Below are 55,352 nucleotides of genomic sequence, written 5' to 3'. Positions count from 1 at the left end.
TCAGGAGGCCTGCTCCAGGGCCTCCCGAACCACCCGCTCGCACAGCTCATGGGTCGCCAGGGCGTCCCGGGCACTGAGCGTCCCGCCCCGGCGTACGGCGTCGAGGAAGGCGTGCACACAGCCCTCGATGCCGCGCTGCCGGGCCACCGGAACCCAGTCGCCCCGCCGTCGCATGCTCGGCCGGCCCTGGTGATCGATGACATCCGCGAGGTTGAGCACCTGACGCTTGGTGTCCTGGCCGGAGACTTCGAGGATCTCCTCGGTCGACCCGTTCAGCCGGTTCATCATGCCGATCGCGGTGAATCCGTCGCCGGAAAGCTGGAGCACCACGTGGTGCATCAGACCGTCCACGATCCGGGCCCGCACGGTGGTGTGGTCGACGGTGCCCGGGACCAGGAAGCGCAGGGTGTCGACGACGTGGATGAAGTCGTCGAGGATCATCGTCCGGGGGTCCTCGGGCAGTCCGACCCGGTTCTTCTGCATGAGGATCAACTCGCGCGGGTGCTCCGCGCACTGCGAGTAGCCCGGGGCGAAGCGACGGTTGAAGCCGACGGCGAGGCTGACGCCGCGTTCCTCGGCGAGGTTCACCAGTCGCTCGGAGTCGGCGTACTCATAGGCGATCGGCTTGTCGACATAGGTGGCGACGCCGGCTTCGAGGAGCCGATCCACGATCTGCGGGTGCACGGCGGTCGGGGCGTGCACGAACGCCGCGTCCAGCCCTGCGGCGAGGAGGGAGTCGAGGGTCGTGTGACGACTGTCGGCCGGAACCCGGTGGGCGTCGCCGACCGCTTGGAGCGTGGCGGGGGTGCGGGTCTGCAGATGCAGTTCGACCCCCGGTACGGCGGTCAGCACCGGCAGGTACGCCTTCTGCGCGATGTCGCCGAGCCCGATGCAACCGATCTTCACGAGGTCTCCCTGTCGCCGTGCCGTGCCGCTGTCCGCGGCTGTTCGCGCCCCGGCAGCATACGTCGCCGCCCTCCTCGGCCCGCGCTCCGGTTCCGCTCACAAAGCCCCTGGCCAGGGACCACGAGAGCGCCGCCGCGTTCGGCCTGGACGACTTCTCCCAGGGCGTCAGCTCGTCGGGCAAGCCGTTCAGCCTCCGCTGGATCCATACGCACACGATCGAGGAGTACGCCCAGTGCAACGGCCACGCGACCTGGTGCGCGAGCACATCGACGGTGCGACCGGCAAGTGAACGCACCGGCGCACCGTCCGGCTCCGCGCCGAAGGATCGCTGCCCACTTCGGTGCGCGCCGCTGACCGGGTCACTCGTGCGGGCCATTCCTCGCCCACCGGGTCCCCGCAGGCCGGGCCGCACCGCAGAGTCAACCGGGTGCAGAGAACCAGAATCACCGCGAACCTCCTGGCCGGCTTAGCGGTCACGGCCGTCTCCGGCTGCGTATCGGTGGAGCCCGGGGCCCTTCCCTCCCCGCGTCCGGCCTCCCCCGGGCCGGCCCAGGACGTGGCCCCGCAGATCGTGCGGCCACCCGCCCGTGAGGCGTTGGAGGTTGTGCCGGATCCGAGCCCGACGGCGGCCCTGCCGTCCTCCCCCGCGCCCCCGGCCGCCGGCTCCCCTTCGGCGGCCCGGCGCACCGCACCTGCGGGGGCCTCCCTTCCGCGCGAGCGCCCGGACCCGCCGGGGCCACGGACGCCCCGCCGGGCCCCGGGCGTACCGTCCGTCACCGCGCCCGCCCTGCCACGCGTCCCCGGCGGCTGGGCGGACGTCTGCGCGCTCGGCCGGGGGTACGGCGGCTGGCCAGCGGGCAGCCCGGAGTCCCGGATCTGCTCGGAGACGTACGGCCGCTGACGCTCCTGCCCCACACGGCCCCGCGGCGGTCACTGCTCCCGCATGCGGAGCTCCAGGCGGTCGATGGCGGCGCGGACCCCGCCGCCGTACCCGTCGTCCGCCAGCGACTCGGCCGCGGCGCGGGCCCGCTGGAGGTGGATACGGGCCGAGTCGGGGCGCTGGAGCTTGAGGTAGTCCGCCGCGAGGTTGAGGTGGAGCGAGGGGTAGAACGCCCGGACGGCCGGGGTGTCCCGGTGTTCCGCCGCCCGGTCTCCACCGCGCCCCTCGGCGCCGCCCGGCCCGTCGCCATCGCCCGGCCCCTCGGCTCTCAGTCCCTCGGCCGCCGTCAGGGCGCGCAGGTCCCAGGCCAGCTCGTCGCCGGGGTCGTCCTGAGTGTCGGCCATGTAGTGCGCGAGGGTGCAGCGGTGCAGGGCGTCACCGTCCGCTCCGAGCTCCGACCAGAGCGCGCCGAAGCGGTTGCGGGCCTCCTCACGGTCACCTCCGTGGAGCAGCATGATCGCCTGGCCGATCCTGGTCATGACGGCGTCATCGGACGCCTCCTGCTGCTCCATCACCGCGGTCTCCTCGTCGCCCGTCCAGCCGGTTGCCGTCGGTCCGACGCTAACGCCGGGCTTCCGTATAACCGGTCAGACACGGGTGTCGAGTCCCATCGGTCGGGACCCGTCAGCCAATCTCGGGGATCCGCCAGTCGATCGGCCGGTGCCCCTGGGCGGCCACGGCCTCGTTGATCTGCGTGAAGGGGCGGGAGCCGAAGAACTTCTTGGCCGAGAGCGGCGAGGGGTGTGCGCCCTTCACCACCACGTGGCGCTCCTCGTCGATCAGGGGCAGCTTCTTCTGTGCGTAGTTGCCCCAGAGCACGAAGACCGCCGGGTCGGGCCGGTCGGCGACGGCGCGGATCACCGCGTCGGTGATCTTCTCCCAGCCCTTGTTCTTGTGGGAGTTGGCCTCGCCGCCCCGCACGGTGAGCACAGCGTTGAGCAGGAGGACGCCCTGCTCGGCCCATGGCATCAGATAGCCGTTGTCCGGGATCGGCAGGCCGAGCTCCTGCTGCATCTCCTTGTAGATGTTGCGCAGCGACGGCGGCGTCCTGACGCCGGGGCGCACGGAGAAGCAGAGCCCGTGCCCCTGGCCCTCGCCGTGATAGGGGTCCTGGCCGAGGACGAGGACCTTCACCTTCTCGTACGGCGTGGCGTCCAGGGCGGCGAACACCTGCTCGCGCGGCGGATACACGGGACCGTTGGCCCGCTCCTCCTCGACGAAGTCGGCCAGTTCCTTGACGTACGGCTTCTGGAGTTCTTCGCCGAGGACGGCGCGCCAGGACTCGGGCAGCAGGTCGATATCGGTCACGTTCACAACCTCCGTGGAGCAAGCGGTTCTTGATCCCAGAACCTACCGGTCGCCACTGACAACGGGCCCGGGAGCCTTCCGCTCAGCGTCTACCAGCTGGCCTTGCGGTACAGCTCCCACAGCTGCATCACGGTCTGCGGGTCGAGTGCGCGCTCGCCGCCGCCGATGTCCTCGCCCGCGGCGACGTACAGCTTGCCCTGCCACAGCGGCAGCAGTCGGACGTCCTCGACGAGGATCTTCTGGGCCCGCTCGAACTGCTGGCTGACCGCGCCCCGGTCGCTCTCCTGCCGCGACGCGGGGATCAGCTGCTGGGTGATCTCCTTGTTGATGTACGGGGTGCCGGTGACGCTCTCCTTGCCCACGAAGGGGGCGATGAAGTTGTCGGGGTCCGGGAAGTCAGGGAACCAGCCGCGGCCGAAGACCGGGTACTCGCCCTTGTTGAAGCCTTCCTGGAAGTTCTTCCAGGGCTCGCCCCGCAGCGTGATCTCGAACAGCCCGGAGTCCTCCAGCTGCCGCTTGAGCTCCTCGAACTCGGGCTCCGTGGAGGAGCCGTACCGGTCGGTGGTGTACCAGAACTTCATCTTCACGGGCTCGGTGATACCGGCCCTGGTGAGGGTGTCCTTCGCCTTCTTCACGTCCGGGTCGCCGAAGGTGTCGAAGAAGCTCGTGGTGTGTCCGGCGATGCCCTTGGGGACCATCGAGTAGAGCGGCTCGGCGGTTCCCCGGTAGACCTTGGCGACCAGGGCGTCGCGGTCCACGACGTGGGCGATGGCCTTGCGTACGGCGGGGTTGGCGGCGGCCGGGTCCTTCGGGTTGAAGACCAGGAAGCGGATGTCCGCGCCGGTGCTCTCGACGATCTGGAGGCCGGCGTTGTCGTCCTTGTTGTCCTCCAGGCTGACGACCTCCTCGGCGGTCAGCCCCCGGTAGGTGGCGTCGATCTTGTCCGCCTTGAGCGCGCTCACCATGTCGGCGGACTTCTCGAAGTAGCGGATGGTGACCGCGTCGTTCTTCCGGTCGGCGAAGCCCTTGTAGTCCGGGTTCTTCTTCAGCTCGGCGGTGACCCGGTCCTCGTAGGATTGAAGGAGGTAGGGGCCGGAACCGGTGACCTTGCCGTCGTCGCGGATCTTGTCCTTGCGGTAGTCGCCGGGGGCGACGAGCGACATGGCAGGCGTGGCCAGGATGAACGGGAACGTGGCGTCGGACTTGTTCAGGTGGAAGATGACCGTGTCGTCGCCCTTGGTCTCGATCCGGTCGAGGGAGTCGAGCATCCCGGCCGGGCCGCCCTTGGAGCGGATGTCCACGATGCGGTCGATCGAGTACTTCACGGCCTCGGCGTCCAGCTTCTCGCCGTTGGAGAAGGTGAGGTTCTTCTTGAGCGTGCACCGGTACGCCATGCTCGTGGCGTCGGTGAACTTGCAGGACTCCGCCGCGTCAGGCTCCGGGATCGTGCTGCCGGAGGGGAAGCTCACCAGGGTCTGGTAGACGTTCCGCATCAGCTCCCAGGAACCGTCCCAGGCTGCCGCGGGATCGAGGGTGGATGGTGAGCTGGTCGTCCCGACGGTTATCTTCTGGTCCGTCTCCGATCCGCTGTCGGAAAGGAGACCGCAGCCGGCCAGCAGAGAAAGGGAAGCTAGGGCTGCAGCAGCCTGCAGACTGGCCCGGTAGAACACGCGCACGCTCCTCGATCGGCCATGGGATCGGCAGACCATACCGCAGCGCCCCACCGGATCAATCCGCTGGCCCGGCGGGGCACTTGACTCAATCAGGGCCAAACCGGCCCAGGCCGCTCTCAGCCCACGCCGGCGTTGAGGAAAATCCCCCCGTCGACCACGAGGGTCTGGCCGGTGATCCAGTCGGACTGGGCGGAAGTGAGAAAGGCCGCCGCGCCCCCGATGTCCTCGGGCACGCCGAGCCTGCCCAGCGGATAGGTGGCGGCGACCTCCGCTTCGCGCCCCTCGTAGAGGGCCTGGGCGAACCTGGTCTTGACCACGGCCGGGGCGATGGCGTTGACCCGGACGACCGGGGCGAACTCGTGCGCCAACTGGAGGGTCAGGTTGACCATCGCCGCCTTGCTCATGCCGTACGCGCCGACGAACGGCGAGGCCGAGACCCCGGCGACCGAGGCGATGTTCACGATCGCCCCGCCGTTCTCCTTCTGCCAGGCCTTCCAGGTCTGCTGGGCGAAGCCCAGCGCCGAGATCACATTGGTCTCGTAGACCTTGCGGGCGACGTTCAGGTCGAGCTCCGCCATGGGGCCGAAGACCGGATTCGTCCCCGCGTTGTTGACCAGGTAGTCGACCCGGCCGAAGGCCTCCATCGTGCGCTCGACCGCCGCGGCCTGGTGCGCCTCGTCGTGCGCCTTGCCCGGAATGCCGATCACCCGCTCGGAGCCGAGCCGCTGGACGGCCTCCTTCAGCGCGTCCTCGCCCCGCCCGGTGATCGCCACCCGGTCGCCGCGGGCCACGAGCGCCTCGGCTACGCCGTAGCCGATGCCCCGGCTGGCGCCCGTGATGAGGGCGACCCTTCCGCTGTCCTGCACCGTCATGATCTCCGCTGCCCTTCGGATCAGTTGAGGGGTCCGCCGGCCACGTACATGACCTGGCCGGAGACGAAGCCCGCGTCGTCGCCCGCGAAGAAGGCGATGGCGTTCGCGACGTCCTCGGGACGGCCGACGCGCTGGACCGGGATCTGGGTGGCGGCCGCCGCCTGGAACTCCTCGAAGCCCATGCCGACGCGGGCGGCCGTCTGCGCGGTCATCTCCGTGACGATGAAGCCGGGCGCTACGGCGTTGGCGGTGACGCCGAACTTGCCGAGCTCCTTGGCGAGCGTCTTGGTGAGGCCCTGGAGTCCCGCCTTGACCGCGGAGTAGTTGGCCTGACCCCGGTTACCGAGGGCCGAGGAGGAGGAGAGCGAGACGATCCGGCCGAACTTGGCCTCGACCATGTGGGCCTGAACGGCCTTCGCCATCAGGAACGCGCCCTTGAGGTGCACGTTCATCACGAGGTCCCAGTCCGACTCGCTCATCTTGAACAGCAGGTTGTCGCGGAGCACGCCCGCGTTGTTCACGAGGATCGTCGGCGCGCCCAGCTCCGCGGCGACCCGCGCGACGGCGGCTTCCACCTGACCGGCGTCCGACACGTCGCAGCCGACGGCGAGCGCGGCGCCCCCGGCGGCGGTGATCTTCTCGACCGTGTCCTTGCAGGCCGCCTCGTCGAGATCGAGTACGGCGACGGAACGGCCCTCGGCCGCGAGACGAACGGCGGTGGCGGCGCCGATGCCCCGCGCCGCTCCCGTCACGATGGCGACGCGCTGCTCGGTGGTGGACATGCTTGGTTCTCCTCGCCCTTGGATCGGGGCTCAGCGGACGTCGGGGCGCTTCCCTGACAGAAAGACTCCCGATCGCTGAGCAACCGCTTAGTACCTTCAGCAGACGAGACGCTAGAAGCCCCGGCACCCGGTGTCAACGGCGCACGCCCCGGCGGGCCGCACGTCACACCGGGCGGGAGCACGCGCCGCTGTGCCGTCGTGGTCCCGCCGGGGCGTGGATCAGCGCACGAGGAGGTCGAGCAGCCGTTCCACCTCGCCGGCCGGGTCCATGGTCAGACCACTGTGCACGGCGCCGGGCTGAACGACCGTGGAACGCGGGGCGATCAGCCAGCGGAACCGCCGCCCGGCGTCGTCGCCCGCCGCCTGACCGGCTCCCTCACCGCCGCCGCAGACCCCCTCGACGGCGCGCAGAGCGGCCCGCACCCCGACGGCGTCGGCCCGCGGGTCCAGAGCCTTCAGCTTCGCCTCGTCGAGGTGCGTACGGGCGGCGACGAACGAGTGCGCCCGGCAGTAGACGAGCACCCCGGCGTTGAAGCACTCCCCCCGCTCGACGCGGGGCACGACGCGCAGGAGCGCGTACTCGAAGACATCGCGTCGCGTCATCGGCCGCCCTCCTCACCGGTACGGGCGACCGCCGCGGCACGGTCGTCGCCGGGCTCCGGCCGGGGCGGCAGGCGCTCGGTGAGCCAGCCCGGGGCCTGGGAGGGCCTGGTCGCGGCCGGCGCGTCCAGCGTGATCCGCCCGTGGATGTCGGCGGCCCGCGCGAGCAGCGGTGCGATGTAGGCCCGGCGCACCTCGTCGGCGGAGGCGAAGCCGGGCTCGTCGGCCAGCCAGACGTCCGGCACATCGGCGGCCACCTCGGCGAGCAGGTCCGCGGTGACCAGCGGGGCGAGCTCGGCGGCCGCGGCCGCGATGTCCGGCCCGAAGGGCGCCAGGACATGGTCCGAGGCGTTGTACGGTTTGGCGGCGGAGGCCTGGGCGCCGGGCCAGTTGTGGTGCCAGATCATGGTCGCGCCGTGGTCGATGAGCCAGAGGTCGCCGTGCCAGACGAGCAGGTTCGGGTTTCGCCAGGAGCGGTCGACGTTGTTGATCAGCGCGTCGAACCAGACGATCCGCCCGGCCTCGGCAGCCCCGACCTCGTAGGCGAGCGGATCGAACCCGAACGAGCCCGGCAGATAGTCCATCCCGAGGTTCAGTCCGCCGCTCGCGCGGAGCAGCTCCTGCACCTCCTCGTCGGGTTCGGCGAGTCCGATGACGGGGTCGAGCTCGATGGTCACCAGCTCGGGCACCCGCAGTCCCAGCCGTCGGCCGAGCTCACCGCAGATGATCTCCGCGACGAGCGTCTTACGGCCCTGGCCCGCCCCGGTGAACTTCATGACGTATGTACCGAGATCGTCGGCCTCGACGATGCCCGGGAGCGAGCCGCCCTCACGCAGGGGCGTGACATAACGAGTCGCTGTGATTTCTGTCAGCATCTTCCCGGGCCATCCCATTCCCTAGCCTTGCAATCCATGATCATCTCCAAGTGTGCATGCACCGGGGAGTCGGCCACGATCAACCTGGGGAGAAGCTGGGGAGTTTCCACCGGCACGTCACCCCCTCCGGCTTCCCAGGATTCCGTCGATGGCGGCGCGCCCCTTCGCCCCGGTCGCCCCGGCTTCCGGCATGAGGTGAGCGTAGTAGCTCAGCGTGACAGTCGGCGAAGGGTTTCCGAGGCCACCGCGCGAGGGGCACCACGGGCTCCCCCGCCTCCAGCACGACCGGGGCGCAGGTGTTGCCGGAGTACAGGGAAGCCATCCCTTGGCACCGCCTCCCACGGGGAGCGGGAAGTGGGCACGCGCGCATGGGGGAATCCCGTGTGAGGGGAGCGGGTGACCGCAAACGGTGAACGGCGGGCTCCCCACCCGCGGCAGTCGCCGAGAACGTAGCGAGATCTGTGATCCGGCTGCCGGGCAACACGCTCCGGCTCGCCATCCGGGTCGGCTGTGGCGAGTGTGGCTCCGCCCGCTCAGCGCGCGAGCCGGCCCATCAGCGCCGAGGCGCAGATGACGCCCACGACCGCTGCGAGGCACAGCACACCGAAGTCCAGCGGCAGGTGCGCCGGGGTGCCGATCAGCAGGCCGCGGAGGGCGTCGACCTCGTAGCTCAGCGGGTTCGCCCGGCTCACCGCCTGGAGCCAGCCGGGCATCAGCGCCACCGGATAGAGCGCGTTGGAGGCGAAGAACAAGGGCATGGTGATCGCCTGCCCGATGCCCATCAGCCGGTCCCGGGTGAGCACGATGCCCGCGATGCTCATCGACAGACAGGCGAAGAACGCCGACCCCAGCACCACCACCAGGGCGACTCCGGCCAGCCGCAGCGGGTTCCAGGTGAGCGCCACACCCAGTGCGGCGGCGATGAGGACGACCACCAGGGCCTGGATAAGCGCCTTGACCCCGGCGGCGAACGCCTTGCCGGTGACCAGCGCGGCCCGTGGGGTGGGGGTGACGAGGAGTTTGTTGAGCACGCCGGCGTCACGCTCCCAGATGATCTGGATGCCGTAGAAGATGGCGATGAACATGGCGGACTGGGCGATGATTCCCGGCGCGAGGAAGTCGAGATAGGGCACGTTTCCGGTGGGGATCGCGCCGATCCGGGTGAAGGTCTCACCGAAGATCAGCAGCCAGAGCGCGGGCTGAATCGCCCTGGTGTACAGCTCGGTCCGGTCGTGGCGCAGCTTTTGGAGCTCCACCGTGCACATCGCGGCCACCCGCGCGGGCAGTACGGCCCAGCCGCCGCGTACCCGCGAGGGTTCGACGGGCAGGGGGTCAGCCGACGCGGGACGCCGTACGGCGGGTGCTGCGCACATCACGGAACTCGCCTCCCGTGTGATCGTCGTCGAGGCCGCTGCCCGCGTAGTGGCGGAAGACGTCCTCCAGGGTGGACGCGCGGCCGGAGGGAGCCAGCCGGTCGAGCGCGGCGGTGAGGCTGTCCGGGGTGCCGAACGCACGGATCCTCCCCTGGTGCATCAGGGCGACGCGGTCGCAGTACCGGGCGGCCTCGTCCATGGAGTGGGTGGTGACCAGGACGGTCATCCCGGTGGCGGCGCGGACCTCGTTCAGCCGCTCCCAGACGCTGGTGCGAGCGATCGGGTCGAGGCCGATGGTCGGTTCGTCCAGGATCAGCAGCCTGGGCGAACTGACCAGTGCCTGGGCGAGTTCGAGGCGGCGGACCATTCCGCCGGAGTACGTACCCGCCATCCGGTCGGCGGCCTCTCCGAGACCGACCGCGTCCAGGGCCCGGGCCACCCTCGGGGCGCGCTCCCCGCGCGGCACGTCGTAGACCCGGGCGAAGAGGGTGACGTTCTCGCGTCCGGTGAGGGCCGCGTCCGCGGAGAGCTGCTGGGGGACATAGCCGAGCAGTCGCCGTACCGCCATTTTCTGTCTGGTGACATCGTGACCGAAGACCTGGATCACCCCGGCCGGAGCGGGAAGAAGGGTGGTGATCACCCTGATGGTCGTGGTCTTGCCCGCTCCGTTGGGACCGAGCAGACCGAAGACCTCACCCGCGGCGACCGAGAAGTCCACGCCGTCCACCGCTTGCGTGGCACCGAAGCGGTAGACAAGTCCGGTGCAGTCGATGGCGTTGCGGATCATGGCCGGATCACCTCCGGATGTGTGATTCCTCGTGGAGCAGGGCGGCGAGCGCTCGGAGCGCCGGCAGCGCGGCGGTCAGGGCGGCGCGGTCCCGTGCGGGCAGCCGGTCCCACTGCTCGCGGTAGAGGGCGGTGCGGCGGTCGTCCCACTCCCGCAGCCGTTGGACGGCCTCGGGTGTGACATACAGCAGGGCCGCCCGGCGGTCCCGCGGATCGGGGTCCCGGCACAGCAGTCCCGCGCCGGTGAGTTGGCGGACCAGGGTGGACACCGAGTTGCCGGCGAGGCGGAGTTCCGTCGCGGCAGCCGATACCCGGATGCCCGGGTTCGACTGGACCAACCGCAGGAGTTCGGCCTGAGCCACCGGCAGGGGTGGGCCGACCAGACCACCGCGCAGGCGACGGCGGGCCAGCCGGTTGACGCCGACCAGTGCCTCGCCCAGCTCTCGCGCAGGGTCCGTATCCGACATAACTCCTATATTACCTCTCAGGTAGAGGTAATCGCAGGGCGCTGAGCAGTCCATCACCGTCCTCCGGGATGCCGCCTCGGCGTACGCCAGGAAGATCCGGGGGCGGCTTCCACTCACCCCGGAACAGGCCCCTGCCTCGCCTCTCCCTGCCTCTGAGCCCGGCCGGACGAGGCGGACGAGGGACGGAGTTACGGTGGAGAGGGAAGTGATCGCGGGTGCCCGGTCTCCCGGCGCGGGCCCGCCGTACCGCGGCAGAAGGGCGCGAGCCGGGCCCGGGTTTCCCTTCGATACGAAGCCCGTACGCGAAGGAGGTGCGGTCCCATGGACGCGGAACGTGCCGAGCGCATGGTGTTGGCGCTCCGTGAACGCAGGGTGATGGCCCATGTCGTACAGGCGGGCGTGTACGAGTTCGGCATCCGCGTGGTCCTCGACGAGGGAATCGAGGCGCTCTGGGACGTCGACGGAGCCGCCGGACTCGACGCCGAGATCATCGACGAGGGTGTTCTGATCGGTTTCGTTCCCCATGTGCCCGGCTCCGAGAACTTCACCGAGCCGCAGTTGGTGGAGACCATCGCAAGAACCGCCTACTCCCCGGAAGGGCTCCACCCGCCGCTGGACGCTCCCGCCGCGCCCCCGGACGGAGCGCGGGTATCCAGCGCCTCCTCCCCGGAGCCGGCGCCTCCGGTCGCCCGGTACCAGCGCCGTGCGCACTGGATCCGGCGGAGCGGCCGGAAGTGACCGCGCCCTGGGGTGAGCCCGCACACTCCGCCCTCTGGAGACCGCCGGAGTGCACCCTGTGGGCCTGCCGCCGAAGACCTTCGCCCGAGTTCTGCGCTTCGAGCACGCGCACGCACTGGCGACGGCGCACGACCCGCTTCCGTGGGCCGATGTGGCGACCGTCTCCGGCTACGCCGACCAGGCCCATCTCGTTCGGGACTGGCGCGAGTTCACGGGCCGGTCGCCGACGGTCCGGCGTCGCGGGGAAGTCATCCTCGGGACCGGGTAGTCGCCGACCGGCTCCCCGTCGCATCGGCTTCCGTTCCCCTTTCTTCAAGACCACCCGATCTCCGTCCTGTGACGATCGTCGGCATGAGACTCGTCAACCACGAACACAACGCCATCGACCTGCGGACCACCCCCGTGCACCTCGGGCCGGGATCGAGAGCGACACCCATCGAGGGCTTCGCCTGGGACCCGGAGGTGCTTCAGGCACACAGCGCCGCGGTCGCGGCGGACGGCGCCGAGGGCCGGATGGTGACCATCTTCGACGGCGAGGGCCCCGGAGACCACCGGGAGCGCCACCCCGCCGGCGACGAACTGGTCGTCTGCCTCAGCGGGTCGGTGACGGTCATCCGCGACGGGAACGGGGTACCCGACCGTGTTGTGCTCGGGCCGGGCGAGGCCACCGTCAACCCGGCCGGGACATGGCACGCGGTGGACATGGCGGGGCCGGCGTCCATCCTGACCATCACCGCCGGCCTCGGCACCGGCCACCGCCCCCGGACCGACACCCGCCCGACCGAGCACATCGGCACGCCCGGCCCGCAAGCGCCGTGACCACACGCGTCGCGCGCCTCGGCGACAGCCTCACCCACGCGCAGCTCGGCGTCGACCACCTGGACCTCCTGCGACGAAGCCACCCTCCCGGCAGCCTGCGGAACGGAAATCCGACCGGAAAGACGGCCTGGCGGGTCGCGATGGCCTCTTCCAGCATTCTCCCGGACCACCCATCTCCGCGTCCGGCATGAAGCGAGCACAATAAGCGAGCGCATTGACCGAGGGTGATCGCGGGCGAGGAACGCCCGGGGAGCCGCGCCAAGCTCGCGACGGATATCAGTCGAGGTCGCAAGCAGCGGGAGCGATGTCCTGTTCGGCCCAGACCAGTTTGCCGGTGGGCGTCCGGCAGGAACCCCAGCGTCGGCACAGCATGTTGATGAGTTGCAGGCCCCGGCCGCCTTCATCGCTGAGGGTCGGGGGCTGAATATGCGGAAGGTCCGCTCCCGTATCGGTGACTTCGACCGTCAGCCGGTCGTGGCGCAGCAGCCGTAGCTGGCCGGGGCCGCCTCCGTAACGCAGGGCGTTGCCGACCAGTTCGCTGACGACGAGCTCCGTGGTGTCGGCCAGCCCGGCCAGGTCCCATCGGTCGAGTTGCTCCCTGACCAGCCGGCGGGCGGCGGAAGCGGCGGTGGGGTCGGACGGCAGCTCCCAGATGACGACGTCGCCCCCGCTGGAGACGGAGCGGCTGGTGGCCATCAGCATGACGGCCTCGTCGAAGCGGGTGCCGGGTCCCGTCCCGGACGTCACCAGAGTGCCCAGGAGAGCGGGATCCATCCGGGACACGGTGTCGCGCAGCCTCTCCAGCTGGGTGTCCACATCATCCGTGCGGGTCTTGAACAGTCCGTCGGTGTAGAGCACGAGCCGGCTTCCGGCGGGCGCCGGCAGCCGGACAGAGGTGTACGGGATGACGCCGGCTCCGAGCGGTGCGCCCGGCGGCACGTCGACGTGCGTGGCGTACCCCTCTGCGTCCACCAGCAGCGGTGGCGGATGTCCCGCGCTCGCGAGGGTGTAGTCCCTGGTGGCAGGGTCGTAGACGGCGCACAGGCAGGTGGCGACCTGGTCGTCGTCCAGGTCGCGGGCGGCCAGGTCCATGCGGGCGAGGGTGTGTTCGGGGGCGATGTCCAGGGCCATGAGCGTGCGCGCGACCGTACGCAGCCGCCCCATGGTCGCCGCGGCCGACAGGCCATGGTTCATGACGTCACCGACGATCAGGGCGCTCCGGCCTCCCGGCAGAGCCACCACGTCGTACCAGTCCCCGCCGACGCCGCTCGTGTCCGTCGGCGGGGCGTAGCGGGCGGCGACGTCCAGGCCCGGTGTGCTCGGCATGGCACGCGGGAGCAGGCTGCGCTGGAGGGAGACGAGGCGCTCGCGCTCCTGCCCGTACAGGCGTGCGTTGTCCACGAAGACAGCGGCCCGTGAGGCGAGCTGTATCGCGAGCGCGAGATCGGTGTCGGTGAAGGGGGGCCTGTTGCCCGCGCGAATGAAATCGGCCGCCCCCAGCAGTACGCCCCGAGAGACCAGGGGCACAGCCATGTAGCTGTGCACCCCCGCGTCGCGCAGCAGGGCGGCGGCTTCGGCTGTAGGGGCGACCCAGCCGTAGTCGTCGGCGCCCAACCGGGCGACCAGGACAGGCTCCCGGTCGGTCAGACAGCGGTCCACCGCTCTCTCCTGATAGAGGGAGATCTCCCCGACCTCGTCCGGCTCCAGATTCGCCAGCGCGTCGATGACGGCCACGGCGATGGCCCGGGTGACGGTCGGCTGTGTGGTGTCCGGCCGCGCACCCTCCTCGCCACGAAGCACCGATTCGAGCAGATCGATGGCCGCGCCGTCCGCCAACCGGGGCACGGCGAATTCGACCAACTCCTGTGCGGTTCCCTCCAGATCGAGCGTGGTCCCGATCCTCGTACTCGCCTCGTTGAGCCACTCCAGGTGGTCGCGGATCACGGAACGGTCGGCCGATTTCGCGCTTCGGCGGTGCCGGGAGAGCGTTGCGGCGGCCCCGCTCCGCGCACGCAGTGGGCTCCGTCTGCGGTCGCCTTTTCGCACGAACGAGCCTCCCGTACCGCCTCTGCCTGGCCGGATAGAACCATACTCCCGCGCGTACGCGACAGCGCCCATCCGGAGGCGGATCACCATGTCAGCGATCCATGTCAGCGATCCATGTCCGCGATGACTCCCGGAAGGGTGAGTGGCACGGGAGTCACGAACGGCGGCACGGCCGATCCGCCGGTACGGCGTATCCCTTCGCGCTGGTGGTAGTGGCCTGTTCCCCTCTGCTGTTCGCACGGCGGCCCGCGGGTGCGATGGCCGGACCCGCCTTCCGACGGAGTGTCCATACCGCGGATTCACTTCACGCCCGAGGGCCTGACGCCCCGCCATCGCCGCCCTCGGACGGATCTCGTCGTTGAAGGCGGTGGACCGGCCGGGCTCAGCCGGGCGTCTCCGGGGTGGACAGGGCTGCGTGGATCAGCTGGACCGGGTGCCAGGCGTTCCGTTCGGTACCGTGGAAGATCTGCTGGCGGCAGGAGACTCCGGTGGCCACGATGACCGTGTCCTCGGGCTCCGCGTCGACGGCCGGGAACAGGCGGTCCGCGCCGATCGTCATCGAGAGGTCGTAGTGCTCGGACTCGAAACCGAAAGAGCCCGCCATCCCGCAACAGCCGGCGTCGAGTTCGACCACTTCGGCGCCGGGGATCCGGCGGAGCAGTTCGACGGTCGCCGCCGTGCCGACCTCTGCCTTCTGGTGGCAGTGGCCGTGGTAGAGGAACCGCCTGCCAGCGGGCCAGGCGTCCGCGCCGAGTTCCAGCCGTCCGTCGTCCAGGGCTTCGAGCAGGAGTTCCTCGACCTGCCGGACACGTGCGGCGATGTCCTGGACGGCGGTGTCGTCGGGCAGCATCGTCCGGTGCTCGTCGCGCAGGGTCATGAGGCAGGAGGGTTCGCAGCCGACCACGGGCGATCCGGCCGGTGTCGTCTCGGTGAGGAGGTGGACGAGTCCGAATGCCTTCTCGTTGGCGTCGTCGATGAGGCCCTTGGAGAGGCTGGAGCGGCCGCAGCAGCCCCGGCTCTCCAGACGCACCTCCCATCCGGCGTGCTCCAGCAGTTCGATGGCGGCGCTGCCGATCGTCGGCTCGGTGTACGTGGTGAAGGAGTCGGCAAGATAGGTGACGACACCCTGGGACACGGGGCGTCGGGCCTTGTGCGCGGTATCGCGGCCGCGGAACCAGCGGACCAGGTTGCGGCGGACGAAGCGGGGCAGCGGCCGGGCCGGGGTGATGCCCAGCCGGCGGTCGATCAGCCACCGGGCGGGGCGCAGCGCCGCCGCGGCGTTGGAGAGGGGCGCGGTGGCCGATCCGAGCCGGTTGAGGAGGCGGATCGAGCCGAAGAGTCGTGAGCGGGCGGGCACACCGTGCAGGTCGTGGTGGTGGGAGAGCGCCTCTGCCTTCAGCGCGGCCATGTCCACTCCGAGCGGGCACTCGCTCTTGCACGCCTTGCACATCAGGCACAGATCGAGTACCTCGTGGAGCCGCTCGTCCCCCAGCGCTCTGCGGGGGTCCGGTTCCGAGAGCGCTTTGACCAGTGCGCCCGCACGGCCCCGGGTAGAGTCCTCCTCGTTGCGGGTGGCCATGTAGGAGGGACACATCGCGCCGCTTCCGCTCTTGCGGCACAGTCCGATGTTCATGCAGCGGTCGGCCGCGCCCCGCATACCGCCGACGACGTCGAAGGCCAGCCGGGTACGCAGTTCGGGGGCCGGGGGAAGGGCGGGGTCGCGGAGATGGTCGGTCATGGCGGGCGCGTCGACGATCTTGCCCGGATTCATCCGGTCATGCGGGTCGAAAATACGTTTGACCTGGCGCATCGCCTCGTAGAGCGCGTCGCCGAAGATCTCCCGGTTGAACTCGCTGCGGGCCAGGCCGTCCCCGTGTTCGCTGGAGTTGACACCGCCGTATTCACGGACCAGGTCCTTGATCTGCTCGGCCACGGCCCGCATGGTGCGGACCTGGTCCGGGTCGGTGAGGTCGACGAAGGGCCGGATGTGCAGGCAGCCGACGGAGCAGTGTCCGTAGAAGCCCGCGGAGAGGTCGTGGTGGTCCAGGATCTCCTTGAAGCGGCGGGTGTAGGCGGCGAGGTGGACGGGGTCGACCGCTGTGTCCTCGATGAAGGCCAGAGGCCGGCGGGTTCCCTCACCCGCGGCCATGAGCAGTCCGAGGCCCGCCTTGCGGACCTTCAACAGAGCGCCGCGCTGGGCGGGGGTGACGGCCTGGAGCGTGTGGTAGCCATGGCCGTACTGCTTCCACAGCGTCGTCAACTGCCGCATCCGGTCGCGTATCCCGGTCTCGTCGTCGCCGGTGAAGCTGACGAACAGCAGCGCCTCGGGATCGCCTTGGAGGAGGTTCCCCAGGGACGCGTACTCGATCTTCTGCCGGGAGAGGTCCAGGATCGTCCGGTCCATCAGCTCCACGGCCGCCGGATCGCAGGACAGCGCGGACTCGGTGGCCTCGATGGCCGCGGCCACGGAGGTGAAGTGACCGACGGCGATCACGGTGTGGCGGGGCTTCGGCACCAGATCGACGACCGCGCGGGAGGTGACGGCGAGGGTTCCCTCGGAGCCGACGATGAACTTCGCCAGGTCGAACGGGGCGTCCTTCCTGGCGAGGCGGTCGAGGCGGTAGCCGCAGGCACGGCGCCAGAACTGGGGGAATCCCTCGGCGATGGCGGTGGAGTTGTCCCGGACGAGCCGCGGCAGCTCCTGGTAGAGCCGGCCTTCCAGGGTGGGGAGCTCGGCACGGCGGGCGCGTTCGGCTTCGTCGACGGGTTCCAGGCGGACCGTGGAGGCGTCGGAGAGTGTGACGTCGAGTGCGCGGACGTGGTCGATGGTCATGCCGTAGCGCAGTGATCCGCTGCCGGCCGAGTTGTTGCCGATCATTCCGCCGATGGTGGCGCGGCTGCTGGTGGAGGTGTCGGGACCGAACATGAGGCCGTGGGGTGCGGCCGCCCGGTTGAGCTGGTCCTGGACTACGCCGCTCTCGACCAGTGCGGTCCCCGCCTCGGGGTCCAGTTCCAGGATGCGGTTCATGTGGCGGGACAGGTCCAGGACGAGTCCGGGCCCCACCGTCTGCCCGGCGAGGCTGGTGCCGGCCCCGCGTGCGAGCAGCGGTACGTCGTACTCGGCGGCGGCCGCGACCGCGGCTTCGATGTCGCCGGTGTGCCGGGGGAAGGCCACACCGCGGGGGGTGATGGCGTACATGCTGGCGTCGCGGGAGAAGAGGTGGCGGGTGTAGTCGTCGAACGCCACGTCACCGTCGAGGTCGCGGCGCAGGCGCTGCTCCAGGTCGTGCTGGGCGGTCGGGTCCGCCGACTGCCCGGACGATGGGTTCGGTCCTTTTCTACGGGAGGTCATGGGGCGGCTCCGGCTGGTGTGGTGGGCGGGGGCGGGGGCCGGTGCGGCGTCACGAGGTGCGCAGGACTCGCAGTGCGGCGTCGAGCCCGGCCGGGTCCGACGGGAACCCTGCGAGGTCGAGGCCCATCTGCACGCCGGCCAGGGTTCCGGCGAGGGTGAGGTCGTTGAAGTGGCCCAGGTGCCCGATCCTGAAGACACGCCCGGAGAGCCGGCCGAGTCCCGCTCCCAGGGACATGTCGAACCGCTCCAGGACGACTGCACGCAGTTCGTCCGCGTCGCAGTTCTCGGGCATCAGGACGGCGGTGAGCGATCCGGAGTGCTCGCGCTCGTCGGCGCAGAGCACCTCCAGTCCCCAGCCACGGACGGCGGCCCTGGTCGCCGCGGCGTGCCGGGCGTGCCGGGCGTAGACCTGGGGCAGCCCTTCGGCGGCGAGCATGTCCAGCGCTTCGGCCAGCGCGTAGAGGAGGTTGGTGGCCGGGGTGTAGGGGAAGAAGCCGCGCCGATTGGCTTCGAGGACAGGTGCCCAGTCCCAGAAGGACTTCGCCAGCCGGGAGGTCTTCGACGCGGCGAGCGCCTTGTCGCTGACGGCGTTGAAGCTGAGCCCCGGAGGGAGCATCAGTCCCTTCTGCGATCCGGCGACCGTGACATCGACGCCCCAGGCGTCGTGCCGGTAGTCGATGGAGCCCAGCGAGGAGATGGTGTCGACGAGGAGCAGGGCCGGGTGGCCCGTGCTGTCGAGGGCCTCGCGGATGTCGGCGATTCTGCTGGTGACGCCGGTCGAGGTCTCGTTGTGGACGACGCAGACGGCCTTGATGGAGTGGGTGGAGTCCGCGGCGAGCCGACGTTCGAGTTCCTCCGGCGAAGCTCCGTGGCGCCAGTCGCCGGGCACCGAGGTGACGTTCAGGCCGAGGGCCCCGGCCATGTCCTGCCAGAGGGTGGCGAAGTGCCCGGTCTCGAAGCACAGCACAGGGTCGCCGGGGCTCAGGGTGTTGACGAGTGCGGCCTCCCAGGCTCCCGTGCCGGAGGCGGGATAGATCACGACGGGGCCCGTTGTGCCGAACACGGGCTTGACCGCTTCGAGCAGATGGGCCGTCAGGGCCGCGAACTCCGGCCCCCGGTGGTCGATCGTGGGCGCGGCCATGGCGCGAAGGACCTGGTCCGGGACGTTCGTGGGGCCGGGGATCTGGAGGAAGTGGCGTCCGGTGCGAGCAGGCATTCGAGAAACACCTCCGAAGATGTTGTGCCATGATGTGGCACGACGTACCATCAAGTGGCACGGCGGAGCATAGGTGTGGCTGAGCGAGGGAGTCAATGGATGCAGAGCGTTCTCCATGCGTTGCGCGTGCTGGAGGAGGTCGCGGCGCGGCAGCCGGTCGGGGTCGCGGACCTGGCGCGAGCCATGGAATCCCCGAAGAGTTCGGTGCAGAGAGCGCTGCTCACCCTGCACACCGCGGGCTGGATCCGACCCGCGACGGGAACACCCACCCGCTGGATGGTCAGCACCAAGGCCCTGCACGTGGGCCGGAGGGCGACCGGTGAGCTCGGACTGCGCGACATCGCCGTACCGGTGATGGAGGAGCTACGACGCCAGACGGACGAGACCGTGCACCTCGCCGTACCGGAGGGCGGCAACATCGTCCTGATCGAGCGGCTGGAGACGAGCAAGCCGGTGCGCATCATCCTGCCGCTCGGCCAGAACCTGCCGGCACACGCGTCGGCCAACGGCAAAGCGGTGCTCGCGGCGAGCTCCGACGAGACCGTCGAGCGCCACATCACCGACGGGCTAGCCCGCTTCACCGAGGCGACGGTCATCGACCCCGGGCGACTGCGGTCCGAGCTGGCGGAGATCCGGCTGCGCGGCTATGCGACCAATGCGGGCGAGTGGCGCTCGGACGTCTCCGCGGTCGCCGCCGCCGTCCTCGGGGACGCCGGGAGCCCGGTGGCGAGCATCAGCGTCAACGTACCCACGAGCAGGATGACCGAGGACTCCCGGGCCGCCTTCGGGGCGTTGCTGCGCGAGGCGGCGAAGACAGTGGGCGAGGCACTGAGGCGGACGCGGGGCGACTGACCGGACGGGGCGGGCGGCCATCGGCAGCCTCGGGGAACTTCCGTGACACCTCTTGACGAACCATGTCGGACGGGTCTTCCATACCCCTCATCACGGAATTCAGATTCCGCATAGCGGAATTCATGGGCGTCGGTGGTATGCCACACCTCAGGCCGCCGCGCTCCGTCCCACGCCGCCCGCCCCACCTGCTCGCCTCGGCGAGGGGGCTCCGCGCGTCCGGACAGTGACCTTCGACCGAAGGCGAGGAACCCTCGTGTCCGATCACGTCATCGCTCTCATCGCATTAGTGCTGATCTTCACTCTCGCGACCTTCACCTCGGCGCATATGGGAGCGCTCGCCATCGCCGCGGCATTCATCACCGGAACGCTCTTCTTCGAGCAGTCCGCGGACGATATCTTCCAAGGGTTCCCCGGCGACCTGTTCGTCGTCCTCGTCGGGGTCACCCTGCTGTTCGCCATCGCGAAGAACAACGGAACGGTCGACTGGCTCGTCCACGCCTCGACCCGGGCTGTACGGGGCAGGATCGCCCTCATCCCCTGGGTGATGTTCCTGATCACCGCCACCCTTACCGGTGTGGGCGCGGTGGTCCCGGCAGCCGTGGCCCTCGTCGCCCCGCTCGGCATGGGCTTCGCCGCACGGCACCGGATCCATCCCGTACTGCTCGGCCTCTTCGTCATCAACGGCGCCAGCGCCGGGGGGTTCTCGCCGCTGGGCATCTTCGGCAGCATCACCAACGGAGTGGTCGAACGCAGCGGCCTGCCGGGAAGCCCCGCGTTCCTGTTCGTCAGCACCTTCGCCTTCAACGTCGCCCTCAGCGTCGTCGTGTTCTTCCTCTTCGGCGGGCGGCAGCTCATCGGCCGCCGGGCACACGACGCGGCACCCGGAGCAGGACCCGGCGACGGCGACGGCGTCAAGTCTCCCGGAGCGGTGGGACCGCCGGGCGGCACCGTCGCGACACCGCACGCCGTTCCAGCACCGCACGCCGTCCCCGCACCGCGCGTCGGCACGACGCCGGCCGACGGTAGGACCACGGGCGGCGACGGCGTTCCACCCGCCATCGGCCCCACGACCCTCACGATCACGCAACCTGGCGTTCGCACCGCCCTCCTTCCGGACGCGGACCCCGGCGGCGCGGCACCGCGCCTCAACCCGATCCGCCTGCTCACGCTCCTCGGCCTGCTCAGCCTCGTCGTCGGGGCGCTGTTCTTCGACCTCAACGTGGGACTGCTCGCCCTGACGGTGGCGGTGGCGCTGACCCTCCTGTCCCCCGCATCCGCCGAGGGAGCCGTCGACCGTTGCGCCTGGTCCACCGTGCTGTTGGTGTGCGGCATCGTGACGTTCGTCGGCGTGATGGAACGCGTCGGAACCATCGACCATCTCGGCAGGGAGGTCGCGGGCATCGGAACACCCCTGATCGGCGCACTGCTGATCTGCCTGATCGGCGCCGTGGTCTCCGCCTTCGCCTCCACCACCGGGATCCTCGGCGCACTCGTCCCGATCGCCATCCCGTTCCTCCTCAGCGGCGAGATCGGTGCGATCGGGCTGATCGCGGCACTCGCCGTCTCCTCCTCCGTCGTGGACTCCTCTCCCATCTCCACCAGTGGTGCGCTGGTCACGGCGAGCGCTCCCGATGAGCAACGCGAAGTGGTCTTCCGGCGACTGATGCAGTGGGGACTCTGCATGGCCGCGGTCACGCCGCTGGTCACCTGGCTGATCTTCGTCCTGCCCGGCTGGCTCTGAGCGACGAACACGAACAGGAGGCGCCACCAGCACCAGCCCCGCGGACGCGGTGCCGGCGCTGGTGGCCGCCGGTACGGCCGGACTGCCACTCGCTCTTCCGGATCACCTCGGCGCCGGGGCCGGCGGCGCGGGCAGGGGCCCCGGTCCTCCGGTCGTCCGACCACCAGCAACGTGAACCCTCCTGGTGCCGGCAGCAACCGCCGGCGAAACCGCCCCCGGCCGACGGGGCCGTCCAGCGGTGATCCGGCGCCCCTGCGTGAACAGCACGCCGCCGGGGCACGTACCCCTGACCGAAGCCTTGAAGACCTGGGACACCGACGAAGGGAATGCCGCGATGAGCGCAACGCAGGAGCGCCGGAGCCTCCTTGGACGCCGCTCGGTCGTCGCCGCGGCGGGAGCGGCCGGAGCGGCTGCCGCACTCACCGCGTGCGGTGGATCGGACGGTTCGGGAGACTCGGACACGGTCGAGCAGCCCGGGAGCGACGGCGGGAAGGGCGGAGAGGTGCTCGCCGCGACCACGGACATCCCGGTGGGCGGCGGAGTGGTCTTCGCCGCGCAGAAGGTCGTGGTGACCCAGCCGCAGCCGGGCGAGTTCCAGGCGTTCTCGTCCACGTGCACCCATCAGGGCTGCGCGGTCAAGGACGTCTCGGGCGGCACGATCACATGCCCCTGCCACAACTCCACGTTCGACGCCACCACGGGCAGCCCGACCGGCGGGCCCGCCACCCAGCCGCTGCCCGCCCGTGAGATCACCGTCGAGGGCGACTCGATCAGGCTGGCGTAGCCGCCCCCTGCCCGCGCGGTCGCTTCCAGGTGCCGAGTACGGCGTCCGTGGTGGTGACGGTGGCGACCAGGGCGAGCGTGTTGCGGACCATCGCGGGGGTGTACTCGGCGGGCACTCCCGCGATGGCGTCGGCCGGCACGACGGCCGTGTAGCCGAGGTTGACCGCGTCGAAGACGGCGTTGGGAATCGCGATGTTGGCCGATACGCCGGTGACGACGAGCGTCCGGCAGCCGAGGTTGCGCAGCAGCGGGTCGACGTCGGTGCCGGCCAGCGGCGAGAGGCCGTGCAGCCGGCGGACCACGAGGTCCTCGTCGGCCACCTCGATGGGGGGCGCGATCCGGACGGCTGTGCTGCCGGTGTGCTGCTGGACAGGCAGCCGGGCGGCGGCGCGGAAGAGCCGGGCGTTGCGGTTGCCGCCGCGGCCGTCGGGCCGGCTCTCGGCGACCGCGTGCATCACCTGGACCCCGCTCTCGTGGGCGGCGACGACGAGGCGGGCGATGTTGGCGAGAGAGCCCGACGACCGGACGGCGGCCGCGAGTTCGGGCAGGGCGCTGTCCGGCCCCACGACACCCTGCTGGCACTCGACGGTCAGCAGGACGGTGGTGGCGGGGTCGAGCAGTTCGGTGAGCCGCTCCGGTGATCGCCTCGACGGCACGGGCGCTCCTTCCTTTCCTGGAGTCCGGTTCCCTACTGGAGTCCGGCTCCCCCCTCCTGGTGTCCGGTGGCGGGCGGACTTCCGCGGTCGGGCCGGGCGCGAGAGTAGCGGCCATTGCGCCACGGGGGAAGAGCGTCCATGATTTCTGACACCCAGTCAGAGTTCAGGAGAGGGCGGCCATGACCGACACCCAGCGACGAGGCCGCCGGATCATGATGACACCCGGGGAGCGGGACGCCTATCTCGTCGAACAGCGCACCTGCCGGGTGGCGACGCTCGGCTCCGACGGGGCCCCGCACATCGGCGCTCTGTGGTTCGTCTGGGACGGCGGCTCCCTCTGGCTGTACTCCATCACGCGCAGCCTGCGCTGGTCCCAGCTGCGCGGGGACGCCAGGATCGCCGTGATCGTGGACGACGGCGAGGGGTACGCGGAGCTGCGCGGAGTGGAGCTCACCGGCCGGGCGGAGTTCGTCGGCGAGGCACCCCGCACCGGCGAGCCCTGCCCCGAACTGGTGGAGCCGGAGCGGCTGTTCCCCGTGAAGTACTTCGGCATGACGGAGATGCCGCACGACGGACGGCATGCCTGGCTGCGGCTCACCCCGGAGACGATCACCTCGTGGGACTTTCGCAAGCTCGCCGATCCCGCCTGATCCCCCGCACCCGACCGACCCCGGCCCCGCCCCGCCCCGCCGGGGCTCAGCCCCCGCCCGCCGCCACGCCCACGCCCGCCGCCCGCAGCGCCTTCACCGCGGCACGGACCGACGGCCGTCGGTCCGCGTCCGTGCGCCAGACCGCGTGGACGTGCCGCCGCATGGTCTGCCGCACCGGCACCAGTCGCACACCTTCGGGGACCGGGCCGCGTCCCAGCCGAGGAGCCACGCAGACACCGAACCCGGCAGCGACCAGCGCGAGTTGGGTGTGGTGCTCACCTGCCAGATGGGCGATGCGGGGCTCGATACCCCGGGAGCGCAGAGTGAACATCAGCCACTCGTAGCAGAATTCTCCCTCGGGCCAGGACACCCACGGGTCGTCCGCGAAGTCCTCCAGCTCCACCTCGTCACGGTCCGCCAGCGGATGTCCGGCCGGCATGGCGATGTCCGGGGCGTCGTCGAGGAGTTCGGCCTTGGCCAGCCCGCCGGGAACGGGCAGCCGCTTGTTGCTCCAGTCGAGCACGACGGCCAGGTCGACGTCGCCGCGGAGCACCGCGCGCAGCCCCTGTTCGGGCTCCAGCTCCCGGGTGCGGACGGTGAGTTCGGGGTGGTCCGCGCGCAGGGAGGTGAGCAGCGCGGGGAACAGCCCGCGGGCCGCGGTCGGGAAGGCGCAGATCCGTACCTCGCCGACGACCTCGCCACGCTGCGCCTCGATGTCGGACTGGGCCAGCTCCACCTGCGACAGGATCCGCGCGGCGTGGTCCGCGAGCAGCCGGCCGGCATCGGTGAGGCGGACTCCGCGGCCGTTCCTGGCGAGCAGCCGCTGACCCACCTCCCGCTCCAGCTTAGCCATTTGCTGAGAGACCGCCGATGTCGTGACGTGCAGTCCGTCGGCCGCCCCGCTCACCGAGCCGTGCCGGGCGAGGGCATCCAGCGTGCGCAGCCGCTCCAGGTTCAACATGTAAGCGATGCTACGCGAACAAGCACAGAAAGATTCGCTTGTCCTACGACGTCATCTTCGTCAGGGTGAACCTCATGAACGCTCCCTGCGAGCCGAGGGCCACGGTCCCGGCGCCAGCACCTCCCCCGCCCGTCCCGACCCCGACCGCGCCGACCGCCCGGCGCCCCACCCTCGACTGGCGAATCCGGTTCGCGGGGCTCTCACTCATCTGGGGGTTCAGCTTTCTGCTGATCAAGGTCGGGACCGAGGGCTACGCCCCGTTCCAGGTCACCTTCGGCCGACTGCTGGCCGGCACGGCGGTGCTGGTCGCCGCGATGGCGATGCGCCGGGAGCGGCTGCCACGCTCCGTCCGGACCTGGGGGCACCTCACGGTCGCGGCTCTCCTCCTCAACGCGCTGCCGTTCTCGCTCTTCTCCTACGCGGAGCTGACGATCCCCTCGACGCTGGCCGGGATCTGCAACGCGACCTCACCGCTGTGGGGCATGGCGCTCTCGGTTCTCGCCCTGTCGGAGGACCGCCCGACCCGCCGCCGGGTGGCCGGTCTCGGCGTCGGCTTCCTCGGCGTCCTCACGGTGCTGGGCGCCTGGCAGGGCTTCTCCGGCCTGGACCTGCCGGGTACGGGCATGGCGCTGCTCGCCTCGTTCTGCTATCCGGTCGGCTGGATCTACGTCCGCCGCACCCTGGCCGGAACGGGATCGTCGACGCTGGCGCTGACCGGCAGCCAGCTCTTCCTCGGTACGTTGCAACTGGCGGTGGTGACACCGCTGTTCACCTCGGCGCCCACGTCCTTCCCGCTGCTCCCGACCCTTTCGGTGCTCGCCCTGGGCACGCTGGGCACGGGTCTCGCGGTACTGCTCCAGTACGGCCTGGTCCAGGAGGTCGGACCGACGACGGCCCAGATGGTCACGTACTTCATCCCGGTGATCGCGACGGCGGCGGGCGTCGCGCTGCTCGGCGAACAGCTGAGCTGGAACACTCCGGTAGGGGCCCTGATCGTCCTCGTCGGGGCGGCCCTCACCCAGAGCCGCGCCCGCTCTGCCGCACCGGAGCCCGCGGGACCTCCGGTCGCCGCCGCACCGGAGCCCGCGGCGAACCGAGCCGTCCCGCCGGACGCGGACGCCGCCGGTCTCAGCCGTAGCTGACCGGCCGTGCGGGACCCGCGGCTGCGGTCACCGCGTCCGCCAGGGGCCCGATGTCCGCCGCGGTCAGCGGGGAGACGGTGAGCCGCACCCCCTGGGGCGTGTCCAGCCGGAAGCGGGCCCCGGGCGCCGCGGCCCAGCCCGCGTGGAGCAACCGGGCGACCGCTCCGGTCTCGTCGCTCACCGGCACCCACACATTCATCCCGCTGCGGCCTCGGGCCACCACGCCACGCTCCGCGAGGGCGTGGACGAGCGCGTCCCGGCGGTCGCCGTAGGAACGGGACACCGCACGGGTGTCGATGGCGCCCGAGGTCCACAGATGGAGCACGGCGCGCTGAAGCAGCCGGCTGACCCAGCCGGGCCCGAGCCGCTGCCGCCCCGCCACCCGGTCGACCGTGACGGCGTCCCCGGTGAGCGTGGCGACCCGCAGATCGGGGCCGTACGCCTTGGCCGCCGAGCGGATGAACGCCCAGTGGGTCGTCACGCCCGCCAGCGGGTGCAGCGGCAGGTCGACGATGGCGTGCCCGTGGTCGTCCTCGATCAGCAGCACGTCCCGGTGGCGCCCGAGGACCGCGCGCAGCTCCCGGGCGCGCGGCGCGTCAAGGCACGCCCCGGTCGGGTTCTGCGCCCGGTCGGTGACGACGAGGGCCCGCGCCCCGGCCCTCAGCGCCCGCTCCACATCCGCGGGCAGCGGCCCGGAGTCGTCCACGCCGACCGGTACGGCGCGCAGCCCGAGCGCCGGCACGAGGTCGAGCAAGCCGCCCCAGCCCGGGTCCTCCACCGCCACCGCGTCGCCCGGCCTGAGGTGCGCCGCGAGGACCCGCTCGATCGCGTCCAGGGCTCCGGACGTCACGGCGACCGGCCCTGCGGGGACCCCGTCGGAGTCCATCACGGCGCGGGCGTACGCGGCGAACTCCGCGACCACCGCGGCCTGCCCGTACAGACCGGGGCTCGCCGCGTCGGCGGCCGCGGCCGCGGCGAGCGCCGGCCCGAGGTCGGGCAGCAGCTCCGGGTCGGGATTGCCCTCGCCGAGGTCCCGTACGCCCGGGGGCGATTCGATCCGCAGCGATCCGCGCGACGTGCTCGCCGGGGCCGGACGCACCCGACTGCCTCGGCGTCCGGCCGTCTCGATCACGCCGCGCTCGCGCAGCGTCCGGTAGGCGGCGGCCACGGTATTGGGGTTGACCTCCAGACGCGCCGCCAACTCCCGCATGGGGGGCAGCGCATGGCCCGGCGGAAGGTCTCCGGAGCCGACCCCGCGCTCCACGCTGGCGGCGATCTCCGATGCGCGCCGCCCACTGATCCGATATTCTCCTAGCACAAACAATAGTATGCACTAGTGCAATGGAGTTCGCCATGCAGCACACCGCAACGCCCGACGGCACGGGCTCCGGCGTCGCCGCCCCCTATGTGCCCACCGACCGCACCGTGCCCACCCGGTCCAAGGAGCGCGCTTCCTACGACCGCGAGCTGGTCCACTCCATCCTCGACGAGGCCTACCTCTGCCACCTGGGCTTCGTGCGCGACGGCGCCCCGGTCGTCCTGCCGACCCTGTTCGGCCGGATAGGAGAGCGGCTGTACGTCCATGGTTCGACGGGCTCACGACCACTGCGGTCGGCGAAGAGCGCCGACCCGGGGCTGCCGGTCTGTCTGACAGTCACCCATGTCGACGCCCTCGTGCTGGCCAGATCCGCCTTCCACCACTCGATGAACTACCGCTCGGTGGTGGTGCACGGCACCGCGATGACGGTGACCGACCCCGAGGAGCGACGGCTCGCCCTGGACGCGATCGTGGACCAGGCCGTGCCCGGCCGCTCCCACGACTCCCGGCCGGCCGACGCCAAGGAGCTCGCCGCGACGGCGGTGATCCGGCTGGACCTGGACGAGGTGTCCGCGAAGGTCCGCACCGGCGGGCCCAACGACGAGCCCGAGGACAGCACCCTCCCCCACTGGACCGGCATCGTGCCGCTCACCCGGGGCTATGCCGCGCCGGTCCCCGCGGACGACATGGATCCGGCCATCGGCGTACCGGACTACCTGTCCGCACTCTGACCGAGGTCGCGGCGGCCATCGCCGCCGCGACCAGTACCGCCCGCCGGGCAGGGACCGTCACACCGCCGGTGCCTCCTCCCGGCGGGCCGCCGCCGCGCCGCGCGCCTCCGCGAGGGCCAGTCCGGCCACGGCGGTCAGCAGGAGCAGCGTGCCGAGGACCGTGGCCGCCGTCAGGCGCTCCCGCAGGACGGTCACCGCGATGACGGCCGCGCTCACCGGCTCCAGGAGCATGATCACGGAGACGGTGGCCGATCGGACGGCGGCCGCCCCCGCGAAGTACAGCGCGTAGGCGAGCGCCGTGGGGACCGCGGCCACATAGAACAGCAGCCACAGCACCTGCCCCGTCTCGGCGGTGTGCGGCACCAGCCCCTCGGCCATGGCCATGGGCAGCAGGCCCACCGCACCGATACCGAACGCCCAGGCGCTGGTGGTCAGCGCGTCACCGCCGCCGCCGTCCCGCCCGAGCAGGCGGGTGAGCAGCGTGATGGCCGCGTACCCGGAGGCGGACAGCAGCGCGAGGAGCACCCCGGCCGGCACGACGTCGCCGCCCTCGCCGCCCAGGACCAGCACGGCGAGCCCGGTCAGCGCGCCGGTCACGGCGACGAGGCCGCCCCGGCCGAGGCGTTCGCCCAGCAGCGGTCGCGCCCCGACGGCGATCAGGACGGGCCCGGCGCCGAGCGTGACGACGGTGCCGACGGCGAGGCCGGTGACCTCGACCGCCGCGAAGTAGGCGCTCTGGAACACGGTGAGGCCGATGCCGGTACCGAGGATCCGGAGCAGTCGGCGACGCCGGGGTTCGGGCACCCGGGGCGCCCTGCGGGGACGCAGTGCGAGCGCCCCGGCGAGCAGAAGAAGACCGCCCGCGCAACGCCAGAAGGACAGGGCGAGGGGGCCGATGTCGCTGACCCGGAAGATCAGGGACGCGGCCGCACCGGCGGTGCCCCAGGCGACTCCGGCGACGACGAGGTACAGCATGCTCCGCCCGACGGGCAGCGCGGAAGCAACAGGGATGGACATGTGACTTCTCCAGAGGAGGACGGGGTGGTGGGTCGCTCGGCTCCGCACGCGGGCAGCGACGAACCGCTCGGGGACTGCCCGAGCCCGGTCTTCGTCAGGAGTGGCCGCCCGCGCTAAGCGGCAGGAGGCGGCAGCACAGTCAGATGCATGATCGGCACATTAATGCGAGGCCCGGCCGCCGGACAACTCGCCCTCGACGGTTCCGGCCACCGCGCCGGTGCCGACGCCGGAGGCGACGGGGCCCGACGGGGGCTTCGGCGCGGCGGACTGGGCGATGAAGGCACCGGTCAGAACGACGAATCCGCCGATGAGCTGCGGCGCGGAGAGGTGCTCGCCGAGCAGCACCCAGGCCAGGCCGGTCGCGATGACCGCTTCGAGGCAGGCGACGACCCCGGCCACCTGGGGCGAGAGCAGCCGCACCGAGACGACCCCGGTGGCGTACGCGAGCACGGTGGCGAGCAGCACGATCCAGCCGAGCAGCAGCCAGGCGGGAACCTCGTTGCCGTTCATGCCCGCGCTGCCGGCGAGCAGCGACCAGTCCATGCCCCAGGGGCGGGCGACGACGGTGAGGACGGCCGCGCCGACGATCAGTCCGTACGCAATGACACCGACGGGGTGCGGAGGCTCGGCGTGCTTGCCCCCGCCACCCGTGCCGTCCTGCCCGCCGTGGTCGGAGAGGACGAAGTAGCCGACCTGGCAGCAGGCCGCGCCGAGTGCGAGCAGCAGGCCGAGCAGGTCGAACTTGAGCCCGGACCAGACCTCGACGACACACGCCAGGCCGCCCACCGCCAGCACCACGCCGGCCAGGGCGGCCCGGGTGACGGGCCTGCGCTGCACGAAGCGGACCCAGCCGAGGACCAGCGCGGGCGCCAGGTATTCCACCAGGAGCGCCACACCGACCGGGATGCGGGAGATGGAGGCGAAGTAGAAGGCCTGTACCCCGGCCACCGCGAACAGGCCGAACCCGGCCAGCAACGCGGGGCGTTCCCGTACGAGATTCCGGTGGCGCCAGGCGACCGGGAGCATGATGACAGCGGCGCCCGCGACGCGCAGCCAGACCACGTGCAGCGGGTCGAGCCCCGCCTCGATCAGCGGCTTGGCCGCCACTCCCGAACCGCCGAACGCGAAGGCCGAGACCAGTGCGAGGCCCAGCCCGGCACTTCTGCCCTGGAATCCCGAAGACGCTTGCATCGGCACATCATGACAGCAGTCGACAGCACCGTCACCCCTGTGACACCTGTCGAGACGGTGTCCCCGACCGCGACCACGGGAGGGGACTCACGCATCACCCGTCACGGAGCGACCATCGCTCTCGCGCGGTATCGGCGGTGAGCACGGCCACCCGGTCCGCCAGCCACCGCGCGTCCACGCCACCGCGGGCGAGCACCTCCACCGCACGGCACTCGGTGTCGGCCGCCAGGGCGGCGAGCAGATCGAGGCCGGCGGCGCGCGCTTCGCCGCGCGATGCCGCACGGTGGAGCGCGTACTCCATCGCGGCGAGGGCCGAGGGGGACCAGCCGTCGACCGCCGGATCGCGCACCACCGGAACGGCGCCGGAGTCCTCGACGGAGCCCTGCCAGCGGAGCCCGTAGCCGATGCTGCGCTGGACGAGATAGCCCAGCACCTTGGCCAACCGGGACCCGCCGTCGAAGGCCTCCCGGACTTCGGGGTCCGTCTCGATCAGCGAATGCAGCAGGTGGGCGGTGTCGATCTGCCGGTCACCGTCGCGCAGGGCGCGCCTGCGCGCCCCCGTCAGCACCGATGCCAGTTCCGCGGTGAAACGGGCATCGATCTCGGCGTGGTTCGGTGCGGGCTGGTCAGGCATGCGCGGCGTCCGGTTTTGCACACCTCTACCCCATCAGTCCCGCGACCGAAAGGCATCCCCGGAGCGGCCCATTGGGCATCCCACCGAAGGTGGGGACATCGGAGCGGTCCGTCATCCTTGCGGATGAGATCGTGCCGAACGGCACAACCACGACGGTCCGGAGCGCGCGCCGCCTTGCATCTCACGCCCCCGCGGCAACCGCAGGCCCCCGCACGCACGTCCCTCACGCCACACACACCGCGGGGGCGAGAGGGGAGGAACGGGTTGTTCTGGATGGTCGCGCTGCTCGCCCAGGACGGGCTGCAGTACGTCTACCGTGTGTACGCACCCGACGACGCCCTGCCCGCTGATCTCTTCTGGACGGCCTTCCACTGCCACGACGAGGGGCCCCACCCCCGCGCGTCGGACAAGTTCGACGCCGCGGTGATCTGGCGGAACCGGCAGCCCCAACGGCTCTGACGGCTCATCAGTATTGAATGTTGGCGCGGCCCCCGCTACCTTCCGCGACACCGGAACCGGACGAACCAGGGGTGGTCGCATGGCTGAAGTCAGCGCCGAGGCACGCATCGAGGCGCCCGCCGAGAAGGTCTGGGGCCGCCTGACGGACTTCTCGTCGTACGGGGAGTGGAACGCCACCCACACCAGCTTCCCCAGGGGCGGCCCGGCCGAACTGGAGCTCGCGGCCACCTACGAGGAGAACATGAAGCTCATGGGCTTCCCCGCCGAGGTGACCTGGACGGTCGACGGCCTGGAGAAGGGCCGCCTCCTGGCGACCCGGGGCAAGGGTCCGATGGGGGTCAGCCTGGCCATGCGGTACTCCCTGACCCCGGAGGGAAACGTCACGACGATGCGCATCGACGGGGAGTTCACCGGTGCCGCGGTCTCGCTGATGGGCGGCAAGCTCAAGGACTCGGCGACGGCGGCGCTCCAGGAGTCGCTGCGCAAGCTCGGCGCGCTCGTCACCTCCTGACCACGCCCGCGCGGCACGGGAAAGGCCCCGCGGAATCGTCCCGCGCGGCCTCCCGCCCCCGGCCGACGGAGCGCGCTCAGTGCTCGTCAGCGAGGATCAGGTACAGCTTCTTGCGCGCGTCGTTGATGACCGTCAGCGCTTTCTGCCGCTGATCGGCGGATCCGGTCTTCCAGACCTGCCCGAACGCCTCCATCAGGCCGAAGCCGGCCTGCCGGATCTCGTTGACGCCCTCCCAGTCCATACCGCGCCCGGCCTCCTCCCACGGAGCCTCGGGGCCGGTCTCGGCCTCGCTCCGCCCGGAGTCGGTGAGCGTGAACAGCTTCCTTCCGCCCTCGCTGGCGCTGACGATCAGGCCCTCGTCCTCCAGCAGCTGGAGCGTCGGGTAGACGGAGCCCGGGCTGGGACGCCAGGCCCCGCCGCTGCGCTCGCCGATCTCCTGGATCATCTCGTATCCGTGCATCGGGCGGTCCTTCAGCAGGGCCAGGATCGACGCCCGCACATCACCGCGCCGCGCCCGTCCCCGACCGCCGCCACCCCGGCCGCGTCCGCCACCGAAGGGGCCGCCGCCGAACGGCGGCCCGAACGGCCCGAAAGCGGCCCGACGACCGTCACTCCCGCCTCGACCGTGATGACCGGGCCCGCAGTGCCCCGGCCCGTGCTCGTATCCATGTCCATGTGAACGCATCTCTACGCTCCTTCCATCGTCGATCTGTCGCGATGCGTCAACGATATATCGGGAGCTATCGAATGACAAGGTCATCGCCGACGACACCCCGAGTGCCGGAGACACGGCTTCGCTGCTCACGAGGGTGAAGCGGTGCCCGATAAAATCATTGGCCCCTCGACCGGGCCGTGGTTACGCTGACGGCGTTCCTCGGTCTGTTCTGGGCTTCCGCGCCCTGGAAAAGAGAGATTTTTATGTTCCGGCCCGCGCCGCGCGCGCCTCGCTGCACCGTCTAGCCAGTAGTCCGTCTTTCTGCTGCCGTCCTCCTCGGACGGCGCCCGGACGTGACCCTCCGGTGCACTGAATCAGCCCCTGCCCCCGCCCGCATATCGCGTCGTACGGGGTCGGCGGCGCCTTCGTCGAGGCCGCTCGGCCTGCTCTTGCTGTCATCACAGACTTCCCAGCAAGGAGCACCCCGGGTGTCCAGCACCAACGGAACTCTCTCAAACACTCCACACACCTCCCTGAGCAGCGCTTCCTCCTGCGCGTGGTGCGGCCGGACCGTGTCCGCCGCCGCCGACGACGGCTCACCGCGCCATCACTGCCCGTCATGCCTGCGGTTCCAGCACGTTCTCGACCCCGCCGAGGGCGGCTCCGACGACTGCCGGGGCCGGATGTCGCCGATCGCCGTCGCCGTGCCGCGTACGGGCGGCTGGATGGTCATTCACCGGTGCGAGCGCTGCGACGAGCTGACCTCGCACACCACCCGAGCGGACGACAACCAGCTCATCCTGATGCGGTTGGCCGTACAGCCACTGGCGCAACCTCCCTTTCCGCTCGAAGCGTTCGGCGACCTCTGAACCGGAAGGAAGGGAGAGGACCGACCATGCCGAGACGAGCGAAGAACACCCGTCGCCGCGCCCGGGCCGCGCGGCGGCCACAGCGGTACAAGGACGTCCTGCACAGCCAGGGAGGGCACCGGGGACACGATTTCCGGTGCGCGGGCTGCCGGCTGGACGTGTCCGTGGACGCGCCCGGCACCACTCATCGCAATCACTGCCCGAACTGCCTGGTCAGCCTGCACGTCGACCGACGGGTGCCGGGCGACCGGGCTGCGGACTGCCGCGCCCGGATGGAAGCACTGGGCATGTCGGTCAGGCCCGGCGGCGAGTGGCTGATCATCCACCAGTGCGTTTCCTGCGGTGGGCTCAGCGCCAATCGCATCGCCGGTGACGACAACGCACTGGCCTTGGTGCGTCTGGCGCTCAAACCCCTGCGGGACCCCGGCATCACCCATCGCATGCGGCTCGCGCCGTGACCCGGCCCGTCACGCGCGATGCCGCGTCACAGAACGCCCACGCCCCCACGCCTCGACGCTCGGGGTTCCCGCACCCCACACCCCCCTACAGACCGCACTCATGTGCGACTCGCGAGGAGAAGCCATGCGCCCCATGACCAGGGAAGAGGTGCGCGGCGCGATCGTGAACCCGGACCCGTCCGCGAAGAAGGTCCGGCTGCCGGCCTGGTTCGACGATGTCCGATGGCACCGGATCGACTACCTCGGGTGGAGAGATCTACGCGCCCCGAAGCGCGCCTACCTCCTCACCGAGGACGACGGCCAGGCACGGGGAGTGCTGCTGCGGCAGGCCCCGAACGATTCGGCGCACGGTTCGCGCGCGGTGATGTGCGACCTGTGCCGGTTCGCCCGCCGCTTCAACGAGGTCTCGCTGTTCACCGCCCAACGCCCGTCACGTGACAAACGCGAGCGCCTCAACGCGGTCGGTCTTCTCCTGTGCACCGATCTCGACTGCGCGGTGAAGGTGCACGGCACACCGGGCCGTGAAGCCTTCGGGCGTCCGGTCGACGAGATCATCACGTCGCGCCGGGAAGGCCTGCGCTCACGCACGATCACCTTCGTCCGTTCGGTCGCCGCACCGCGGCAGGCCCCGATCGACGTGCGACCTGCCTCAGGGCGACTTCAGGGACGGCCCGGCGCGAGCGGCTCCCGGGGCGGGGCCCCGTAACGGGCCACGAGCGTGGCGGCGCGGTCGCGCAGGGCGCTGCGCAAGGACTGCGGGGCCAGGGCCTCCGCATCCGTGCCGAGCCGCCACAGCGCCCACTCGGCGTGCCGTGTGTCCTGGAAGGTGACCTCCAGCAGTGGCCGGCCGTCCGTGTCGGGATCTTCCGCGCGGACGGCCAGCACGGTACCCAGCAGCTCCTCCCGCCGCGCCGGGTCCACCCGTACCAGTACGGTGACGTGGTCGCCCCCGGAGAGGAACCGCGCGGAACGCTCCCGCCAGATCCGGTCCAGATCGACCTGGTTCGGCCGCTGGGCCGGCTCGGGCAGTTCTTCGGCGGCCAACACCCGTGACAGCCGGTAGGTGCGGTCCGCGCCGGACCTCGTGGCCAGCAGGTAGCCCCGGTCCCGAACGGTCACCAGACCGATCGGGTCCACCGTGCGCCACTGCGGCGCCTGGCCCGTGGCCGCGTAGTGGATGCGCAGCTTGCGGCCGGAGAGCACGGCCCGGCGGACCTCGATCATGGTGGTGCCCGGTACCTGATCGGAGACCGGCCTGCGTGAGAGCAGGTCGGTCTCCGGGTCGACGAGAAGCCGCTGGGCCGCGTCGCTCGCGGCGGCCTGATGGCTTTCGGGCAACGCATCGACCACCTTCCGCATGGCCGAGGCGAGCGCCGGCCCGAGGCCGAACACCTGCTCCCCGCGCCCCGATCCGGCGGCCAACAGGGCGAGGGTCTCCTCGTGGTTCAACCCGGTGAGTTCGGTCCGGAAACCGGGCAACAGGGCGAACCCGCCGTGCCTGCCCCGTTCGGCGTAGACCGGGACACCGGCCGCGGACAGCGCCTCGATGTCGCGCAGCACGGTACGGGTGGACACCTCCAGCTCGCGGGCCAGCGTGTCGGCGGTCAGCCGGCCGCGCTGACGCAACAGCAGTACCAACGAGACCAATCGGTCGGCGCGCATGCGGAGACGGTAGCGAAATACCTGACCAAGGGTGTCGTCATTTGTTGGAAGGCTCCCCGTACGACGTCGAGGCCGGCGACTGCCGGGCCGACGCACCTCCGTACTCCCATGAATCGAATGGAGCCGAAGTGGCACTGGAACGAACGGCCGTCAACCCGGGCACGTGGTCGGTGGACTTGGGGTTCAACCAGGGGGAAGTCGTCTCCGGTCAGACCCGGACCCTGTACGCCTCGGGGCAGACCGCGATGAGCGACGACGGCAAGCCCCAGCACGACGGTGACATGGCGGCGCAGTTGACACTGAGCATCGACAATCTGGAGGCCGTGCTGAGCGAGGCGGGCATGTCTCTGGCGAACGTCGTCCGCCTCAACGTCTACACGACCGACGTCGATCTGCTCCTCCAGCACTACGGCGAGCTGGCGGGGCGACTGGGCGCGGCCGAGGTGGCGCCGGCCAGCACCCTGCTCGGGGTGGAGCGACTGGCGGTCCCCGGTCAGCTGGTCGAGCTCGAGGGCACCGCCGTCGCGTGACGCGGCCTCACCGCCCGCACCGTTCGTGCCGCCCCAACCGGCGGGAACGGTACGGGCGGTGAGTCGACCTCCGGTGCTCCGCATCAGGGACCCCGAGGGGATACCGCCCGGTCGATCCTGGGCGACCGGTAGCCGCGGAAGTCCCTCGAACGTCCGCTGTCCCAGGAACAGTGCGTCGGCGCGGTCGTCCTGCCGATGGCTCTCCTCCAGGACGTCACTCATGTCCACGCCCGCCTGCCCCGGGGATCGAACCAGTCCCGTGATCATTTCGATTCGATCGAGCCGTCGACGGTGACGTCCTGGGTGATGGCGAGGGTACGCATGCCTCTCTCCCGTGACGGGACGCGTACGCTCCGGTACTGGACGAGCATGCTCTCCCCTTCCGGACGCGTACGTTCTCCCCTTCCGGGCACGTACGTTCTCCTCCTGAAGACTCCGTCGGGCCCGGGAGGTCATCGGTGAGCCGCGAACCCCCGCCGGGCACGGCCGCTCCGACACGACGGACAGGGGCCAGACACCCGGAATTGGCCTTGGCCCGCCTCCGCCCCGGCGATCTACGGTCGCCCCATGAGGATTCGCATCGTCGACGCGTTCACCGACCGCCCCTTCTCCGGAAACCCCGCCGGCGTACTCCTGCTGGACGGCGGTACGTTCCCGGCCGACGAACGTCTGCAGGAGATCGCCGCCGAGGTCAACCTCTCCGAGACGGCCTTCGCCCACCCGCTGCCGCGGGGCGGCGCGGCCGACTGGGCGCTGCGCTGGTTCACTCCGGCCACCGAGGTGGACATGTGCGGGCACGCGACGCTCGCCACCGCCCACGTCCTGCACACCACGGGCCTGGCCACGGGCCCGGTGCGCTTCGCCACGCGCTGCGGGATCCTGAGCGCGACCGCCCGGCAGGACGGCGCTCTCACCCTCGACTTCCCCACCTCCCCACTGACCGAGGAGCCGGTGCCGTACGGCCTCGCCGACGCCCTCGGGGCGGACCCCCTCTCGGTGCACGACACCGGTGAGCACATCGGCGACCTGCTCGTCGAGCTCCGCGACGAGGCGGCCGTACGGGCGCTCGCCCCGGACTTCGCCGCGCTGGTGGCCCACTCCCGGCGCGGTGTCATCGCCACCGCCGCCGCCGAGGACCCCGCCCGGGGCTACGACTACGTCTCGCGCGGCTTCTTCCCGGGCGTCGGCATCGACGAGGACCCGGTCACCGGCAGCGCCCACGCCGCGCTGGCACCCTTCTGGTCGGCCCGCCTCGGCCGCGACGATCTCACCGGCCTCCAGGCGTCCGCCCGCTCGGGACTGGTCCGCACCGCGCTGCGCGGCGAGCGCACCCTGCTGACGGGCACGGCGGTCACGGTGATCGACGGCGAACTGCTCACCACATTCTGACGGCCCGTCGGGGTGCGCCGAATCTCGGGCGCACCCCCTCGCCGCCCTGACGGCCCCGCGCTCAGGGCGTCGGCAGCCAGTCGACCCGGCCCGCGAGGAGGGCGTATCCGACGAACGCCCCGATGTCCAGGAGCGCGTGCGCGACGACCAGCGGACCCACTCGGCCCCAGCGTCGGTAGAGCAGCACGAACACGACGCCCATCACCACGTTGCCGATGAAGCCGCCGATGCCCTGATACAGGTGGTACGACCCGCGCAGCACGGAGCTTGCCACCAGCGCGGCCATCGGCGTCCAGCCCAACTGCCCGAGTCTGCGCAGCAGATATCCGACGACGATGACCTCCTCCACCACGGAGTTCTGGATCGCCGAGAGGATCAGTACAGGGAACTTCCACCAGACCTCGGGCAGGGACTCGGGAACGACCGTCAGGTTGAATCCGGTGGCACGGGCCACCAGGTAGAAGGCGAGGCCGGCGCTGCCGATACCGGCCGCGACCAAGGTTCCCCGGCCGAGGTCGAACCAGGGTTTCGTACGGTCGAATCCGATGGCCCGCAGCCCTGCTCCTTCCCGGATCAGCAGGTGTGCGACCAGCGCGACCGGTACCAGAGCCGTTGCGATTCCGAACATCTGCCACGACAGATCGAGCCATGGGCGGCCCGGAGCGTACGAGCCGTTGAGCGTCGCCGCCTGGTCCTTCAAACCCCCTGGTTTCGTCAGTGATCCGACAAAGCTGATGAGGGCGGACACCCCGCTGGCGCCCAGCGAGAGCGCCAGGACCAGCACCACCTCGGACCGCAAGATCCTTCGTGGCACAGCCTCTTGGGGAAAAGAATCAGCCATGCGCCCGGTCTCCACCTGTACACCTGCCTTTGTTCTGCAATCACGTCTCATCCCACCGACCGCCGCACCAGGGTCTCGAATAAAGGTACGAAGATCATGCGCGACAGGCCGGGGGGCGACCACCATCAGTGAGGGTGATCGTCCCCCTTTTCCTTGTTTCGTCCTCAACGAGGAACGAGGGGCGCCATCGGCATGGGACGTCATAGCTTGCCCGACAGCGACGCGGCGAAAGGACGCCGGGACCATCCGGGCCCCCGGCGCCCGCGGCGCCCGGTCGCCGTCGCCACCCTGCTCGTCCGCGCCGTGGCGTCCTGAACGGCCGCGGCGGCCAAGGCCGGCCTGCTGTCGTTCTCCCAACCCTGCGAGGAATCGGCCGTACGTCTGTCCGTGGGCGGCCTCCCCGGACATCGCCCCCCCGTGCGCTCCATGGCCGAACAGGCAGGGCAGAACGGACTCGCCGCACCGGAGCCATCGGTCCGGAGGCCGGGTCCTGGACAGTCACCGGCGACCGGCCCCCGACGGCGGCCCTCAGTGTGCCGGGAAGCCCACCGGCCAGGTGTGGACCGGCTCTCCCGCGTGCATCAGCTCGGCATAGCGGCGGGTGGTGGCCGCGAACGCCGCGTCCCGCCCCAGCCCGGCGTCCAGGGCCCGGCGGTACGTGGCCACCTGCCAGGATGCCCCGTTGACACGCCGCTTGCAGCGCTCCTCGATCACCCCGAGATAGCGGTCCCGGTCGGCGGGTTCGATGTGCCAGGCGTCCAGCCCCGCGGCGGCCAGCGGCAGCAGTTCCTCCAGCACCAGCTGCACGGCGGGGATCCTGGCCAGTCCGCCGGCGCGACCCGACCGCGGCCAGAGCAGCTCGGCGTCGATGCCGTGCCGGCAGGCCTCGGTGAAGTTCTCCTCGGCGGCCTCGAACGGCAGCTTGTTCCACACCGGCCGGGACTCCTCGGCGAGCGCCCGTACGAGCCCGTAGTAGAAGGCGGCGTTGGCGATCACGTCGGTGACCGTCGGCCCGGCGGGCAGCACCCGGTTCTCCACCCGCAGATGGGGGACGCCGTCGACGATCCCGTACACCGGACGGTTCCAGCGGTAGACGGTGCCGTTGTGCAGCACCAGCTCGGCCAGCTCGGGCACCCCACCCTCGTCCAGCACCTTCAGGGGGTCCTCGTCGTCACAGATCGGCAGCAGCGGAGGGAAGTAGCGCAGGTTCTCCTCGAAGAGCTCGTGGGCGGAGCCGATCCAACGCTCCCCGAACCAGGTCCTGGGGCGCACACCCTGGTTCGCGAGCTCCGGCGGCCGCACGTCGGTGGCCTGCTGGAACAGGGGTGGCCGGGACTCCCGCCACAGCTCCTTGCCGAAGAGGAAGGGTGCGTTGGCGCCCAGCGCGATCTGGACGCCGGTGATCGCCTGGGCGGCGTTCCATACGTCGGCGAACCGGGCCGGCGTCACCTGGAGGTGCAGCTGTACCGAGGTGCAGGCCGATTCCGGGGCGATCGAGGCCGAGGTACAGACCAAGCGCTCGACGCCTTCGATATCAAGGAGGAAATCCTCTCCCCGGGCGGCCGCCATTTGATCGTTGAGCAGCGTGTAACGGTCCACGTCCGAGAGGTTCGCGGACACCACGTCATGCTCCCCCAGGGTGGGCAGGATTCCGATCATCACGATCCCCGCGTCCACCTCCCCCGCCTTACGGTGCGCATAGGCGAGGCCGGTCCGCAACTCTTCCGCGAGCTGATCGAAAACCCGGCCACCGAGGCGGTGCGGGACGATATTCACTTCGAGATTGAACATCCCCAGTTCGGTCTGGAAATCCCGGCTCGCGATGCGCTGGAGCACTTGCTGATTCATCATCCGGGGCATCCCGTCGGAACCCGCGAGATTCAGTTCTATCTCCAGCCCCATCAGGTTCCGCGGACGGTCGAACCTCCGCTCCGCCAGCAGTCTGCCCAGCACCTCCAGGCACTGGTTGAGCTTGGTGCGGTAGGCCTGTCGATCGGACAGGTCAACGGCTTTCGCCACGACCTTCTCCCCCATCGAGGGGTCCCTCCTCCAGTGGGCGGCCCGCGGCCCAGGCCGCTCGCATCACGATCGATGATGCCCAATGGGAGTGATCCGTAACGCCCCCACGGGTCTCCGATCCCCGATATCCTGATGGAAGGAGACCCGGGGCACATTCCGGTGGCATGTGGCTCTCCACATTTCCGGCCGAAGTATGCACGGTGGAAATACCGACGCGTTTTGGCCGACCGCTTCGCCGGAAGAACGCCAGGTCGGCGCCGCCGCCGACAGATCAAATCGCCAACAATACCGCAATCCGAAGGCCGAATGAAGCCTTGTGCGACATAGCTCCGACTGCTAGCGGAAACACTGCGTGAACACGCGTCATATAAACTCCGCTCAACGAGGCAGAGAGCTGATGCGACTCGCCCGTCACCGGCCGTCTCCGGCCCGCATGCCGACAGCGCCGTCTGCATCCGCCCAAGCGCCACCGTGTCTCCGAAGTGAGAGGCGACCCACCATGCCGCTGCATGTTCCCCCGGCTCCAGCGCCCGCCCTGCGCAGTGTTCTCGCGGCCCTCGGTTCTCCCACCGCCGTCCGCGAGGCCCGAACATCCGCTCTCCGGTCCCTCCAGGGCCCGCTGAGCCCCGAACTACCGCTTCCCGTACATGTGCTGGACCGGATCGCACCTGCCAGGACGGTACCTCCGACACGCCTCACGGCCTGGCGTTTCCTGATCCGGAGCGAGGGCCGCGCGGTCGCCGCGGCGGACACCGTACTCACGCCCGACGGCTGGACCTTCTCGCACTTCTTCGAGGGGCCCTACCTCGCCTCGACCGAGCTGGCCGTCCGGCAGGCGGAGGGATCGGTCACCGCCTGCCAGGCCCGGCTGCTGTCCATCCCTGAGCTGTACATGCTCACCCTCTGGCTGCACGGCGACACCGGAGCCGATCCCGCCGGCGGGATGCTCGCGCCGACGGACGTCCTGGTGCCCCTGGCGCCGGCCCCGCCGGGCATCGCGGCCCACCGCCCGCAGCGGGTCGCCGATCTACTGCCCGTCATCTCGCTGCGCGTGACCCCCGGACCGCTTCTCAGTTCGGCCTGAGCGGCGCCACCCCGGCACACCGCCCCCGCAGCGACCCCTGGGGCAGGGGTCGCTGCGGGGGCGGTGTGCTGCCCACTCGGGACTAGCCCCATCCGGCCACCCCGAACCACCCAAAGGGACAGTGCAGTTGCGATGAACCGTCCGCGCGGGTGATGCGTCATGGGAGGAGTACGGGTGCTACAGCGAAATCCCTGCGGAATCTTTCCTGTAGAGCAACACTGAGACGGACCGACTGATACGGGGGCGGCCATGAACACCTCATCCAGCCGCAGGACACTCGACTCGACGCAGCGAAAGAACCCATCCATGTGCCAGCACCAGCCACCCTGCCCCACCGCCGATTCACCCGACCGGGAGGCCGCCCGCCTGACGGCCCACCACCCCGAACAGGGTTGGAGCCTCTTGTGCAACGGCGTCCTGCTCTTCGAGGACACCGGCGAACTGCTGCCCGACGGGCAGATCATCGCCCCGCACCGGACCCTGACAGCCGGCCTCGTGGTGAAGGCCGCCTGAGGACGGCTCCACGAACAGGGGCCGGCCCGGAGAGATCTCCGCACCGGCCCCGACGCATGTCCGGCGTACACCCCTCCGGCGCACGCCCTACCACACGCTGTCTCAGTCCTCGTACGCGTCCAGCGGGGGGCAGGAGCAGACCAGGTTCCGGTCGCCGAAGGCCCCGTCGATACGGCGCACCGGCGGCCAGTACTTGTCCGCGACGGACACTCCGGCCGGGAAGACGGCCTCCTCGCGGCTGTAGCCGTGGTCCCAGTCGCCGCCGAGCGCGGCCGCGGTGTGCGGGGCGTTGCTCAGCGGGTTGTCGTCCTGGCTCCACTCCCCCGAGGCGACCTTCTCGATCTCGGCCCGGATCGCGATCATGGTGTCGCAGAACCGGTCGAGCTCCGCGAGGTTCTCGCTCTCCGTCGGCTCGATCATCAGCGTGCCGGCCACCGGGAACGACATGGTCGGCGAGTGGAAGCCGTAGTCGATCAGACGCTTGGCCACGTCGTCGATGGAGACGCCGGTCGCCTTGGAGATCGGGCGCAGGTCCACGATGCACTCGTGTGCGACCAGACCGGCCGGGCCGTTGTAGAGGATCGGGAAGTGCGGCTCGAGGCGCTTGGCGATGTAGTTCGCGGCCAGCACGGCGACCTGCGTGGCCCGCTTGAGGCCCTCGCCGCCCATCAGCCGGACGTACGCCCACGAGATCGGCAGAATGCCCGCGGAGCCCCACGGGGCGGCCGAGATCGGGCCCACGCCGGTCTCCGGGCCCGCGGCGGGCTGGAGGGGGTGGTTGGGGAGGTACGGGGCGAGGTGCGCGCGGACGCCGACCGGGCCGACGCCGGGGCCGCCGCCGCCGTGCGGGATACAGAAGGTCTTGTGCAGGTTCAGGTGCGAGACGTCGCCACCGAACTTGCCGGGCTTGGCGAGCCCGACCAGCGCGTTGAGGTTGGCGCCGTCGACGTAGACCTGGCCGCCCGCGTCGTGCACCTCGCCGCAGATCTCGGCGACGTGCTCCTCGAACACCCCGTGCGTGGACGGGTAGGTGATCATGAGCACGGCCAGCTCGTCGCGGTACTGTTCGATCTTGGCACGCAGGTCCGCGATGTCGACCTCGCCGTCGTCGGCGGTCTTCACCACGACGACCTTCATGCCCGCCATGACGGCGCTGGCGGCGTTGGTGCCGTGCGCGGAGGACGGGATGAGACAGACGGTGCGCTGATCGTCGCCGTTGGCCCGGTGGTACGCCCGGACGGCCAGCAGACCCGCGAACTCGCCCTGGGAGCCCGCGTTGGGCTGGATGGACACCGCGTCGTAGCCGGTGACCTCGGCGAGGCGCTCCTCCAGCTCACGGATGAGGGTGAGGAAGCCCTGCGCCTGCTCGGCCGGGGCGAAGGGGTGCAGGGCACCGAACTCGGGCCAGGTGATCGACTCCATCTCGGCGGTCGCGTTCAGCTTCATGGTGCAGGAGCCGAGCGGGATCATGCCGCGGTCCAGCGCGTAGTCGCGGTCGGCGAGCTTGCGCAGGTAGCGCAGCATCGCGGTCTCGGAGCGGTGCTGGTGGAAGACCGGGTGGGTCAGGATGTCGTCGGAGCGCAGCAGCGCCTCGGGCAGCGCGTCGGCGACCTTCGTGTCCAGAGCCTCGATGTCGCCCTCGGCGCCGAAGGCGGCCCAGACGGCGGCGATCTGCGCACGGGTGGTGGTCTCGTCGCAGGCGACGGAGACCTGGTCCGCGTCGACGAGGCGGAGGTTGACCCCGCGCTCCCGGGCGTCCGCGACGACGGCCGCGGCCCGGCCGGGGACGCGCACGGTCAGGGTGTCGAAGAACGCGCCGTGCGCGACGTCGACGTCGGCGCTCCGCAGGCCGTCGGCCAGGATCGCGGCGAAGCGGTGGGTGCGCCGGGCGATCGTCCGCAGCCCGTCGGGGCCGTGGTAGACCGCGTACATCCCGGCCATGACGGCGAGCAGGACCTGAGCGGTGCAGATGTTGCTGGTGGCCTTCTCGCGGCGGATGTGCTGCTCACGGGTCTGGAGGGCCAGGCGGTAGGCCTTGTTGCCGTCCGCGTCGACGGAGACGCCGACGAGGCGGCCGGGCAGGGAGCGGGCGAACTTCTCGCGGACCGCCATGAAACCGGCGTGCGGACCGCCGAAGCCCATCGGGACGCCGAAGCGCTGGGTGGTGCCGACCGCGATGTCGGCGCCGAGCGCGCCGGGCGAGGTGAGCAGCGTGAGGGCCAGCAGGTCGGCGGCGACGGTGACGATCGCGCCGAGCTCGTGGGCCTGCTCGATGACGGGCTCGATGACGCGTACGGCTCCGGAGGCGCCCGGGTACTGGAGCAGCACGCCGAAGACGCCGCGCTCGGCGATCTCGGCGGGGATGCCCTCGCTCAGGTCGGCGACGACGACCTCGACGCCGGTGGGCTCGGCGCGGGTCTCGATCACCGCGATGGTCTGCGGCAGGGTGTCGGCGTCGACCAGGAAGACGCCCTTCTTCACCTTGCCGACGCGCCGGGCGAGGGCCATCGCCTCGGCTGCCGCGGTGCCCTCGTCGAGCAGCGAAGCGCCGGAGGTGGGCAGCCCGGTCAGCTCGGCGACCATCGTCTGGAAGTTGAGGAGGGCCTCCAGGCGGCCCTGGGAGATCTCGGGCTGGTACGGCGTGTAAGCCGTGTACCAGGCGGGGTTCTCCATGACGTTGCGCAGGATGACGGGCGGCGTGAAGGTTCCGTAGTAGCCGAGACCGATCATCGGGGCCAGCACCTGGTTGCGGTCGGCCAGCGACCGCAGCTCGGCCAGGACCTCCGCCTCGGTGCGCGCCGAGGGAAGGTTCAGGGCATCCGCGCTCTTGATCACGTCGGGCACCGCGGCGGCGGTGAGCTCGTCGAGGGAGCCGTAGCCGACCTGGGCGAGCATCTTCGCCTGGGCTCCGGCGTCGGGCCCTATGTGGCGCTGCTCGAACGGAATGCCCTGCTCCAGCTGGGAGAGCGGAGTGCGACGGGGGGTCATGGTGGAGGCCTCCTGGTCTGTCACGACCTGCGAGGGGCACCACGGCGCGGGTGCCCGAACGGCCTCCCCCTCTGTCATCTCAACCTGAGAGCTTCACCGGCCCGCCCGGGGGCGTGCCGACTTTCACCGTCGGTGAGGGTCGAGTCCGTGCCTGGGCCTGCGCCCGCACGGAATCGCCCTGCTTTCCAGAGTGACCTCGTCCGTGCGGTACGGGGGCCTGAGAGATTCCGGGGAGGAGTTGCTCCTTCGGCGCCTCCGGATTCCGCACCGGAGGACTCTCCCGCACGGGATCAGCAGCCACAGCCAGCCTACCAGCGGCCACTGCGCCGGAGTTCTCGAGTGGCCGACGCCACGGATCTGCACTTGTCTGGTGCTGGTGGAGCCACAGGGACCACCCTGAGCAGTTGCGACCAGTGGGAGGCACCGTGCAGACCGATATCGATCCGCGCCGCCTGATCGGCCGCAAGGCGTTCGATCGCGAGGGCGCAAAGATCGGAACGGTGGATGAGGTCTATCTCGACGACGCGACGGGCGTGCCCGAGTGGGCGGCCATCCGCACCGGCCTGTTCAGCAGAGACGCCTTCGTCCCCCTGGAACCCAGCGAATTCGCCGAGGACGCGCTGCGTGTCCCCTTCGACCGCGCGTTGATCAAGGGCGCGCCTGACTTCGGCGTCGGCCGGCACCTCTCGCCCGAGCAGGAACTGCAGCTCTACCGCCATTACGGGCTGGACTCCCCGCCGCCAAAGGAGTCGGCGCCCGACCGGGACTTCGGCAGGCTGGCGGGCCAGGAGGAGTAGTCTGCCGCATCACGGACGAGCGGCAGCGGGTCGGCGGGCCGCAGCAGTGGATCGTCGATGCGGAACGTCAGCACCCGACCGGGTGCGCTCCACGGTTCCTCGAACCGGACGGTGACCCGGCCCACGCCGCTCCCCTGCACCCAGCCGTGCCCGTGCTCCTCATGGTGCACGTCGTGCCCGGCGGGCCAGCGCCGCGCGGCGAGCAGCTCCGAGCTGTCCGGCTCGGGCCCCGCCGCCGCGTTCTTCTCGCCGCCCTCCACGAACGGCGCCCGGTGCTCCTCCTCGGCCCGCTGAGCGATCTCCCGGGCGTCGGCGGCCTGGGCGAACAGGTCCTCCTGGGTGTAGTCGGCCAGCCCCGTCACGCCGACCCCCAGCAGCCGTACGCCCCCCGTGGTGTCGACGGACTCCAGCAGCCGCCCGGCCGCCTCGCGGACCACTGTGGGGTCGTCCGTGGGTCCTCTGAGCGTCTCGGAGCGGGTCAGGGTGGAGAAGTCGTAGCGGCGCACCTTCAGCACCACCGTGCGGCCCGACCGGTCGGCGGCGCGCAGCCGCTCCACGCACCGGACGGCGAGCCGCTCCACCTCGGCCCGCACCCGCACCCGGTCGTGCAGGTCCACGTCGAACGTGTCCTCCACCGATACGGACTTGGCATCCCGCTCGGCGACCACCGGCCGGTCGTCGAGTCCCAGCGCCATCCGGTAGAGCCCGTGGCCGTGGGCCCTGCCGACCAGCCGTACGAGCTCCGCCTCGCCCGCCTCGGCCAGGTCGTGGACGGTGGTCATCCCTGCGCGTCTGAGATGGTCGCCGGTGGCCGGGCCGACCCCCGGCAGGATGCGCACGGACAGGGGAGCGAGCAGTTCGCGCTCGGTGCCCGGCTCGATGAGCAGCAGCCCGTCGGGCTTGGCCTCCTCGGAGGCGATCTTGGCGAGCATCTTTGAACCGGCCAGCCCGACGGATCCGCTGAGGCCTGTCACCGCGCGGATGGCCGTCCGCAGCCCTTCACCCGTCGCGCGGGCCGACGCCGCGTCGTCAGCCGTTCCGCCGGCCTCCAGGTCCACGAAGGCCTCGTCCAGGCTGAGCGGCTCCACCAGGGGCGACAGCCGCCCCAGGAGCTCCATCACCTGCTCGCTCACCGTCCGGTACAGGGAGAAGCGGGGCACAAGGTAGGCGGCGTTCGGTGCGAGCCGCCGGGCCTGCGCGGTGGGCATCGCCGAGTGCACGCCCAGGCGCCGGGCCTCGTACGAGGCGGTGGCGACCACTCCGCGGGGTCCGAGACCGCCCACCACGACCGCCTTGCCGCGCAGGCTCGGCTTGGCCGCCTGCTCCGCCGACGCGTAGAAGGCGTCCATGTCCAGGTGAAGGATGGTGGGCGCGGGTCTCACACCGTCGATGCTGCCCTACGTCACTGACAACGGGACGGTCCGGCGCCCGTGGGTGCCGGACCGTCCCGTGGTCCTGTTCGTCCCGCCCGCCGTGCTGTACGTCCGGGCCGCTCAGACGGCGCGGTTGCGGCGCCGCGCCAGCTCGTCCGCCGGGTTGTGGCCGACGAGCGTCTCCCCGGTGTCGACCCGCTCGCCATGGAGCTGCGAGAGCGCCGCCTCCACATCCCGCCAGACGACGCCGACGGCGATCCCGAAGACTCCCTGCCCGCCCTGGAGCAGGCTGACGACCTCGTCGGGCGAGGAGCACTCGTAGACCGTGGCCCCGTCGCACATCAGCGTCATGCGCTCAAGATCCTGGAAACCGCGGGCCCGCAGATGCTGGACCGTGGTGCGGATGTTCTGCAGAGCGACCCCGGTGTCCAGGAACCGCTTGACGATCTTGAGGAGCACCACGTCCCGGAAACTGTAGAGACGCTGGGTCCCCGACCCGTAGGCCGGGCGCACACTGGGCTCGACCAGTCCCGTCCGGGCCCAGTAGTCCAACTGGCGGTAGGTGATCCCCGCCGCCGCGCATGCCGTCGGTCCGCGATAGCCGATGTCGTCGGCATCGCTCGCCGCTGCCACGCCGCCCGCTGCCACCGCTGCCGGTTGAACCGGCTGCCTGATGGCGTGGTCGGCTCCACTGCCGTGCTGCGGATACGGCCCACCCGCCGCCGTACCGTCGCCGCTGCTTCTCACGCCGACCTCCGTCCTTGACCTGCCCACTCGAAGGTAGGCAGTCACTCGGGGTGCGTCAACGATCGCCACACTCGGCACGCCGAGTGATAATCACCCTGAGGGTGGTTTCCCGTGTCTCGTTTCCGGGAAAGGCTTGTCGGATGCGCTGACAGCACCCCTGCGGGACGGTCACTGACTGTTCGTACCGAAGTCCTCCGGAGAGATCTGATCAAGGAATTCGCGGAACTTCTCCACCTCGTCCTCCTGCTCGTCGGGGATCGCGATGCCCGCATCGTCCAGCACGCCGTCACTGCCGTAGATCGGCGTGCCGGTCCGCAGGGCGAGCGCTATGGCGTCGGAGGGCCGGGCGCTCACCTCGACTCCGCTGGCGAAGACGAGCTCCGCGTAGAAGACCCCTTCTCGGAGGTCCGTGATGCGGACCTCGGTGAGCTCCTGGCCCACGGCCTCGAGCACATCCTTGAACAGGTCATGGGTCAGCGGCCTGGCGGGAGCCATGCCTTGCTGGGCGAAGGCGATCGCGGTCGCCTCCCCAGGACCGATCCAAATGGGGAGGTACCGATCGCCTCCCACTTCACGCAGGAGAACGATCGGTTGGTTGGAGGGCATTTCCACCCGGACACCGACAACGTCGAGCTCGTTCACACAGCAACCCTAGGACGTGCTCGCCATGTTTGGGTAGTCGGGCTCCGCCGAGGTCAGTGCAGACGGCTGCGCAGAGCGCTCTGCACGAGTGCCGCGTGCAGCCGTACGGACAGCTCGGCGAGCTCGTTCGCGGTGGCCTCGGCATGGGCTCTGGTCTGCGGATTTCGGTGCCGGCGCAGGGGTGCGACCAGCTGCTCCACCAGGCCCGCCTCCCGGTCGGCGGAGGCGCGCATGGCGCGAAGATGACGTGGTTCCAGACCGAAACGCCCCAGATCCGCCACCAGCTTGGCGACCGTCACCATCTCGGCGTCATAGCCACCCGCGGGGGCCGGGACGATAAGGCCGTAGGACTCCCACTCGGCCAGCCGGTCCTCGTCGACCTCGGCCGCCGCGAGCAGCTCGGCCCGTCCGATCCGGGCGGCGGTCGCCGTCCCGGGGCCGGTGTCCCACACCCCGTCGGCAAGGTCCCGCCGCTCGCCGGGCGAGGGCAGAACGGGCTGCTCGCCCCGGGCCAGCGCGTCCAGGTGCTCCCGGATGACCTTCAGCGGCAGGTAGTGGTCCCGCTGCATGCGGAGCACCTGCGCCAGGCGCTCCACATCACGCGGGGCGAACTTCCGGTATCCGGAAGGAGTGCGCTGCGGCTCGATGAGCCCCTCGGCCTCCAGGAACCGGATCTTGGAGATGGTGACTTCGGGAAACTCGTCGCGCAGCTGGATGAGCACCGTACCGATGCTCATCGGGCGCGCTTGCGCGGTGGCGGTGCCGTGGCCGGCACCGCCTGTCGGTGTTCGCAGCATGGGCCTTCCTCGGGGTCCCCCCGGACGGAGTCCGGGGGCTGGTCACACGCCCCGCGGGCTCGCATAGAAGACCAGGCGGTACTTTCCGATCTGGACTTCGTCGCCGTTGGACAGCTGGACCGAATCGATGCGCTCACGGTTGACGTAGGTGCCGTTGAGGCTGCCGACATCGCCCACGGTGAAGCTACCGTCCGGGCTCCTGCGGAACTCCACATGACGCCGCGACACGGTCACGTCATCGAGAAAGATGTCGCTCTGCGGGTGGCGGCCGGCCGTGGTCAGGTCACTGTCGAGCAGGAAGCGGCTCCCGGAGTTCGGGCCCCTCCGCACGACCAGCAGCGCCGAGCCTCCGGGCAGCGCGTCGACCGCGGCCTGGGCCTCCGGGGAGAGCGAGGGCAGAGCGGTCTGGCCCGTCGCCTCCGCCTCGTACGCCTCGAGACCGGAGATGGAGATCGTGGACGTCGTCTCCGAGGGGCGCTCGGGAACGCCGCCCCGCAGCGGCGCGCCGCAGTTGGAACAGAACCTGCTGGCCTCCGCGTTGCGGTGACCGCACCTCGTACAGACCGGCATCGACGAGCCCGCCGGGGTGACCCCTCCACCCGTACTCGAGGCTGATGGTGCGCCGGAACCTATGCGTCCGGCACCGGCAGGGTCAACAGACGACACGCCGTCACCCCCCTGGGTGCCGGACACCTCGTCACGGAAGAGCGGACGCTCCGCCTCCTGCTCCTCACCCTGACCGTGGCGCGGCGCGCGGTGACGGGCAGCACTGTTGCTGTCCTGGCGTGCGCTCTTCCCGAACAACTTCGCAAACAACTTCACGGGCGATTCCCCTTGACCGACATAGACCCGCCCGTGGGGCAGGACGAACCCTGATTGAACACACCTGCCGACCCGGACATCTTCACAACGTCCGTATCCACCCGACAGTTTCCACCACGCACCACCAATCCGGTGCGCCGACCCCCCGCAACCGTCCGACCCGCTCCACCGGCCCTCACATATCCCCGGCTCACGGGGATGACGACCGAGCGTAGTCAGGCCGCTGCGCCGGTCGCAAGGCATCGACGACGATATCGTCGGACCGCTCCACGAGCACCGTGGCCTGCTCCTTCTCCAACGTCTGGACCACACCACCGGGAATGTTGAGGGCGGGCTCCAGATCCTGTGGTTTGCCGATCACCGTGAACTCGTACGGTGCCTCGATCTCCTTCCCGTCCACCTGAATGCCCCCGGCGTCCCCGGAGAAGTAGGTGTTGGCCACCACCCGCACCCTGTTCACCTGGATCGCCTCGGCCCCCGCCGCGCGCAGTTCCTGAATGGCGTCGAGCAGCATGTCGGGCGCGACCGCCCCCGAGGGGTCGGTGATCGTCAGCGTGATGCCGGGGCCCTTGGCCGCCACGGTGCCCGCGAGGATGCCGAGCTGGCGTTCCTTCTCCAGCGTCTGTTTCCGGGCCTCCTCGGCCTGGTCGGAGCTGTTCTCCAGCTCGGTGCGCTGATCGTCCAGACGCTGCTTCTCGTCCTCCAGACGCTGGGTCCGGTCGTCGACCTCGTCGAGGATACGGACCAGGTCCTCCTGCCGGGCGCCGCGCAGCGCACTGTCGTCGCTGGTGGACCGCACCTGGATGGCGAGCCCCAGTCCGAGCCCGAACAGCAGCACGGCGACGATCAGTTGGGCGCGGCTCAGTCGCGGCGGCCAGAGGCCCGCCAGCAGCCTCTGACGGCCGGACATCTCCGCGGTGGGCAGCGGCGCGGAATCGTCCGGGACGGCGGACGCGCCGTCTTCGGGCTGTTCGCTGCGGGAGTTCTCGTTGTTGTTCATCGGCCTCAAGCCCGGAAGACGTGCCGGCGGATCGCAGCGGCGTTGGAGAAGATCCGGATACCCAGCACGACCACCACACCGGTGGACAGCTGAGCGCCGACACCCAGTTTGTCGCCGAGGAAGACGATCAGCGCGGCCACCACGACGTTGGAGAGGAAGGAGACCACGAAGACCTTGTCGACGAAGATGCCGTCGAGCATGGCCCGCAGACCGCCGAAGACGGCGTCGAGCGCGGCGACCACCGCGATCGGCAGATAGGGCTCGACCACCGCCGGTACCTCGGGCCGGACCAACAGTCCGACCACGACTCCCACGACGAGGCCCAGTACGGCGATCACGATGTGCCCTTCCCTGTGTCTGCCGCACCACTGCCGGCGGCCTTCGGCTCTGCTGTACGGACGATCAGGCTCGGCGCGGCGGGAAGCCGCACCTTCGCCTGCTCGGAGATGCTGGTGCGGATGTCGAAGCTCTCCTTGAGCGCGTGCAGGTACTGGCCGTCGGCGCTGTCCTGGAAGGCGGTCGCGAGCTTGTTGCCGTCCCCCACCGCGAGCACCGTGTACGGCGGTACGAGCGGTCTGTTGTCGACCAGTATGGCGTCGCCCGCGGCCCGGATGGCCGACAGTGCCGTCAGCCTCTGCCCGTTGATGGCGATGGCCTCGGCCCCGGATTCCCACAGACCGTTGACGACACGCTGCATGTCCCGGTCGCGCAACCGCCCGGTGTCGGCGAAGCCCGTCGACTCGCGTGGCCCGCCGCCGCCCTGGTCGGTTTCCTTCGCGTCGTCGACGATCAGCCTCACGCCGGGGCCCTCGACCGGCGTCGCTCCGGCCAGCAGCGCCACCAGCTGCCCCTGGTCCCCGCCGTGCTGCTCAAGTGCCTTGCGCTGACGTTCACTCACATCGCGGCGGAGCTTGTCGACGTCGGACTCCAACGTGTCGGCGGCCTCTGTCTCCGCGTCGATGCGGTCGATCAGCTCCTCGCGCTCCTTGGCGACGACCGGCGCGGAGATCCGCGCCTCGGCGGCGCCGAGGGTGACCACGAGGGCGGCCACCACTAGTCCGGCGGCCAGGCCGAGCTTCGACTTGAGCGTACGGGGCAGCCCGGCACTTCCGTCGGCCCTGCGCCGCGCGGAGGCCTCCGCGTACCCGTCGTCGAGGCTGTGGTCCATCACGTTGTTCAGCAGCGACATGGAGGCGTCGGGGCGTGCGGGTGGCGAGGCGGTGCTCCGATCGGGGGACTGCTGCGACATGCCGCACATCGTCGCACGTCATCACGGCTGCCGCCGAATGGCCCCACCAGTACGCCGCGACACCCCGGCCAGGGGGTCGCGGCGCACCGTCTTCGCGTCAGTCCCCGGCGCTGTCCACCACCGCGGCCCACTCGTCGAGCAGTGCCTGGGCCGAGGCGTCGTCCGGGCCTTCCGCCCACACATGGGTGACTGCCTCCGCCCGGTCGGGCAGAACCATGATCCACCGCCCGTCCGCCTCGACCACCCGGACCCCGTCCGTGGTGTCCACGCTGCGGTCACCGGCCGCTTCGACGACCCGGCGCATGACGAGCCCCTTGACGGCCCAAGGCGTCGCCAGGTCGCGGCGCAGGACATGCGCCCGGGGAATCCGGGCGTCGATCTGGCTCAGGGTGAGCTGGGTGCGCGCGACGAGCCCGATGAGCCGGACGAAGGCGGCGGTCCCGTCGAAGACGCTGCTGAACTCGGGAACGATGAACCCTCCACGCCCGTCTCCTCCGAAGATGGTGTCCTCTTCACGGCCCACCCGGGTCAGATCGTCGGGCGAGGTGGTCGTCCACTCCACCTGGGTGCCGTGGTAGGCCGCCACCTGCTCGGCGACGCGCGTGGTCGTCACGGGCAGGGCGACACGACCACTGCGCCGCTCGGCGGCAACGAGATCGAGGAGGACCAGCAGGGCCCGGTCGTCCTCGATGATCCGGCCCAGTTCGTCGACGAGGGAGAGCCGCTCGCCCACCGGGTCGAAGCGCACCCCGAAGGCGGCCCGTGCGGAGGACACGATCTCCCCGAGCCGCATGAGACCCGCCCGCCGGGTTTCGGCGGACTCGGTGGGCCGCGCCTCGTCGAGCCCGGGGTTGATCGTCAGCGCGTCCACGCCGAGCCGCCCGAGCAGGCTGGGCAGGACGAGCCCGGCGCTGCCGTTGGAGGCGTCGACGACGACCTTGAGCCCGGAGTCCGCGATGCCGTCGACGTCGACGTTCCGCAGGAGGGAGCCGGTGTACGCGTCGAACACGCTGGACGGGAAGTGCAGGTCCCCGATCTCGCCGGGGAAGGCCCTGCGGTACTCCTGGCGCGCGTAGACCCGGTCGAGCTTGCGCTGCTGGGCCTGCGAGAGGTCCGCGCCCCGCTCGTCGATGAACATGATGTCCACCGAGTCGGGCACCCCGGGCGACGTACGGATCATGATGCCGCCGGCGCTGCCCCGGGCGGTCTGCTGGCGCGCCACGGGCAGGGGTACGTTCTCCAGGTCACGGACATCGATGGCACTGGCCTGGAGGGCCGAGATGACGGCCCGCTTGAGGGCGCGGGCACCTCGGGAGTGGTCACGTGCGGTCGTGACCGTCGAGCCCTTCTTGAGGGTCGTGGCGTAGGCGCCCGCCAGCCGTACGGCCAGTTCGGGGGTGATCTCGACATTCAGGATTCCGGAGACCCCGCGTGCTCCGAAGAGATGCGCCTGCCCCCGGGACTCCCAGATCACCGAGGTGTTGACGAACGCGCCGGCCTCGATGGTCTTGAACGGGTACACCCGGACGTTGCCCTGGATGATCGACTCCTCGCCGACCAGACATTCGTCCCCGATGACGGCGCCGTCCTCGATCCGGGCCGCGCGCATGATGTCGGTGTTCTTGCCGACCACACAGCCCCGGAGGTTGCTGTGCTGTCCGATGTAGACGTTGTCGTGCACCACGGCCTTGTGGAGGAAGGCGCCCGTCTTGACGACGACGTTCGACCCCACGACCGTGTGCTCGCGGATCTCGACATCCGCCTCGACCTTGGCGTAGTCGCCGATGTACAACGGCCCGCGCAGCACGGCGTCGGGGTGGACCTCAGCACCTTCGGCGACCCACACGCCTGGCGAGATCTCGAAACCGTCGAGCTCCACGTCGACCTTGCGCTCCAGGACGTCCGCCTGGGCCTTCACATAGCTTTCGTGAGTACCTACGTCTTCCCAGTAGCCCTCGGCGATATAGCCGTAGATGGGCTTGCCCTCCTTCATCAGCTGAGGGAAGACATCACCGGACCAGTCGACCGAGGTGTCGGCCTGGACGTAGTCGAAGACCTCGGGCTCCATGACGTAGATGCCCGTGTTCACGGTGTCCGAGAAGACCTGTCCCCAGGTCGGCTTCTCCAGGAACCGTTCGACCTGACCGTTCTCGTCCACGATGGTGATCCCGAATTCCAGGGGATTGGGAACCCTGGTCAGGCAGACCGTGACGAGCCCGCCCTTTTCCTTGTGGAACGCGATGAGATCGGTGAGGTCGAAGTCCGTGAGCGCGTCGCCGGAAATGACGAGGAACGTGTCGTCCTTCAACGCCTCTTCGGCGTTCTTCACGCTGCCCGCGGTACCGAGCGGCTTCTCCTCGTTGGCATAGGTGAGCTCCATCCCGAGCTCTTCGCCGTCCCCGAAATAATTCTTGACGAGGGAGGCGAGGAACTGGACGGTCACTACCGTTTCACTGAGCCCATGCCGCTTGAGCAGCCGCAGGACGTGCTCCATGATCGGCCTGTTCGCCACGGGGAGGAGCGGCTTGGGCATGCTCGAGGTCATGGGGCGAAGACGTGTGCCTTCGCCGCCAGCCATCACGACGGCCTTCATATCGGAAACGTCCTCCTAGAAGAGACGACGGTTAGCCGAGTTCACCCGTCGGGGCAACATTCAGAACATCTGCCGCGGGCCGGCCACACTGCGCGGCACCACATCAACGAGCTCAATCGGCTACTGTGTCCGCCTTCACGATCCGGCGGACCTGAACCACATAGAGGATTCCTGCCCACCAGTAGAGCGTTGTACCCCATCCTGCGAACGCCCATCCGAAGACGGCGGCCAGTGTGGCCAGCCAACCACTCCCGTCGCTGAGCAGCAACAAGGGGAACGCGTACATCAGGTTGAAGGTTGCAGCTTTCCCGAGGAAGTTGACCTGTGGAGGCGGATAGCCGTGGCGTCGCAGGATGGCCACCATCACCAGGAGCATCAGCTCCCGGGCGAGAAGTGCCGCGGTGACCCAGAGGGGCAGGATCTCACGCCAGGTGAGGCCAACCAGGGTGGAAAGGATGTAGAGGCGGTCCGCCGCCGGGTCCAAGAGCCGGCCGAGGCGGCTGATCTGGTTCCACTTGCGGGCGAGCTTCCCGTCGAGGTAGTCGCTGATGCCGCTGAGCATCAGTACCAACAGCGCCCAGTTGTCGCTGTTGGGCCCTCCGAACACGGGGCGAAGAATCAGCCACAGGAAGAGCGGTACCCCGACAAGGCGAGCCATGCTGAGGATGTTGGGGATGGTGAGGACCCGGTCCGTCTGGACCCGAGTCTCCTGGACCTCCACCCGGGGGCCTCCTGTGAAGAATGTGCCAATGATGCCCTCTGACCCTACCCTCAGCTTCCCCCCTCCGGTGCACGGGGGTGGAGCGAAGACGGTAGGCCAAAGGTACTGAAACGCAGAAAAGCCCCGTGCCAATGGCACGGGGCTTTCCCGGAAAAATTGTTCGGCGGCGTCCTACTCTCCCACAGGGTCCCCCCTGCAGTACCA

General features: G+C 70.5%; 55 protein-coding genes, 3 pseudogenes and 1 riboswitch (1 of these 59 running past the window's edge). Of the genes and pseudogenes, 23 read left to right on the top strand and 35 right to left on the bottom strand.

Going from position 1 to position 55,352, the window contains the following annotated elements; genetic code table 11:
- Nucleotides 1–77, top strand: partial view of an apolipoprotein N-acyltransferase gene (gene lnt, locus ACZ60Q_RS24600; RefSeq protein ID WP_469638495.1) — the 3' portion only. 1,711 nt of this gene lie to the left of the window's left edge; 77 of the gene's 1,788 nt are visible here — the last part of the coding sequence; its start codon lies off the left edge, out of view; it ends in the stop codon at nt 75–77.
- On the opposite strand, the gene ACZ60Q_RS24595 is transcribed toward lnt, so the two are convergent.
- Nucleotides 1–906: a Gfo/Idh/MocA family protein gene (locus ACZ60Q_RS24595; protein WP_469638492.1), complete on the bottom strand. Its 906-nt coding sequence runs from the start codon at nt 904–906 to the stop codon at nt 1–3. The genes lnt and ACZ60Q_RS24595 overlap by 77 nt on opposite strands.
- Nucleotides 907–1,031: 125 nt before the next feature.
- On the opposite strand from ACZ60Q_RS24595, the pseudogene ACZ60Q_RS24590 reads away from it, so the two are divergent.
- A pseudogene (locus ACZ60Q_RS24590) lies at nt 1,032–1,195 on the top strand (mycothiol transferase); the annotation flags it as partial.
- A 138-nt stretch (nt 1,196–1,333) separates the two neighbouring features.
- On the top strand, nt 1,334–1,807 hold the full coding sequence (locus ACZ60Q_RS24585; RefSeq protein WP_469638489.1) for a hypothetical protein: 474 nt from the start codon (nt 1,334–1,336) through the stop codon (nt 1,805–1,807).
- 29 nt (nt 1,808–1,836) lie between these two features.
- On the opposite strand, the gene ACZ60Q_RS24580 is transcribed toward ACZ60Q_RS24585, so the two are convergent.
- From ACZ60Q_RS24580 to ACZ60Q_RS24535, 10 genes are all read right to left on the bottom strand, one after another.
- Nucleotides 1,837–2,361: a hypothetical protein gene (locus ACZ60Q_RS24580; protein ID WP_469638487.1), complete on the bottom strand. Its 525-nt coding sequence runs from the start codon at nt 2,359–2,361 to the stop codon at nt 1,837–1,839.
- Between the two features lie 109 nt (nt 2,362–2,470).
- Nucleotides 2,471–3,160 (bottom strand): uracil-DNA glycosylase, encoded by a 690-nt coding sequence (locus ACZ60Q_RS24575; protein WP_469638484.1) that lies wholly within the window; start codon nt 3,158–3,160, stop codon nt 2,471–2,473.
- 83 nt (nt 3,161–3,243) lie between these two features.
- Nucleotides 3,244–4,824 carry an ABC transporter substrate-binding protein gene (locus ACZ60Q_RS24570; protein WP_469638481.1) on the bottom strand — a complete coding sequence of 527 codons (1,581 nt, stop codon included), beginning with the start codon at nt 4,822–4,824 and terminating at the stop codon, nt 3,244–3,246.
- A 119-nt stretch (nt 4,825–4,943) separates the two neighbouring features.
- On the bottom strand, nt 4,944–5,699 hold the full coding sequence (locus ACZ60Q_RS24565) for an SDR family oxidoreductase (RefSeq protein WP_469638478.1): 756 nt from the start codon (nt 5,697–5,699) through the stop codon (nt 4,944–4,946).
- A 20-nt stretch (nt 5,700–5,719) separates the two neighbouring features.
- On the bottom strand, nt 5,720–6,481 hold the full coding sequence (fabG, locus tag ACZ60Q_RS24560) for a 3-oxoacyl-ACP reductase FabG (RefSeq protein WP_018957822.1): 762 nt from the start codon (nt 6,479–6,481) through the stop codon (nt 5,720–5,722).
- A 219-nt stretch (nt 6,482–6,700) separates the two neighbouring features.
- Nucleotides 6,701–7,084, bottom strand: a complete 384-nt coding sequence (locus ACZ60Q_RS24555) for a DUF3037 domain-containing protein (RefSeq protein ID WP_469638475.1) — start codon at nt 7,082–7,084, stop codon at nt 6,701–6,703.
- On the bottom strand, nt 7,081–7,956 hold the full coding sequence (locus ACZ60Q_RS24550) for a HipA family kinase (RefSeq protein ID WP_469638472.1): 876 nt from the start codon (nt 7,954–7,956) through the stop codon (nt 7,081–7,083). Before ACZ60Q_RS24550 ends, ACZ60Q_RS24555 begins: the two co-directional genes overlap by 4 nt.
- A 533-nt stretch (nt 7,957–8,489) precedes the next feature.
- Nucleotides 8,490–9,329 (bottom strand): ABC transporter permease, encoded by an 840-nt coding sequence (locus tag ACZ60Q_RS24545; RefSeq protein WP_469638469.1) that lies wholly within the window; start codon nt 9,327–9,329, stop codon nt 8,490–8,492.
- Nucleotides 9,289–10,116 carry an ABC transporter ATP-binding protein gene (locus ACZ60Q_RS24540; RefSeq protein ID WP_469638466.1) on the bottom strand — a complete coding sequence of 276 codons (828 nt, stop codon included), beginning with the start codon at nt 10,114–10,116 and terminating at the stop codon, nt 9,289–9,291. Before ACZ60Q_RS24540 ends, ACZ60Q_RS24545 begins: the two co-directional genes overlap by 41 nt.
- 7 nt (nt 10,117–10,123) lie before the next feature.
- Nucleotides 10,124–10,582, bottom strand: coding sequence for a MarR family winged helix-turn-helix transcriptional regulator (locus ACZ60Q_RS24535; protein ID WP_469638463.1), 459 nt, complete (start codon nt 10,580–10,582; stop codon nt 10,124–10,126).
- Nucleotides 10,583–10,903: 321 nt separating this feature from the next.
- Between ACZ60Q_RS24535 and ACZ60Q_RS24530 the strand changes: the two genes are divergently transcribed.
- From ACZ60Q_RS24530 to ACZ60Q_RS24515, 4 genes and pseudogenes are all read left to right on the top strand, one after another.
- Nucleotides 10,904–11,320: a hypothetical protein gene (locus ACZ60Q_RS24530; protein ID WP_469638461.1), complete on the top strand. Its 417-nt coding sequence runs from the start codon at nt 10,904–10,906 to the stop codon at nt 11,318–11,320.
- 58 nt (nt 11,321–11,378) lie between these two features.
- A pseudogene (locus ACZ60Q_RS24525) lies at nt 11,379–11,588 on the top strand (helix-turn-helix domain-containing protein); the annotation flags it as partial.
- Between the two features lie 83 nt (nt 11,589–11,671).
- The gene (locus ACZ60Q_RS24520; protein WP_469638458.1) at nt 11,672–12,139 is read left to right on the top strand and encodes a cupin domain-containing protein; all 468 of its coding nucleotides are present in this window, start codon (nt 11,672–11,674) and stop codon (nt 12,137–12,139) included.
- A pseudogene (locus tag ACZ60Q_RS24515) lies at nt 12,136–12,240 on the top strand (SGNH/GDSL hydrolase family protein); the annotation flags it as partial. The gene ACZ60Q_RS24520 and the pseudogene ACZ60Q_RS24515, both read left to right, overlap by 4 nt.
- 175 nt (nt 12,241–12,415) lie before the next feature.
- Here the strand turns inward: ACZ60Q_RS24515 and ACZ60Q_RS24510 are convergent.
- The 3 genes from ACZ60Q_RS24510 to ACZ60Q_RS24500 form a co-directional block, all read right to left on the bottom strand.
- Entirely contained in the window at nt 12,416–14,083 is a 1,668-nt protein-coding gene (locus ACZ60Q_RS24510; protein ID WP_469638455.1) for an ATP-binding SpoIIE family protein phosphatase, read from the bottom strand.
- 484 nt (nt 14,084–14,567) lie between these two features.
- A complete protein-coding gene (locus tag ACZ60Q_RS24505; RefSeq protein WP_469638452.1) occupies nt 14,568–17,537 on the bottom strand; it encodes an FAD-binding and (Fe-S)-binding domain-containing protein in 2,970 nt (989 codons plus the stop codon).
- A gap of 49 nt (nt 17,538–17,586) precedes the next feature.
- The gene (locus tag ACZ60Q_RS24500; RefSeq protein WP_469638449.1) at nt 17,587–18,753 is read right to left on the bottom strand and encodes a pyridoxal-phosphate-dependent aminotransferase family protein; all 1,167 of its coding nucleotides are present in this window, start codon (nt 18,751–18,753) and stop codon (nt 17,587–17,589) included.
- 99 nt (nt 18,754–18,852) lie between these two features.
- Between ACZ60Q_RS24500 and ACZ60Q_RS24495 the strand changes: the two genes are divergently transcribed.
- The 3 genes from ACZ60Q_RS24495 to ACZ60Q_RS24485 all read left to right on the top strand — a co-directional run bounded on the left by ACZ60Q_RS24495 (nt 18,853) and on the right by ACZ60Q_RS24485 (nt 22,130).
- Nucleotides 18,853–19,605, top strand: coding sequence for an IclR family transcriptional regulator (locus ACZ60Q_RS24495; protein WP_469638446.1), 753 nt, complete (start codon nt 18,853–18,855; stop codon nt 19,603–19,605).
- Nucleotides 19,606–19,858: 253 nt separating this feature from the next.
- Nucleotides 19,859–21,346, top strand: coding sequence for an SLC13 family permease (locus ACZ60Q_RS24490; protein WP_469638443.1), 1,488 nt, complete (start codon nt 19,859–19,861; stop codon nt 21,344–21,346).
- 334 nt (nt 21,347–21,680) lie between these two features.
- The gene (locus ACZ60Q_RS24485) at nt 21,681–22,130 is read left to right on the top strand and encodes a Rieske (2Fe-2S) protein (protein ID WP_469638440.1); all 450 of its coding nucleotides are present in this window, start codon (nt 21,681–21,683) and stop codon (nt 22,128–22,130) included.
- Here the strand turns inward: ACZ60Q_RS24485 and ACZ60Q_RS24480 are convergent.
- On the bottom strand, nt 22,117–22,785 hold the full coding sequence (locus ACZ60Q_RS24480; RefSeq protein WP_469638437.1) for a cysteine hydrolase family protein: 669 nt from the start codon (nt 22,783–22,785) through the stop codon (nt 22,117–22,119). The genes ACZ60Q_RS24485 and ACZ60Q_RS24480 overlap by 14 nt on opposite strands.
- 179 nt (nt 22,786–22,964) lie before the next feature.
- On the opposite strand from ACZ60Q_RS24480, the gene ACZ60Q_RS24475 reads away from it, so the two are divergent.
- The gene (locus ACZ60Q_RS24475) at nt 22,965–23,435 is read left to right on the top strand and encodes a pyridoxamine 5'-phosphate oxidase family protein (RefSeq protein ID WP_469638434.1); all 471 of its coding nucleotides are present in this window, start codon (nt 22,965–22,967) and stop codon (nt 23,433–23,435) included.
- 46 nt (nt 23,436–23,481) lie between these two features.
- On the opposite strand, the gene ACZ60Q_RS24470 is transcribed toward ACZ60Q_RS24475, so the two are convergent.
- Entirely contained in the window at nt 23,482–24,396 is a 915-nt protein-coding gene (locus tag ACZ60Q_RS24470; RefSeq protein WP_469638431.1) for a LysR family transcriptional regulator, read from the bottom strand.
- Nucleotides 24,397–24,470: 74 nt separating this feature from the next.
- Between ACZ60Q_RS24470 and ACZ60Q_RS24465 the strand changes: the two genes are divergently transcribed.
- The gene (locus ACZ60Q_RS24465) at nt 24,471–25,538 is read left to right on the top strand and encodes a DMT family transporter (protein WP_469638428.1); all 1,068 of its coding nucleotides are present in this window, start codon (nt 24,471–24,473) and stop codon (nt 25,536–25,538) included.
- On the opposite strand, the gene ACZ60Q_RS24460 is transcribed toward ACZ60Q_RS24465, so the two are convergent.
- Nucleotides 25,525–26,856: an aminotransferase class I/II-fold pyridoxal phosphate-dependent enzyme gene (locus ACZ60Q_RS24460; protein WP_469638424.1), complete on the bottom strand. Its 1,332-nt coding sequence runs from the start codon at nt 26,854–26,856 to the stop codon at nt 25,525–25,527. The genes ACZ60Q_RS24465 and ACZ60Q_RS24460 overlap by 14 nt on opposite strands.
- Nucleotides 26,857–26,891: 35 nt before the next feature.
- Between ACZ60Q_RS24460 and ACZ60Q_RS24455 the strand changes: the two genes are divergently transcribed.
- A complete protein-coding gene (locus ACZ60Q_RS24455) occupies nt 26,892–27,587 on the top strand; it encodes a pyridoxamine 5'-phosphate oxidase family protein (RefSeq protein WP_469638421.1) in 696 nt (231 codons plus the stop codon).
- 57 nt (nt 27,588–27,644) lie between these two features.
- On the opposite strand, the gene ACZ60Q_RS24450 is transcribed toward ACZ60Q_RS24455, so the two are convergent.
- From ACZ60Q_RS24450 to ACZ60Q_RS24440, 3 genes are all read right to left on the bottom strand, one after another.
- Entirely contained in the window at nt 27,645–28,604 is a 960-nt protein-coding gene (locus tag ACZ60Q_RS24450; RefSeq protein WP_469638419.1) for a DMT family transporter, read from the bottom strand.
- Between the two features lie 159 nt (nt 28,605–28,763).
- Complete coding sequence (locus ACZ60Q_RS24445) at nt 28,764–29,795, bottom strand: EamA family transporter (RefSeq protein ID WP_469638416.1); 1,032 nt, start codon at nt 29,793–29,795, stop codon at nt 28,764–28,766.
- A gap of 94 nt (nt 29,796–29,889) precedes the next feature.
- The gene (locus ACZ60Q_RS24440; RefSeq protein WP_469638414.1) at nt 29,890–30,450 is read right to left on the bottom strand and encodes a peptidase; all 561 of its coding nucleotides are present in this window, start codon (nt 30,448–30,450) and stop codon (nt 29,890–29,892) included.
- A gap of 243 nt (nt 30,451–30,693) precedes the next feature.
- Here ACZ60Q_RS24440 and ACZ60Q_RS24435 point away from each other — a divergent pair, with 243 nt between their 5' ends.
- Together ACZ60Q_RS24435 and ACZ60Q_RS24430 are read left to right on the top strand one after the other, a co-directional pair.
- A complete protein-coding gene (locus ACZ60Q_RS24435; protein WP_469638411.1) occupies nt 30,694–30,888 on the top strand; it encodes a hypothetical protein in 195 nt (64 codons plus the stop codon).
- A gap of 79 nt (nt 30,889–30,967) precedes the next feature.
- Nucleotides 30,968–31,399 (top strand): type II toxin-antitoxin system Rv0910 family toxin, encoded by a 432-nt coding sequence (locus tag ACZ60Q_RS24430; protein ID WP_469638408.1) that lies wholly within the window; start codon nt 30,968–30,970, stop codon nt 31,397–31,399.
- A gap of 76 nt (nt 31,400–31,475) precedes the next feature.
- On the opposite strand, the gene ACZ60Q_RS24425 is transcribed toward ACZ60Q_RS24430, so the two are convergent.
- The gene (locus tag ACZ60Q_RS24425) at nt 31,476–32,084 is read right to left on the bottom strand and encodes a PadR family transcriptional regulator (RefSeq protein WP_469638405.1); all 609 of its coding nucleotides are present in this window, start codon (nt 32,082–32,084) and stop codon (nt 31,476–31,478) included.
- A 458-nt stretch (nt 32,085–32,542) separates the two neighbouring features.
- Here ACZ60Q_RS24425 and ACZ60Q_RS24420 point away from each other — a divergent pair, with 458 nt between their 5' ends.
- The 3 genes from ACZ60Q_RS24420 (at nt 32,543) to ACZ60Q_RS24410 (ending at nt 34,087) form a co-directional block, all read left to right on the top strand.
- Entirely contained in the window at nt 32,543–32,923 is a 381-nt protein-coding gene (locus ACZ60Q_RS24420) for an RNHCP domain-containing protein (protein ID WP_469638402.1), read from the top strand.
- Nucleotides 32,924–32,949: 26 nt separating this feature from the next.
- Nucleotides 32,950–33,381, top strand: a complete 432-nt coding sequence (locus tag ACZ60Q_RS24415; RefSeq protein WP_469638399.1) for an RNHCP domain-containing protein — start codon at nt 32,950–32,952, stop codon at nt 33,379–33,381.
- Between the two features lie 124 nt (nt 33,382–33,505).
- Nucleotides 33,506–34,087 (top strand): FBP domain-containing protein, encoded by a 582-nt coding sequence (locus tag ACZ60Q_RS24410; protein WP_469638396.1) that lies wholly within the window; start codon nt 33,506–33,508, stop codon nt 34,085–34,087.
- On the opposite strand, the gene ACZ60Q_RS24405 is transcribed toward ACZ60Q_RS24410, so the two are convergent.
- Complete coding sequence (locus tag ACZ60Q_RS24405) at nt 34,042–35,043, bottom strand: helix-turn-helix transcriptional regulator (protein ID WP_469638393.1); 1,002 nt, start codon at nt 35,041–35,043, stop codon at nt 34,042–34,044. The two genes, ACZ60Q_RS24410 and ACZ60Q_RS24405, sit on opposite strands and share 46 nt — an antisense overlap.
- 134 nt (nt 35,044–35,177) lie before the next feature.
- On the opposite strand from ACZ60Q_RS24405, the gene ACZ60Q_RS24400 reads away from it, so the two are divergent.
- Both ACZ60Q_RS24400 and ACZ60Q_RS24395 read left to right on the top strand, forming a co-directional pair.
- A complete protein-coding gene (locus ACZ60Q_RS24400) occupies nt 35,178–35,573 on the top strand; it encodes a RidA family protein (protein ID WP_469638877.1) in 396 nt (131 codons plus the stop codon).
- Nucleotides 35,574–36,140: 567 nt separating this feature from the next.
- Nucleotides 36,141–36,962, top strand: a complete 822-nt coding sequence (locus ACZ60Q_RS24395; protein ID WP_469638390.1) for a PhzF family phenazine biosynthesis protein — start codon at nt 36,141–36,143, stop codon at nt 36,960–36,962.
- A gap of 61 nt (nt 36,963–37,023) precedes the next feature.
- Here the strand turns inward: ACZ60Q_RS24395 and ACZ60Q_RS24390 are convergent, their stop codons facing one another.
- Both ACZ60Q_RS24390 and ACZ60Q_RS24385 read right to left on the bottom strand, forming a co-directional pair.
- The gene (locus ACZ60Q_RS24390) at nt 37,024–37,803 is read right to left on the bottom strand and encodes a CPBP family intramembrane glutamic endopeptidase (protein ID WP_469638387.1); all 780 of its coding nucleotides are present in this window, start codon (nt 37,801–37,803) and stop codon (nt 37,024–37,026) included.
- A 528-nt stretch (nt 37,804–38,331) separates the two neighbouring features.
- Complete coding sequence (locus ACZ60Q_RS24385; RefSeq protein WP_469638384.1) at nt 38,332–39,837, bottom strand: glutamate-cysteine ligase family protein; 1,506 nt, start codon at nt 39,835–39,837, stop codon at nt 38,332–38,334.
- 484 nt (nt 39,838–40,321) lie between these two features.
- Between ACZ60Q_RS24385 and ACZ60Q_RS24380 the strand changes: the two genes are divergently transcribed.
- Nucleotides 40,322–40,906, top strand: coding sequence for a hypothetical protein (locus ACZ60Q_RS24380; RefSeq protein WP_469638381.1), 585 nt, complete (start codon nt 40,322–40,324; stop codon nt 40,904–40,906).
- A gap of 306 nt (nt 40,907–41,212) precedes the next feature.
- Nucleotides 41,213–41,419, top strand: coding sequence for a DUF5999 family protein (locus ACZ60Q_RS24375; RefSeq protein ID WP_469638379.1), 207 nt, complete (start codon nt 41,213–41,215; stop codon nt 41,417–41,419).
- 102 nt (nt 41,420–41,521) lie between these two features.
- Here the strand turns inward: ACZ60Q_RS24375 and gcvP are convergent, their stop codons facing one another.
- Entirely contained in the window at nt 41,522–44,407 is a 2,886-nt protein-coding gene (gene gcvP / locus ACZ60Q_RS24370) for an aminomethyl-transferring glycine dehydrogenase (protein ID WP_469638376.1), read from the bottom strand.
- A 195-nt stretch (nt 44,408–44,602) separates the two neighbouring features.
- Nucleotides 44,603–44,700, bottom strand: a riboswitch (glycine riboswitch).
- 132 nt (nt 44,701–44,832) lie between these two features.
- On the opposite strand from gcvP, the gene ACZ60Q_RS24365 reads away from it, so the two are divergent.
- Entirely contained in the window at nt 44,833–45,204 is a 372-nt protein-coding gene (locus ACZ60Q_RS24365; protein ID WP_469638373.1) for a PRC-barrel domain-containing protein, read from the top strand.
- On the opposite strand, the gene ACZ60Q_RS24360 is transcribed toward ACZ60Q_RS24365, so the two are convergent.
- The 10 genes from ACZ60Q_RS24360 to ACZ60Q_RS24315 form a co-directional block, all read right to left on the bottom strand.
- The gene (locus ACZ60Q_RS24360; RefSeq protein WP_469638370.1) at nt 45,126–46,586 is read right to left on the bottom strand and encodes a DNA polymerase IV; all 1,461 of its coding nucleotides are present in this window, start codon (nt 46,584–46,586) and stop codon (nt 45,126–45,128) included. The genes ACZ60Q_RS24365 and ACZ60Q_RS24360 overlap by 79 nt on opposite strands.
- A gap of 111 nt (nt 46,587–46,697) precedes the next feature.
- Nucleotides 46,698–47,324 carry a MerR family transcriptional regulator gene (locus ACZ60Q_RS24355; protein ID WP_469638367.1) on the bottom strand — a complete coding sequence of 209 codons (627 nt, stop codon included), beginning with the start codon at nt 47,322–47,324 and terminating at the stop codon, nt 46,698–46,700.
- 168 nt (nt 47,325–47,492) lie between these two features.
- Nucleotides 47,493–47,966: a bifunctional nuclease family protein gene (locus tag ACZ60Q_RS24350; protein ID WP_006123076.1), complete on the bottom strand. Its 474-nt coding sequence runs from the start codon at nt 47,964–47,966 to the stop codon at nt 47,493–47,495.
- Between the two features lie 53 nt (nt 47,967–48,019).
- Nucleotides 48,020–48,763: a transcriptional regulator FtsR gene (gene ftsR, locus ACZ60Q_RS24345; protein ID WP_469638364.1), complete on the bottom strand. Its 744-nt coding sequence runs from the start codon at nt 48,761–48,763 to the stop codon at nt 48,020–48,022.
- Between the two features lie 42 nt (nt 48,764–48,805).
- On the bottom strand, nt 48,806–49,585 hold the full coding sequence (locus tag ACZ60Q_RS24340) for an FHA domain-containing protein (RefSeq protein WP_469638361.1): 780 nt from the start codon (nt 49,583–49,585) through the stop codon (nt 48,806–48,808).
- A gap of 190 nt (nt 49,586–49,775) precedes the next feature.
- Nucleotides 49,776–50,585: a DUF881 domain-containing protein gene (locus tag ACZ60Q_RS24335; RefSeq protein WP_469638358.1), complete on the bottom strand. Its 810-nt coding sequence runs from the start codon at nt 50,583–50,585 to the stop codon at nt 49,776–49,778.
- Between the two features lie 5 nt (nt 50,586–50,590).
- The gene (locus ACZ60Q_RS24330; protein WP_003970459.1) at nt 50,591–50,923 is read right to left on the bottom strand and encodes a small basic family protein; all 333 of its coding nucleotides are present in this window, start codon (nt 50,921–50,923) and stop codon (nt 50,591–50,593) included.
- Nucleotides 50,920–51,834, bottom strand: a complete 915-nt coding sequence (locus ACZ60Q_RS24325) for a DUF881 domain-containing protein (protein WP_469638355.1) — start codon at nt 51,832–51,834, stop codon at nt 50,920–50,922. The genes ACZ60Q_RS24330 and ACZ60Q_RS24325 overlap by 4 nt, the downstream gene beginning before the upstream one ends.
- 97 nt (nt 51,835–51,931) lie before the next feature.
- Complete coding sequence (locus ACZ60Q_RS24320) at nt 51,932–54,427, bottom strand: sugar phosphate nucleotidyltransferase (protein WP_469638352.1); 2,496 nt, start codon at nt 54,425–54,427, stop codon at nt 51,932–51,934.
- Nucleotides 54,428–54,539: 112 nt separating this feature from the next.
- Nucleotides 54,540–55,148, bottom strand: coding sequence for a CDP-alcohol phosphatidyltransferase family protein (locus tag ACZ60Q_RS24315; RefSeq protein ID WP_469638349.1), 609 nt, complete (start codon nt 55,146–55,148; stop codon nt 54,540–54,542).
- Nucleotides 55,149–55,352 lie beyond the last annotated feature (204 nt).

The sequence above is a fragment of the Streptomyces sp. NPDC104313 genome (assembly GCF_055583985.1).
Note: the sequence above shows the minus strand (reverse complement) of the source record. Positions and strands in the feature narration are given on the sequence as shown.

Bases quoted from the DNA above. Each gene is read 5' to 3' on its own strand.
- ACZ60Q_RS24565 (WP_469638478.1), bottom strand. From the start codon at position 5,699: ATGACGGTGCAGGACAGCGGAAGGGTCGCCCTCATCACGGGCGCCAGC.
- fabG (WP_018957822.1), bottom strand. From the start codon at position 6,481: ATGTCCACCACCGAGCAGCGCGTCGCCATCGTGACGGGAGCGGCGCGG.
- ACZ60Q_RS24555 (WP_469638475.1), bottom strand. From the start codon at position 7,084: ATGACGCGACGCGATGTCTTCGAGTACGCGCTCCTGCGCGTCGTGCCC.
- ACZ60Q_RS24550 (WP_469638472.1), bottom strand. From the start codon at position 7,956: ATGCTGACAGAAATCACAGCGACTCGTTATGTCACGCCCCTGCGTGAG.
- ACZ60Q_RS24545 (WP_469638469.1), bottom strand. From the start codon at position 9,329: ATGTGCGCAGCACCCGCCGTACGGCGTCCCGCGTCGGCTGACCCCCTG.
- ACZ60Q_RS24540 (WP_469638466.1), bottom strand. From the start codon at position 10,116: ATGATCCGCAACGCCATCGACTGCACCGGACTTGTCTACCGCTTCGGT.
- ACZ60Q_RS24535 (WP_469638463.1), bottom strand. From the start codon at position 10,582: ATGTCGGATACGGACCCTGCGCGAGAGCTGGGCGAGGCACTGGTCGGC.
- ACZ60Q_RS24530 (WP_469638461.1), top strand. From the start codon at position 10,904: ATGGACGCGGAACGTGCCGAGCGCATGGTGTTGGCGCTCCGTGAACGC.
- ACZ60Q_RS24520 (WP_469638458.1), top strand. From the start codon at position 11,672: ATGAGACTCGTCAACCACGAACACAACGCCATCGACCTGCGGACCACC.
- ACZ60Q_RS24505 (WP_469638452.1), bottom strand. From the start codon at position 17,537: ATGACCTCCCGTAGAAAAGGACCGAACCCATCGTCCGGGCAGTCGGCG.
- ACZ60Q_RS24500 (WP_469638449.1), bottom strand. From the start codon at position 18,753: ATGCCTGCTCGCACCGGACGCCACTTCCTCCAGATCCCCGGCCCCACG.
- ACZ60Q_RS24495 (WP_469638446.1), top strand. From the start codon at position 18,853: ATGCAGAGCGTTCTCCATGCGTTGCGCGTGCTGGAGGAGGTCGCGGCG.
- ACZ60Q_RS24485 (WP_469638440.1), top strand. From the start codon at position 21,681: ATGAGCGCAACGCAGGAGCGCCGGAGCCTCCTTGGACGCCGCTCGGTC.
- ACZ60Q_RS24475 (WP_469638434.1), top strand. From the start codon at position 22,965: ATGACCGACACCCAGCGACGAGGCCGCCGGATCATGATGACACCCGGG.
- ACZ60Q_RS24470 (WP_469638431.1), bottom strand. From the start codon at position 24,396: ATGTTGAACCTGGAGCGGCTGCGCACGCTGGATGCCCTCGCCCGGCAC.
- ACZ60Q_RS24465 (WP_469638428.1), top strand. From the start codon at position 24,471: ATGAACGCTCCCTGCGAGCCGAGGGCCACGGTCCCGGCGCCAGCACCT.
- ACZ60Q_RS24455 (WP_469638421.1), top strand. From the start codon at position 26,892: ATGCAGCACACCGCAACGCCCGACGGCACGGGCTCCGGCGTCGCCGCC.
- ACZ60Q_RS24450 (WP_469638419.1), bottom strand. From the start codon at position 28,604: ATGTCCATCCCTGTTGCTTCCGCGCTGCCCGTCGGGCGGAGCATGCTG.
- ACZ60Q_RS24445 (WP_469638416.1), bottom strand. From the start codon at position 29,795: ATGCAAGCGTCTTCGGGATTCCAGGGCAGAAGTGCCGGGCTGGGCCTC.
- ACZ60Q_RS24430 (WP_469638408.1), top strand. From the start codon at position 30,968: ATGGCTGAAGTCAGCGCCGAGGCACGCATCGAGGCGCCCGCCGAGAAG.
- ACZ60Q_RS24425 (WP_469638405.1), bottom strand. From the start codon at position 32,084: ATGCGTTCACATGGACATGGATACGAGCACGGGCCGGGGCACTGCGGG.
- ACZ60Q_RS24415 (WP_469638399.1), top strand. From the start codon at position 32,950: ATGCCGAGACGAGCGAAGAACACCCGTCGCCGCGCCCGGGCCGCGCGG.
- ACZ60Q_RS24410 (WP_469638396.1), top strand. From the start codon at position 33,506: ATGCGCCCCATGACCAGGGAAGAGGTGCGCGGCGCGATCGTGAACCCG.
- ACZ60Q_RS24405 (WP_469638393.1), bottom strand. From the start codon at position 35,043: ATGCGCGCCGACCGATTGGTCTCGTTGGTACTGCTGTTGCGTCAGCGC.
- ACZ60Q_RS24395 (WP_469638390.1), top strand. From the start codon at position 36,141: ATGAGGATTCGCATCGTCGACGCGTTCACCGACCGCCCCTTCTCCGGA.
- ACZ60Q_RS24390 (WP_469638387.1), bottom strand. From the start codon at position 37,803: ATGGCTGATTCTTTTCCCCAAGAGGCTGTGCCACGAAGGATCTTGCGG.
- ACZ60Q_RS24385 (WP_469638384.1), bottom strand. From the start codon at position 39,837: ATGGGGGAGAAGGTCGTGGCGAAAGCCGTTGACCTGTCCGATCGACAG.
- ACZ60Q_RS24380 (WP_469638381.1), top strand. From the start codon at position 40,322: ATGCCGCTGCATGTTCCCCCGGCTCCAGCGCCCGCCCTGCGCAGTGTT.
- ACZ60Q_RS24375 (WP_469638379.1), top strand. From the start codon at position 41,213: ATGTGCCAGCACCAGCCACCCTGCCCCACCGCCGATTCACCCGACCGG.
- gcvP (WP_469638376.1), bottom strand. From the start codon at position 44,407: ATGACCCCCCGTCGCACTCCGCTCTCCCAGCTGGAGCAGGGCATTCCG.
- ftsR (WP_469638364.1), bottom strand. From the start codon at position 48,763: ATGCTGCGAACACCGACAGGCGGTGCCGGCCACGGCACCGCCACCGCG.
- ACZ60Q_RS24335 (WP_469638358.1), bottom strand. From the start codon at position 50,585: ATGAACAACAACGAGAACTCCCGCAGCGAACAGCCCGAAGACGGCGCG.
- ACZ60Q_RS24325 (WP_469638355.1), bottom strand. From the start codon at position 51,834: ATGTCGCAGCAGTCCCCCGATCGGAGCACCGCCTCGCCACCCGCACGC.
- ACZ60Q_RS24320 (WP_469638352.1), bottom strand. From the start codon at position 54,427: ATGAAGGCCGTCGTGATGGCTGGCGGCGAAGGCACACGTCTTCGCCCC.